Genomic DNA, 56955 nt, shown 5'->3' on the forward strand with positions numbered 1-56955 from the left:
ACGAGTTCGCGTCGCTGCTGATCGACGTCGGGGTGTCCGAAGGGCTGACCTATCTCGCGGAGCGATTGCCCGACCTCTGAGGCAGGCCTCGCCATCGATGCGGGATACCGGCAGGGCAGTCCGAAGACGGTGCGTTGCACATCGGACACGGTCCAGTCGAACGGCCCTGCGTGGCCATAGCATGTGAAGCGGCCGGCGTGCCGATGGAGCAGCCGGGCAGATCGAAGGATTGGGGGAGAACTGTGGGAAAGACGCGCGCCACCTCCGGTGACCACGGTGCCGGCCCCGGTGCCGCCGTCGTCCGGTCCGGCCGGCGCCCCGTCACCTTCGGCCACCACAGCGCCGGCCCTCGTGCACCCGATCGTTCCGGTCACCGAGGAGCCTGCTCCGGATCTCACCACGTACGCCGGAACCACCGTCGACGCCTCGTTCGAGTTCGACCATCCGTCCGCATGGACGGTGACCGATACTTCTGCTTCCAACGGTATTTTCGATGTGAAGAGAGCCGACGGCGAGCCGATCGCCACCCTGCAGCTGTTAATCGCCTGGGGTGCGGTGTGTGATGCAAGTACCATCCGGTGACCCATCTTCAGGAGGTTGCTGGGTCCACACTGTCGACTGGTCTGCCGTTCAGTGTCCGCAGTACTGCCATGGATCTCTCGCATGATCCCGAGGAAAGGAGGATTCATCAGTGGACCGACAACGTGCGCGTCCAGACGTCACTGAGTGCCGGCGAGACGTTGCCCGCTGATCCGGAGATGCTGCCGCGCCTTCTGTACAGCCTCGGCAGTGTGGACACTGGTGTCACCGCATCGAACGGCGTCACCACCCGCGTCATCATCTTCACTGCATCCCGCGACGTTGCCACGATGCAGGCCGCGATCGACTACACCGACTCCGTTGAGTACCTGCAGCTACAGGCGAGGATGGCGTCCTTCCGGGGATGAGCGCTCAGCAGTCGAAAGCGTAGGCGTTGACGCTTTCGAGAACGAGCTTGAGGCCTGGGTCGCACCCGGCACCCAGCAGTCTGGCGGCGTAGGGGTCGTCGCGCCATTCGGGACTGTCCGGGTACTCGGTCAACGTGAGGACGAACACGGTTCGCCCGGAAAGGGTGTTCGGCCGCAGGTTCTCCGGAGGGTGATTCGTGCCCCAGAAAGTAGCACTGTCCGATGCCGTCTCGTCGAGTAGCGCATCCTCCACGCCTGCGAAGCGCTCAGGGTAGGAGAGGGCGATTCCGCGGGTCCGGATATCGGAGTAGACGGCTGTGGAAGCAGGACCTTTCTGCGAGTCCACGAAGCGTGCAACCGCAAGGTAGTTGTCAGGTTTGAAATCCTCGGTCTTCTGGGTGACGAGGATGGGCGCCGCCAGGAGGCAGAACGCGATGGCGGCCGCCAGGCCCGCCCGCAGCGGCATAGCAGCGAGTGCCGCGCCGATGAGGATGCAGAGACCGGGGATGGTGAAGGTCAGGTACCGCTCCTGGTAGAGGGGCTTGCCGAGGACCGTCACCGCCACGAGGATCGCCGTCGGGAGGATCACCCATGCTGCGGCCAGGACGATCCCGGGGTTCCATCCGCGTCGGCGGTACCGGCCGGCCATCCCCGCAACCAGGATCGCGGTCAGGGCGGCCAACGCCCAGGCGAAGACAGCCAGGCCGCTCGAATCCACCTCGTGGGAACGTTGTCCGAAAAAGTACTGGCCGACGAGGACGCTGCCCGTGAGTTCGGTAGGACTCTGGTTGATCCATGCAACCTGCCCGGTCTGGGTCGCCGTGAGTGCGATGATCGGCGCCGATGCTGCTACCGCTCCGGCCGTCGACCATAGCCCGGGCCCGATGGTCCTCCTCGACCGGACCAGGACGGCACAGGGAAGGATGATAAGGGCGGCGAAGACGAACATCCAGATGGATGCGGCCAGGGCGACGGCGTACGCGAACCAGCGAGCAGCACCACCGTTCCGTGTGGCGGATTCCAGCAGGAGAAGGGTGGCCACCGCAAGGAACGCCGTGAAGGAGAACGACCTCAGCTCGGTACTCGTCCAGGCGAGGCCCGGCAGGAAGATCGCGACGATGCCCGCATAGGTTCCTGCCTTCGCGCTGACGAGCCGTGAACCAAGGATCACGATTCCCGCAACAGTGAGCGCAACGACGACGGCGGAGGTCAGCCGGGCAGGAAACGGCGAGGTGCCGACGAACGACATGTAGGCGCCCTGCAGGACGTAGTACGCACTGTGGACGGCGTCGACCTGCCAGATGAGCTCGGCGAGCTCGCCGAGTGTGCGGTCCGTGGCGGTCAGGGTTGCAGCCTCGTCACCCCAGAAGGTCGCCCTCGCCGAGAAGGCACTGCCGATGATGAGCTGGAGGACCCCGAGCAGGATCGCGATGGAAGCCACCCGGGACTTTTGCGCAACAACAGGCGCCTCGCGGGTCGCCCTAGACTCGGCTATAACATAAGTCACACCAGTAACACTACCTGAGTAGTGTATTTCTGGATCCCCGCGCGGCCGCAAGGAGCAGGAGGGATTGGCGAAAGCGGTTGGGGGTCGGGTATAGTCGATCCTCGTGATGATCCGCTGCCGGGTATACCCGGCAGCTTCCACGCATCACCGCGGGTCTTTAGCTCAGCTGGTAGAGCGCCACGTTTACACCGTGGATGTCATCGGTTCGATCCCGGTAGGACCCACACGGAAAAACCCCGCCAAATCAAGTCCCCCATTTGATTTGGCGGGGTTTTTTCTTGTCCTTGAGCGTTCAGGTCGCCCCGTATTTGCAATCACCGAGGCGCCGAACTGAACCGCCCACGATGCCGCACGAAGCATGACCGCCAGCGCCCCGCTTGTTCGGAGGCGGGGCGCCGTCTGCGCTTCTAAGTCCGCATCAACAGGTGCGGGATGCTGAGGGGCGAATGACCCGGGCACCAAGCGGGGCTCGCGGCTGTCGGCGGCGAAGCGCAGCATAGTGCAACCCGCGAGGGTGATGCATATGGTCCTGAACGACCGGCTGAACTGCCTCCACTGTGCAATCCTCACAGAACACTGATTCTGCGATTTCGCCACAACACTGACACTTGTGCTCCGTGTATCCCATAAGTCAACGTTATGAGGGAGGCCGGCCGGCGTCCTGAGTATTCACTACCTGTTCTCGCCAGGATGAAGGCAAGTAGTCAGTGCGAAGGTCCAGCTTCGCGCCATGGACACGGCTACCCGGGATGGCAAGGCATCCCACCATCATCCGGCCGATTCATAGGACCCACACGGAAAAACCCCGCCAAATCAAGTCCCCATTTGATTTGGCGGGGTTTTCCCTGTCTCGGGAGTCGTGTGCTTCTCCTAGCAGTCCAGTACGTAGACGATGTAGGTGTTCACGAACGGTTTCCCGTCCAGTCGGCACCCGGCGTCCAGGAGTCGCGCTCCGTACGGATCGCCCCTCAACAAGTGGTACGGGTCGGCCATCAAGGGGTGGTAGTGCGGGTACAGGGTCTGTGTCAGGACGAACACCTGGCGGCCCGCCAGCTCGTCCACCGCGAGCACGTCCGGTGACAGGTTCCGGCCCCAGAACTCCGCGCTTTCCACGGGTCCCACTGCCTGGGCCACATCCTCGAGGCCCGCGAACTGATCCGGGTAGGCGATAGCCACGCCCTTGGACTGGATCGTGGCGTGGATGACCGCCGCACCCGGTTCCTTCTCGGAGTCGACGAATCGTGCCATCGCCTCATAGTTGTCGCGTTTCGCGTCCTGGGTCTTCTGCAGCACGAGTACCGGTGTCGCGAGAAGGCAGAAGGCGGTCAACGCGGCGAGGCCTGCGCGCTTCGGCATGGCGGCCAACGCCAAACCGACCCACAGGCACAAGCCTGGCGCGGTGAACGTCACGTACCGTTCCACGTACAGCGGTTTGCCCAGCAGCGTCACGCCCACCAGGATCAGGGTAGGGGCTGCAACCCAGGCGGCGACGAGCATCACCTGCTCGCTACGGCGGTCCCGCACCGCCCTGTAGGTGAACCAGCAAAGCACCGCGAGCGTCAGGAGGGCCAGCGCTAGAGCAGCGTGGGCGAACCAGCTCCCGGAGACCCCGTTCGATCGTTGACCGAAGAAATACTGTCCGACGAACACGCTTTCCATCAGTTGTCCGGGATCGTTCCCGATCCACGTCACTTGCGAGGTCTGCCGTGAAGTCACTGCCACGATGGGTAGGGATGCGACGGCTGCGGCCCCTGTGGACCACCACCACGCCGCACCCGCCTTCCGGGATCGCGCCAGCGCTGCAGCGGGGAGGATGAGGAGCACTGCGAACACGAACACCCACACCGACATCGTCAGCGCCATGGCGTACCCCACCCAGCGGGCCGTACCGCCGCGTCGAAGGGCCGCCTCGAGCATCAGGAGAGTGGCCACCGCAAACATTGCAGAGAATGAGTACGACCTGAGCTCGAGACCGGTCCATGCCAGACCCGGCAGGAAGAGGGCGGCGACACCCGCGTACGCACCGGCGCGCCTACCCGCGAGGCGAGCACTCAGCATCACGACCCCGGACACGGTCAGCGCTACTGCCGCCACCGATGTCAGGCGGGCAGGGAAAGCGTCAGTGCCCACCAGCGACAACCAGGCGCCCTGTATTCCGTAGTAGGCCCCGTGCACCGCATCAGTCCCCGACAGCAGTCTCAGCATCTCAGGAAACGGTCGTCCGGCGACGCTCAGGGTCGCGGCTTCATCTGCCCAGTAGGATGGCGTCCCCGACCACAACCCGCCCAGGAGAAGTTGAAGGATCCCGAGCAGGACGGCGATCGCCCGGACGGAGGCCCGACCGTCTCCGACGCCGGTGCTCCGTTTCGGTGCTGCAGTAGCGGCTTCGAGGGTCACCCTGCCACATTACCCGGGAGCATCACGAGCATCACGAGCACCACGAGCACCACTCGACGAATGCCTGGATCGCTCACACCTCGGCGGCGAGTTGACCGCAGGCGCCGTCGATTTCCTTGCCGCGGGTGTCGCGCAGTGTCGTCGGAATGCCGGCGTCCCTCAACCGCTGAATGAACTCGGCCGCCACGTGCTTCTCCGACGCCGTCCAAATGGACCCCGGTGTCGGGTTCAGCGGAATCGGATTGACGTGCACCCAGCCGCGTCCCCGCTTGTTGAGTTTTTTCGCCAGGAGGTCGGCGCGCCACGCGTGGTCGTTCATGTCCTTGATGAGTGCGTACTCGATACTCACGCGTCGGCCGGTGGTGCGGTAGTAGTTGTAGGCGGCGTCGAGGGCCTCATCGACCTTCCACTGGGTGTTGACCGGGATCAGTTCGTCACGGAGTTCGTCGTCGGGCGCATGGAGCGACAGCGCGAAGGTCACAGGAACCTCTTCAGCGGCCAGCTTGTTGATGGCGGGCACCAAACCCACGGTCGAGACCGTGATGTGCCGGGCCGACATGCCGAGGCCTTCCGGGGAGTCGTCGACGAACCGGTGCACGGCCGCCATGACGCGCTTGTAGTTCGCGAGCGGCTCGCCCATGCCCATGAATACGATGTTGGTGACGCGGTCGGCGTCGTGGCCGCCGTCGGTCCGCATCCCGCCGAGGTCACCCTCGGCCAAGACGCGGTTGGCCGCGACCACCTGGTCCACGATCTCCGCCGTGGACATGTTGCGGGTAAGGCCCGCCTGGCCCGTGGCGCAGAATGGGCAGTTCATCCCGCAGCCGCACTGTGAGGAGACGCACAGCGTGATGCGGCCGGGGTACCGCATGAGGACGGACTCGACGAGGGCCCCGTCGAAAAGCCGCCACAGGAATTTGATGGTGTCGCCATTGTCGGTCTTCAGTCGCTTGATCTCGGTCAGCAGTGGAGGGAACATCGCCGCTACCAGCTCTTCGCGGCCGGCCTTCGGAAGGTCGCTCATCGCGTCGGGGTCCGTGGTGTAGTGGCTGAAGTAGTGGGTGGACAACTGCTTCGCCCGAAACGCAGGGTGGCCCAGTTCCTTCAGCCGCTCCTGCCGCTCGGCGAGCGTCAGGTCGGCAAGGTGCACCGGCGGCTGCTTGACCCGCGGTGATTTGAACTGGAGCAGGGGGCGGCCGTCGCTTGTCACCACCGGCTCCGCTCCTTCGACTTCGGGGCGCACCTGTGGGCGGCTGGAACCGGGCGTGGGGGAGAGGATAACGTCAGACATCCATACCATCCTTTCATGTTCGGTACCATCCGACGACGAATAACGCCCCGATGCCTACGCAGGGGGTGTGTTTCTGCTCTCCAAAACCCTTCGTCGGCACACCGATGCTCGAACCCAGATTTCCCTGGCGCGTGAATACTCGACCCATTGCAGCAGCACCGCCGACCTGGTCCACGCCATCGCGAAGCCCTTCACCGTGGCGACAGCGCCGTCGGAATAGACGAGCTCCGCCCAGACCGGCAGGGCCTTCGGCGGTTCGGTCACGTGGCCGGCTGCGGGCTCCGGCAGTCCCTCGGGTGCGACGAACCGGTCTGCGCTGGGGGGGATGCCATGCCAGCCGGTACTCATGCAGTGGAGGCTAGGCCGTGCCCCGGACATTCGGAGAAGTCGGGCGAACGAGCCGAAATATTACCCATCGAAAGGGGCCTGTATGGTCGTCGGCGTGCCCGCGGTAATAGTGTGAAGGGAACAAACCGAACGGCACGCATGGCGTTCCGGTCCAGCCACGGCGCCCCTGGGCGGCCTTGATGAGGAATGGAGATATTTCTTGAGTGCACAAATCGGTGTGACGGGCCTTGCGGTCATGGGAGCGAATCTGGCACGGAATCTGGCCCGGAACGGGTACACGGTGGCCCTGCATAACCGATCGGTGGAAAAGACCGACGCGCTGTTGGACAAGCACGGCACGGAGGGGAATTTCATCCGCACGGAGACACTGCAGGAGTTGGTGGACTCCCTCGAGAAGCCCCGCCGGGTGCTGATCATGGTCAAGGCCGGTGCCCCGGTGGATTCGGTGATCGATCAGCTCACCCCGCTGCTGGAGGCCGGCGACATCATCATCGATGCCGGGAATTCCCATTACGAGGACACCCGCCGCCGGGAAGCAGCCCTGGCGGCGAGGAACCTGCACTTCGTGGGCGTGGGGGTTTCGGGTGGTGAGGAAGGCGCCCTGCTGGGGCCCTCGATCATGCCCGGCGGCTCCGAGGAGTCCTACGCGTCGCTGGGCCCGATGCTGGAGAAGATCTCGGCGAAGTACGACGGAACGCCGTGCTGCACCTGGATCGGGACCGACGGCGCCGGCCATTTCGTGAAAATGGTGCATAACGGTATCGAGTATGCGGACATGCAGGTCATCGGGGAGGCCTATGACCTACTGCGCTCGGCGGCGGGTATCGAACCGGCCGAGCAGGCCAAGATCTTCACCGACTGGAACACCGGCACCCTGTCCTCCTTCCTGATCGAGATCACCGCCGAGGTCCTGGCCCACACCGATGCGCGCACCGGCAAGCCGTTCGTGGATGTCGTGGTGGATGCCGCAGGGCAGAAGGGCACCGGGCGCTGGACGGTGGTCTCGGCCCTGGAACTGGGCAGCCCGACCTCGGGCATCGCGGAGTCCGTGTTCGCCCGCGGTCTGTCCTCCCAGAAGGAACAGCGGGTCCTGGCCCAGGGCATCCTGGCCGGCCATGAAGAGACCGTCGAGGTGCCGGAATCCTTCGTGGAGGATGTGCGGCTGGCCCTGTATGCCTCGAAGCTGGTCAGCTACGCCCAGGGCATCGACATGCTCACCAATGCGGCGAAGGAATACGGGTGGGAGCTCAAGCTCGATGAGATCGCCTCGCTGTGGCGTGCCGGGTGCATCATCCGCGCCGAACTGCTCGACGACATCATGAAGGCCTACGCCGAAGCCGACACCCGCCCGGCGAACCTGCTGCTGGCCTCCGCATTCGCGGAATCGATCGCCGGAGCCGTGCCGGCCTGGCGCCGGGTCGTGGCGACCGCCGTCCGGCTCGGCATCCCCGTGCCCGTGTTCTCCGCGTCCCTGGCCTATTACGACGGCCTGCGCCGTCCACGCCTGCCCGCGGCCCTGACCCAGGGACTGCGCGACCTCTTCGGAGCCCACACCTACCAGCGCGTCGACACCGACGGCACCTTCCACACCCTCTGGGGCGAGGACAAGACCGAGATCGAGGCAGTCGACACCCACTAGGCACAGAAAAAGCCCCGGACCAGTGAGGTCCGGGGCTTTCCGTGTTCTTGCGCCTGGATGTAGCTAGATGTAGATCGCCGGATCCACGTATTCCGCCGGATCCACGGCGGGCTGGGTCTCCCGCGCCGAGTCGCGGTGCCGGAAGGTTGCGGGAATGCCCGTCACGATGGAATCGGGGGGCGTGTCCTTCACGACGACGGCGTTGGCGCCCACCGCGCTCCCGGCACCGATGGTGATGGGACCGAGAACCTTGGCGCCTGCACCGATGGTGACCCGGTCGCCGATCGTGGGGTGCCGTTTGATCTTCTCGAGCGAGCGCCCGCCGAGCGTCACACCCTGGTACAGCATGACGTCGTCGCCGATCTCGGAGGTTCCCCCGATCACGACGCCCATCCCGTGATCGATGAAGAAGCGCCGGCCGATGGTCGCGGCAGGGTGGATCTCGATCCCGGTCAGCGTCCGGGCGAGTTGCGCGAGCGCGCGGGCGGGAAAACGCAGAACCGGTTTCCGCCACATACGGTGGGTGAGCCGGTGGACCCAGATCGCATGGAGCCCCGAGTACACCACCGTGTTCTCGAAGGGTCCTCGTGCTGCTGGGTCATGGGTGCGCGCCGTCTCAAGATCCTCGCGCAGTCTCGCTAGAAAACTCACCGACTACTTTCTGATGGGATGGAACTAGTTGCGGATGTCGTCGAAAAGGACGGTCGAAATGTAGCGCTCACCGAAATCGCAGACAACGGCCACGATGAGTTTACCCGCGTTCTCGGGCCGTTTCGCGAGCTCGAGAGCCGCCCAGACGATCGCTCCCGACGAAATCCCGCCAAGGATGCCCTCACGCGTCCCGAGGTCCCGGGCAACCCGCACCGAATCCTCCACAGTGGCATCGAGCACCTCGTCGTAGGCGTTCCGGTCCAGGTTCTCAGGAACGAAGTTGGCGCCGAGGCCCTGGATCTTGTGGGGTCCGGGCGCGCCGCCATTGAGGATCGGCGAATCCGCAGGTTCGACGGCGACGATCTGCACGCCGGGCTTCCGCTTCTTCAGGACCTGCCCGACGCCGGTGATCGTACCGCCCGTACCGACGCCGGCCACGAAGATGTCGACCTTGCCGTCGGTGTCGTCCCAGACTTCCTCGGCGGTGGTGGTCCGGTGGATCTCGGGATTGGCCACATTGGCGAACTGCTGCGCCCAGATGGCGTTCTCTGTGCTCGCCACAATGTCTTTCGCCCGGTCCACCGCGCCCCGCATGCCCTCGGACCCGGGCGTGAGCACGATTTTGGCGCCGTAGGCCCGCAGCATCACGCGGCGCTCGGTGGACATCGTCTCGGGCATGGTGAGGATGACACGATAACCTCGTGCCGCTCCCACCATGGCCAGGGCGATGCCGGTGTTCCCGGAGGTTCCCTCCACGATCGTTCCACCGGGCTTCAGCGCTCCGGCCTTCTCGGCGGCGTCGATGATGGCGACGCCGATCCTGTCCTTGACGCTGTTCGCGGGATTGTAGAACTCGAGCTTGACGGCAACCTGGGCATCGAGGCCCTCGGTCAGTCGGTTCAATCGCACGAGGGGCGTGCGCCCCACCAACTGGGTGACGTCGTCGTAAATCTTTGCCATGAAAGCCTGCCTGGTCGAGGGTGGGTCAGCGGAGCTCCCCGGCGGAGCCGGGACTGATCCTAATGGCAGCGGTCCCGGAGAACTACGCGGCGAGCCACTCGGAGTAATATTTGCGTGCCTTGGCGAGCTTGGGATTGATGATCACCTGGCAGTAGCCCTGCTCCGGCTGCTTGCCATAGAAGTCCTGGTGGTACTCCTCGGCCACATGGAACTCGGGCAGGCGGCTGATCTCGGTGACGATCGGGTTGGACCAGTTCTCCTGGTTGCGCTTCACCGCCTCTTCGAAAAGGGCCTGCTGCTCAGCGTCCTGGTAGTACAGAACTGACCGGTACTGGGTGCCGACGTCATAGCCCTGCCGGTTGAGCGTGGTGGGGTCGTGGGAGACGAAGAACATATCGAGGACGACGTCCTCGGGAATGACCGTCTCGTCGAAAGTCACTGCGACGACTTCCGCGTGGCCCGTCATCCCCGAACACACCGAGTCGTAGTCAGGGTGCCGGGTGTGGCCGCCGGTGTAGCCGGAGATCACCTCGGTGACGCCGCGGGTTTGCTGGTAGAGGGCGTCGAGGCACCAGAAACAGCCACCGCCAAGTACAAAAGTCTTCATGCTCTCTACAATGCGTGCGGACGCCGGAAGATTCCCGGACCGGTTGGAGTGGTAGAACTGGAGCCATGGAGACTGACCAGCAGAACGCCGGCGGCGGTGGCGCGGACACGGTTCCGACAGTGAGGGACGTCCTCGGCGCGATCGAGGAATTGTGGCCCGAGTCGCTCGCGGAGAACTGGGACGCGGTCGGGTTGGTGGCGGGCAGGGCCGGCACCGGCGTCGAACGTATCCTCTTCACCGTCGATCCCACTGCTGCTGTTCTTGACGAAGCACTCGAGTGGGGGGCGCAGCTGATCATCTCGCACCACCCATTGCTCCTCAAGCCGGTCCATTCGGTGGCGGCGTCCGGGTTCAAGGGTGAGATCGTGCATCGCCTGATCGAAAGCGGGTGTGCGCTGGTCACCGTCCACACCAACGGCGACAGCGCTGTCGGAGGGGTATCCGATGTCCTTGCGGACGCCCTCGGTCTCCAGGACGTGCAGCCCCTGGTGAAGGCCCGCGACGGACTGCCGGAGGAGGGGATCGGCCGCGTGGGGAACCTTCCCGATGCGACAACCCTCGGTGACTTCGCCGGCGTGGTGTTCTCCCTGTTACCGGCGGTGGCCGGGGGAGTACGGGTAGCCGGCGACAAGGACGGGCTGATCCGGCGGGTCGCAGTATGCGGAGGCGCGGGAGACGCGCTGTTTCCGGAGGTCCGGGCAAGCCAGGCGGACGTATATGTCACCGCCGACCTGCGCCACCATCCGGCCTCGGAGGTCCGGGAGGCGGCGGGCAACGGAAGGCCCTACCTCATCGACGTCTCGCACTTCGGCAGCGAATGGTTGTGGCTGACGCCGGCGTCGGCAGCGCTCGGCAACATGCTGGCCGACCAGGGGTTCGACGCCGACATCCGGGTCAGCGGCATCAACACCGATCCGTGGGACTTCGTCCTCACCCCCGGCCACTGAACCGGTTCCCGCGGTGCTCATTCCCGCCGTGCCATAGGCTGGAGGAAACGTCATTCGTCCCCAACGCGGAGGTATCCCGTGGCCAAGGCTGCACCAGAGGAACAATTGCGACTGCTCGATCTGCAGGCGCTCGATTCACGGCTGAACCAGCTCCAGAGGCAGGCCGCGGTGGTGCAGAACAACCCTGAGCTTGCCGTGCTCGGTGGAAGGGTGGCCGCCGTGGACGGTGAGCTCGTCCGGGCAAGTACGGAGCTGGCGGACCTCGAGCGTGAGCTCACCCGTGCGGAAGACGACGTCCAGGCAGTGGTGGGCCGGATCGAACGTGACGAGAAACGTCTGAACAGCGGACAGGGAACCTCGAAGGACCTCACGGCCCTCCAGAGCGAGGTGGCCTCGCTGACACGGCGCCGGTCCGATCTAGAGGACGTGGAACTGGACATCATGGAACGTGCCGAGGCCGCACGAGCCGCGCAGGCGGCCGTGCAGGAGCGCACGGATTCGGTGCGGCGTGAGCTGAAAGAGCTCGAGGAGGCCCGGGACGTGGACCTGGCGCAGATTGCCGGTCAGCGCTCAACCGTCCAGGCCGAGCGGAACGAGTTGGCGGCGACCATCGACGCCCCGCTACTCGCGATCTACGAGAAAACGCTCGCCAGGCGGGGGGTGGGCGCCGCGCGCCTGTTCCATGGCACCTCAGAGGGGTCCGGAATGCAGCTCAGCCCGGGCGACCTCGCGGAGATCCTCCGGGCCGCACCGGATGACATAGTGATGTGCCCCGATTCGGGCTGCATCCTTGTCCGCTCGCCGGAGTGGGGGAACTGATCCCAGTGGCAGCCGACGCCGAACTGTTCAATCCCTATGCCCGGGATGATGCGCAGCATCCTGTTCGTGGCGGGCAGCTGATCGTGGAGGCCGACGGCGGTTCCCGTGGAAATCCGGGCCATGCGGGCTATGGCGCGCTGGTACGCGATCCTGCGACCGGCGCCATCCTCGTGGAGAAGGCGGCCTACCTCGGTAAGGCGTCGAACAATGTGGCCGAATACTCGGGCCTGGTGGCAGGACTGGAACTTGCGCAGGAGATCGACCCCGGAGCGCGGATCCACGTGAAGATGGACTCGAAGCTCGTGGTCGAGCAGATGTCGGGCCGATGGCAGATCAAGCACGCCGACATGCGCGTCCTCGCCGGTAAGGCCCGCAAGGTGGTGGACCCGCGGAACGTCACCTACGAGTGGATTCCGCGCGAGCGCAACAAAGACGCCGATCGGCTTTCCAACGAGGCGATGGACGCCGGCATGGCGGGCGTCGACTGGGTTCCGCGAAAGGCCGGCTCGTCGGTCGGAGGTTCCGGGAGTTCTCCTGCCGGCGCCGCCCTGCCCGTGACCGGCGCCGCGCCTGCGAGGCCGAAGCTTTCCGGGCGGCTGCACCACATCGAAATCTGGGTCGCCGATCTCGATAAGGGAGTCCGGAGCGTCGGCTGGCTACTCGAGCGCCTCGGTTTCCCCGCACGGGAAAACTGGAAGGACGGCGTCAGCTACGGGGGAGAGGGCTTCTACGTGGTGCTCGAATCGGGACCGGACGTGGCTCCCGAAGGCCACCACCGGCGTCGTCCCGGAGTGAATCACCTGGCCTTCGCCGCCGGTACCCGCAGCGAGGTGGACCTGCTGGCGCGACGCGCCACAAGTCACGGCTGGACGCTTCTGTTCGCCGATCGGCACCCCTTCGCCGGGGGACCGGGTCACTATGCCGCCTACCTCGAGAACGATGAAGGCTTCGAGGTGGAACTCGTGGCCGACGCGCCCGGCTAGACGGTCGGAGCGAGCAGGAGATTCAGCTGGGAGCCCCGCTTCCCGCTTCCCAGGACCAGTTCCGCGGTCCACCGTTCCTGTGCGGCCCGGAGCAGCTGCGCGGGCGACTCCGGGATCTTCCCGCGCCTGGTGATCAGGTGCCGGGCCAGTTCGCCGCGCATGTGTTTCGCGAAGTGGGAGACGACGGTCCGCTTTCCGTTGCGCTCCTGATAGACGTTCACTGCGACGCTGTTCTCCACCGGGGGTGACCAGGCGGCCGCGTAGGTGCTCGATCTGCAGTCCACCACGAGGGATGAACCTGCGTGTGTCCGCAGGGGCTCGTCCAGGACCCTCTTCCAGAACGAGGAAAGCCTGCCGGTACCAGGGAGGTCCACCGACATCGACAATCGGTACGCGGGGATCGGATCACCGAAGCGAAGTGCGCCCCAGAGTGCCGAGATGATGACGATGTGTTCGCGCGCCTTCCTTTTCTGCAGCGCGGTCAGGTGGTGGTAGTCGAGCGCGTCATACAGAACCCCTGAATACACGTCGTGGGCCGGGCCGGAGGGCTCGACGTCGAGCAGGAGGTTCCGCTGGACGTCGTCGACGAGCGAGGCGCCGACTCCGAGGATCCGGTGGGCATCGGGATGTCCGCTCGCCTGACGGAGGGCCGTCAGTACTTCCGAGCGGGCCTCGTTGAGCTCCGGGAAATGCAGTTCGGCCAGTGAGACCGGGTGCCCTTCGGATACCGCGGATTTTCCTTCGGAAGGGGGCAGCAGGATCAGCACCGGATCAACTCTACCGAAGGTACGTGCAGGGCCCACACAGACCGGCCCGGCACGCCCGGCACGCCCTAAGCCGTACAATCGGAACTGGATGGGTCGACCAGGCGGCCGCGTTGGTTCTCATGCCCTAGGGCATGAGAACCACCGAGGAACGTCCGGGCTCCGCAGGGCAGGGTGGTGGGTAACGCCCACTCGGGGTGACCCGCAGGCCAGTGCCACAGAAAATAGACCGCTTCCCGCCGTTGACCGGCAGGGGAGTAAGGGTGAAACGGTGGTGTAAGAGACCACCAGCGTGCCGGGTGACCGGTGCGGCTAGGTAAACCCCACCCGGAGCAAGGCCAGACAGTGCGCGTTTGAGGGCTGCCCGCCCGAGTGTACGGGTAGGCCGCTGGAGGGCGTCGGCAACGGCGCTCGTAGATGGATGGCCGCCACTCCCGGGCCGGTGACGGTGCGGGATGACAGAACCCGGCGTATCGGTCGACCCATCCCTTTTCCAAGTAGTCAACCCTAAAAGCAGGTAACCGCTACTGTGTCCCTGGCGCGAAGTCCGACGTAGTTTTCGGTAACAACGGAAACTAGTCATCTGGGGTGGCAAAAGTGAGAAAAGTACACAGTGGTCCAGTGTTGGCGATCGGCGGCGCGCTTTTGATCGCGTTCCTGCCTGGAACGGGCGAAGCGGCCTCGGACGGAAAGGATTCAGCAAGGGAATCCTCCTCCTCGCTGGTGGAACAAATACCTGATGTACCGGGCGCCGACAAGGTCCTTCCTCCGACTGCTGTCCCAATCAGCTCCGAGGATGCGCCCGAATCCGCGCCGTACACAGGGCCGGAAACAGCGGCACCTCCAACCGTCGAAGAGGTCGGCAGCGGCATGGGCGGCGATCTTCCTCCGGAGCTGCTGCCCAGCCCGGCCTATCCTTCATGTCCCGTGACCGACCTGGGTAACTGGTGGACCGACCCGGCAGACCCCTATACCTGCCTTCCTCCCGAATCGCGGGGGTTCTCCGAGCCGGTGCCCCCGGTCGGCCCCGGCGACTGGACTCCGTGGGATCCGGCACCAGTGCAGCCGGGCGAGGATTGCCGGGTGGACGGCGTGCAGCGATGCGAGGTGCTCATCGAGGGGCAGACCTATGTGGTGACCTTCAGCGAAGGGGCACCACTCCACGTCTATGCTGCACCTGCAGAGTGATCGACACTCGACATTCCTGAGAATCCTTCGGAGGAATTATCCGGTTGCCCAGGATAACAGTCAACCCCTAGGGAGGATTTCCCGGCGAAACGGCCGCGATGAACAAACGCGCTGCACTTGCTCCGCTACCCTGATCCAATGACCGCGAGCACCAGTGACAAGCCTCACCTTCTGGTGCGCAACCGGAACTTCCGGGCGCTGTTCATCTCCAGCACGGCCGGTATTTTCGGCAACGCCGTGGCATCCGTCGCCCTCCCGGTGATCGCGGCGGTGGAATTGCACGCGAGCGATTTCGAGGTTGCGGCGCTCGCCGGAATGACGTTCCTCCCGTGGCTCCTCTTCGGTCTTGTCATCGGGGTGTGGGTGGACAGGCTGCCGCGCCGTCCGGTCATGGTGTGGTCCCTGATCGTCCGCATTGCGGCCCTCGCGAGTCTTCCGCTCGCCTACTGGGCGGGCAGCCTCAGCGTTGCCCTGTTGTTCATCGTTGCCTTTCTTGCCGGAGTGACCTCCGTCTTCTTCACCCTCGCCGATCAGGCCATGGTTCAGCAGGCCGTCACCAAGGACGAACTGATGGAGGGCAACGGGCTGATCACAGGCTCCGGTGCCGCTGCCGACGCGGCGGGCCGTTCAATGGCGGGCTGGCTCACGAGTTCGGCAGGGGCGTCCAACTCGCTCCTGATCGAGGTGGGGACCTCTGTCGTCTCACTGGTGGCCGTGCGGCGCCTGGACGTCGCCGAGATTGTTCCTGACAAGACCGAGCACCGCATCTTCCGTGAGATGGCGGACGGCATGCGGTACACCTTCAGCACCGCCCCCCTGCGAGCCATCCTCTACAACGCGGCCCTGTGGAATCTGGGCGGCAATATCGCAGCCTCGCTCATCGTGCTGTTGGTCCTGCGGACCCTCAACGAGTCGCAGGTCTGGCTTGGCCTGTTGCTTGCGGCAGCGTCGATCGGCGGAACCGTCGGCGGGGTGACCGTCACCGCGTTGGGAAAACGGTTCGGCTCAGGGCCCCTTTGGCGCTGGTCCATGGTTCCCGGCGTACTCGGGTATGCGTCGCTTCTGGTGATGACGCCGGGCTGGGGCATGCTTCCCGGACTTGCCGGGATGTTCATCATGGGCGCGAGTGTCGCCTGGAACATCGTGATCGGCATCAGTTTCCGGCAGCGCGTATGCCCTCCGGGGATGATGGGCCGCCTCGGTGCGGCGTCGCGAACGGTGAGCTGGGGCATGCTCGCCATCGCGGCAGTGGCGGCAGGGGTGCTAGCGGAGGCATTCGGCGTGCGGACGGCCATGCTCATCGGCATCGGGATAGCCCTCGCTGCCCCGGTGGTGGCCATGCTCGGACCGCTCCGGAAGGTGCAGCGCCTCGAGGATCTGGATCAGGGGCCCGATCCCGTTCGGGGCGAGCGAGCCGCTTCCATTCCTCCGCGCTGAGACGCCGGTCAGTGACCGAAGGGGTCCGGATCGACACCGGGCAGCCAGGTTCGTCCCGGAACCCCCCACCCCTCCGCAGCGATAGCCTTGCGCGCCTTGCGCGCGTAGCGGTCGTTGAGCCGGTCCACGTACAGCAGGCCGTCGAGATGGTCGTACTCGTGCTGCAGGCACCGGGCGAACCAGCCGGTGGCCTCGAAAGCCACAGGACTGCCGTCACCGTCGAAGCCCGAGATCTTCGCCCAGTCGGCACGCTTCAGGGGAAACGCCTCGCCGGGTACTGAGAGGCACCCCTCCGCCTCCTCGTCAGGGTCGGGAGCCGACCCAGGAACCTTGGACGTCACCAGGGTGGGGTTGACCAGGACTCCACGTGGCGGCACGCCGTCGTCGTTCGCCATCGAATACACGAAGATCCTCGAACCCATGCCGATCTGCGGAGCGGCAAGGCCCACCCCGTTGGCGACGTCCATGGTCTCGAACATGTCGGCAATGAGGATCCGGAGTTCGTCGTCGAAGTGCTTCACGGGCAGCGCACGCCGGTGAAGTACCGCTTCGCCGGTGATGGTGATGGGGTGGACAGTCATGGGTCCTTCCTCGGTTCTGTGGTCAGCCCGCGATGGAGCGGCCGACGCTCTCGCGCATGATCTCGCTGGTGCCGCCGAAGATGGTGAGCAGCCGGGCCGCGAGGAAGGCCTGTGAGACGGGATATTCCAGGATGTAGCCGTAGCCGCCATGCAGCTGGAGGCAACGGTCGGTGATCGACTTCACCCGCTCGCTCGCCCACAGCTTCGCGCGGGCGGCTGACGCGCCGTCGAGCCGGCCGTCGTTGAAGGCGAGCATCGCGGCGTCGACGTAGGTTTCGGTCACCTCCACCTCGGTCAGGATGTCGGCAAGAGTGAAGCGCGTGTTCTGGAAGTCGATGACCCGTTCGCCGAAGGCGTTGCGGTCCCTGGTATAGGCGACCGTCTGCTCATAGACCGCCCGGGCGACAGCCGACGACGCCACGGCGATCCCGAGGCGGGCCTGCGGAAGCTGCTCGAGGCTGTATCGCAGGCCCTGGCCTTCCTCCCCGACGAGGTTGTTCCCCGGCACGCGGACGTTGTCGAAGAACAGCTCGGAGGTGTCCGAGGCCTTCAACCCCATCTTGTCGAGCTGGCGGCCCGTCGTGTAACCCTCGGTCTTCTCGACCATGAACAGGGAGAATGCGTCGCTCGAACCCCGGCCGGCGCTGCCGTCGGTCCTCGCCAGGACCAGTGAGGCATCTCCGCTGATGCCGTTCCCGATGAAGACCTTCTGCCCGCTGAGGAGCCAGTCGTCGCCGTCGCGCACTGCCTTGGTGCGGATTCCGCGCAGATCGCTGCCGGCGCCCGGTTCGGTCCAGGCGCACGAGGTGACCGTTTCCCCCGAAACCATGCCGGGCAGCCAGCGCTGCAACAGGTCCTCCGAGCCGTGGGCCAACAGATGAGGCAGGACGAGGTCGTCGTGCAGGTGGAAAGCAAGCCCGACGGCGAGGTGGTTGCTTCTCGCGAATTCCTCGTCGAGCACCGCGCGGAAGCGGTAGTCCGCCATACCGGCACCACCGAATTCCTCAGGAACCGCCATTCCCAGCAGGCCCTGCTCACCCGCCGCCTGCCACAACCGGCGGGGCATGATGTGTTCCTGGTCCCACTCCGCGTAATGCGGCGCCACTTCGCGGGCGTTGAACTCCCGGGCAACATCGCGGAAGAGCTCGTGATCCTCTTCGAATACCGTGCGTTCCATGCGGACAGTCCTCTCCAACACTCGCTTCGGCGTACCGGACGGGCCGGAACCCGATTCCTCCGGACATGGCGGTCAAACGTAAAGCCGCCCCGGAGCATCTCCAGGGCGGCTTTCTCGATTGTCGGGACAACCGAACTCTACGGGTGAGTAACGGGGCTTGAACCCGCGACCTCCTGGACCACAACCAGGCGCTCTGCCAACTGAGCTATACCCACCATGCAATCCGCTCCGACCCCTTGGAATTCAGCCGATTCATTCAGCGATCGTCCACCCGGGCAGGCTGCGAAAGGCAGCGGAAACAAGTTTACACACTTTTCGCCGGGCTTTTTCCACCCTGGTTCCGTCATACCCGCCGGCTCCGCGTCGGCCGGCCTCCCGCTACTGGTCGAGCGACCGGGCGATCGCCTTGCTCGTGGGGGAGTCGGGCCCCGGGCTGGGCACGAAAACCGCCTGGCGGTAGTAACGGAGCTCCCGGATCGAATCCTTGATATCGCCGAGTGCGCGGTGGCCGCCGCTTTTCGCCGGACTCTGGAAATAGGCGCGGGTGTACCAGCGGCGGGCGAGTTCCTTGATGGTCGACACGTCGATGACCCGGTAGTGAAGGTGATCGACGACAGCGGGCATGTCCCTTGCCAGGAAGTTCCTGTCAGTGCCTACCGAGTTGCCGGCGAGCTGCGCTTTGCGCGGCTCGGGCACCCACTCCTTGATGTACTCGAGGACCCGGGCCTCGGCGTCCTGCATTCCGATGCCCTGCGGGAGTTCCTCGAGCAGTCCCGAGTCGGTGTGCATCTGCCGCACGAAGTCCCCCATCTGCTCAAGGACCGCCGGTTCGGGAGCGATGACGACGTCCACTCCATCCCCCAGCACGTTCAGCTCGGAGTCGGTGACGAGGACGGCTACTTCGATGAGGCCGTCCCTCCCCAGATCGAGCCCCGTCATTTCGCAGTCGATCCACACAATTGGTTCATTTGATATCGGCACCCGTCAAATGTACCGCGCACGGTCCGGGCAGGGCCCCGGATAGCGATCCAGCCGCAAGGTGGGGCTTCCGCCTCCCAGGATGGGACGGGACCGAACTGCTAATATCGTCGAAGCCCGGCGCACTCGTTGACTCAGGTACGGCCGCCGCCGGAACACCCTCCCGCCGTACAAGGATCGGACGCACCGAGATGACCGCCCAAGTCCCTGTGACTGAGCCCTCGGCGTCGCGCCTTGAACGCCCGAATATCGCGATCATCCAGGGGTTTGTCGGCTCGATGCTGATGTGGCTCGGTTCCATGGGGGTGGGGTGGCTGTCGCTCGCGTCGACCGAGCTCCGCCGCAACCCGGTGATCATCTGGCTTCGGTTCGAGCCGGAAGGGGCGATCTTCTCCGTGCTCGTCCTCGCGATCGGCGGCATGCTGCTGGTGCGCTCGTGGCTCCGCCTCGGACAGCGACTCTCCGGTTGGGGGCCGGAGACCCGGCCCTTCGTCTTGAAAGCCGTCCTGGCCTGGGCGGCGCCGATGTGCGTCGCGCTCCCACTGTTCAGCCGTGACGTCTTCGCCTACATCGCCCAGGGCCAGGTCATGATCGCCGGGCTGAATCCGTACCGCGACGGCTACTCGCAGATCTCGAATTATCTACAGATCGGTGCCGACGACCTGTGGGCGCAGAGCCCCACCCCCTACGGCCCCGTCTTCCTATGGATCGAGGAGGCGGTGGTGCGCATCACGGGAGGCCAGCCCGATTTCTCCATCGCCCTGTTCCGGATCGTCGCCGTCGTCGGCGTCGGACTGTGCGTCTACTTCATTCCCAGACTCGCCGACCTCCACGGTATCAACGCCAACCGGGCCCTGTGGCTGACGGCCGCCAATCCGCTGTTCCTGATCAATTTCATTGCTGCCATCCACAATGACTCCCTCATGATCGGGCTCGCCCTCGCCGGGCTCTACCTTGCCGCGACCCGCCGCCCCATCTGGGGCATCATCCTCATCACGGCGTCCGTGGGCATCAAGCCGATCACCCTGATCTTCCTGCCGTTCGTGGGGCTGATGTGGGCGGGCAGGGGCGCCTCATGGCCGAGGAAATTCGGCTACTGGGCCGTCACTGCCGGCCTGTCGCTCGGCCTGCTCTGGATCATGGGCCTGATCAACGGCTTCGGCTTCGGCTGGGTGGGTGCCCTCAGTACTCCCGGCAGCGTGTGGATCTGGTACGCACCCGTCGGCTTCCTCGGGTTGATCGTGGCGACACTCGGCAACGCCGTCGGGCTGGACGGGTGGGGATTCGCCAGTGTGGTCCACACCCTGGCCCGCCTGGGCTCCCTGGTGATCATCGCGCTGCAGATCTTCCGGGGAGACCACAGCCGGCTCGTTCGTCGCCTGGCCTTCGCATTCGCGGCGATCGTGGTGCTCTCGCCCATGATCCAGTCCTGGTACGTGGTCTGGCTGATACCGCTGTTCGCCGTGACAGGGATCCGCGATGACTGGCAGGTGAAGGCGCTGTACTTCACGGTGTCCTTCTTCATGGTGTACGCCATCACCGACCAGCTGGACATTTTTCCCTACTTCGAATTCAGCCTGACGGCAGCGCGCCAGATCGCCGCCGTCTGCGCCCTCGGGTTCGCGTTCTACCTGGTCTTCCTCGACCGCAGCACGAAGGTCCTTTTCCGCCGCAGGTTCCACCAGCCCGCCCCTGGACAGCTGCACTGACAGCTGCACTAGCGACCCGCATTCGGGCTTCGGGAGCGGAAGGGAGCATGCACTTCCTTTCGGCACGGGCGATACTGAGTAGATGACCGATGCAGATGAACAGACATACTCCGGGGAGTTCGAGATCACAGAATGGGCTCCCGAACCCTATTCCGAGCCGGGCAGCACCGGCGAATTGTCGAGGGTGCGAGCGGTCAAGGTTTTCGAAGGCGGCATCACCGGGACAAGCACCGCGGAACTGCTGATGGCGGGAAACGACGTCGGCGCCGGTTACGTGGCGTCCGAACAGTTCAGCGGCACCCTCGGGGAGCGCACCGGCTCCATGGTGGTACAGCACTGGGGCGTGGCCGAAGGTACCGAAGCAGCAACATCCGGGCACATCATCCCCGGGTCCGGGACCGGCGGCCTCGCAGGCGTGTCGGGGAAGGCTCTCTACTCGCAGGGTCCCGACGGACAGCACCGGCTCGAACTGCGCGTGACCTTCACCCAGCCGGCGGAGTAGGCCACCCCACACAGGCGGTGGGCGGTGCCATAGTAAACTGGGCGAACTGCCTCCGTAGCTCAGGGGATAGAGCAGGGGCCTTCTAATCCTCTGGTCGCAGGTTCGAATCCTGCCGGGGGCACTGAAGAAGCGGCCTCGACTGACACATCGTCCGTCGGGGCCGCTTCCTTCATGATTGAGGGAACCGGAGGGGCTGCTGTCCGGCCGCAACCCGTCTGCCCGGACGGATCGCCCGCCCCGGCCGTTACGCTTGGACGATGAAAAAGCCCAGCCGCTTCGCGCAGATTGCTTTCATCTCCGCCGCGGGCGCCTTCATCACGGCCGCGCGGCTGCAGGTGTACTTCCGGGGCGAGGAAGGATTCAACGCGGTACTGGTGACGGTAGGCATCGTCGGTCTTGTGATCGGTGGGGTAGTGGCCCTGCTGATCGGAATCCTCAACTACACGCGCAGGGCGCCCTGACCTGCTTGGCGTGCCTCCTTGTCCACATAGCAGCCCCCTTGCGGTTCTTCCGTCCCCCCGGCGCAGAAACTTGAAGGAGGGTGGCGTCCCGCCGCTCGTATTTCGGGTACTTGAGGGAGAGGGAATTCCATGAATGACATCATCACGGTTCGGGGGTACGTGGCAACGGACGTCCGGCTCACACTTGCACAGAGCGGGCTGCCGATCGCCGGTTTCCGGATGTGCTCCACCGACCGGCGCTTCGACAAGGAAACGAATACCTGGGTCGACGGGCACACCAACTGGTACTCCGTCTCCATGTTCCGCCAGCTCGCGACGAATGCCGCCGCCAGCCTGAAGAAGGGGGACCGCGTGGTGATCACGGGCCGGCTCAAAGTTCGCCCCTGGGCCACCGCCGACGGCCGGACCGGTACCTCCGTCGACATCGATGCCGACACCGCCGGCCACGACCTCATGTGGGGCACCGCCAACTTCAGACGGACATTCGCGGATCGCACGGATGACCAGGGTGAGCTGCCTGCAGCCGTCGGTGAGGTGGCGGCGGGGGTGGATTCCGCAACCGGCGAGATCCTGGACGGTGACGGCTACCGGACCGGGTACGCTGCCGATCCCGACCAGGACGGCACGGCGGACGGCGGCGACGGCGACGATTCCGGGTCGGCGTCGACAGCGAAGGAACTCGACCCCGCCGGTGCTCCTTTCTGACGGGTGGATCCGCGCCGGGACGTGTGCCGTCCTCCGGCGGACCGGTCCCGCGCGGCGCTGCCTGGATGCCGGGGGCGGGGTGGCCCTGAATGTGAGTTAAGGGTGCGCACGCACTAGCCTTGAAGGTATGGCGGAATTTATCTACACAATGACCAAGGCCCGCAAGGCTGTTGGCGACAAAGTTATCCTCGACAACGTGAGTATGTCCTTCATTCCAGGGGCGAAGATCGGCGTTGTGGGGCCGAATGGTTCCGGTAAGTCCACCATCCTCAAGATCATGGCGGGCCTCGACACGCCCTCGAACGGTGAGGCACGGCTCAGCCCCGGTTATTCAGTGGGGATCCTGCTCCAGGAGCCGCCCCTGAATGAGGAGAAGACGGTGCTCGGGAACGTCCAGGAGGGCGTTGGTGAGATTTACGGGAAGATCCAACGCTTCAACCAGATCTCGGAGGAGATGGCGAGCGCCGACGCCGACTTCGGCAAACTTCTCGACGAGATGGGCAAGCTCCAGGAAGCGATCGACGCCGCTGACGCGTGGGACCTCGATTCCCAGCTGGAACAGGCGATGGATGCTCTTCGCTGCCCGCCGCCGGACTCCGATGTGACGGTTCTCTCGGGTGGAGAGCGCCGCCGCGTGGCACTGTGCAAACTGCTGCTCCAGAAGCCGGACCTCCTCCTGCTCGACGAGCCCACCAACCACCTCGACGCCGAAAGCGTGCTGTGGCTCGAGCAGCACCTCTCCGCCTACACCGGCGCTGTTCTGGCCGTTACCCACGACCGGTACTTCCTCGATCATGTGGCCGAGTGGATCGCCGAAGTGGACCGTGGTCACCTCTACCCCTATGAAGGCAACTACTCCACCTACCTGGAGAAGAAGCGCGCGCGCCTCGAGGTGCAGGGCAAGAAGGACGCCAAGCTCTCCCGACGCCTCACCGAAGAACTCGAGTGGGTGCGCTCCAACGCCAAGGGCCGCCAGACCAAGTCCAAGGCGCGCCTCGGACGCTACGAGGAGATGGCGGCGGAAGCGGACCGCACACGCAAGCTGGACTTCGAGGAGATCCAGATTCCGCCCGGACCGCGCCTCGGAAGCCAGGTCATCGAAGCCCGCAATTTGAAGAAGGGCTACGACGATCGAGTGCTCATCGACGGCCTGTCCTTCTCGCTGCCGCGCAATGGAATCGTCGGAGTCATCGGCCCCAACGGCGTCGGTAAGACGACGCTGTTCAAGACCATCGTGGGACTCGAGCCCCTGGACGGCGGGGAGCTCCGCATCGGCGAGTCGGTCAAGATCTCCTACGTCGACCAGTCCCGTGCCGGCATCGACCCCAACAAGTCCCTCTGGGAAGTCGTGTCCGACGGGCTCGACTTCATTCAGGTGGGACAGGTCGAGATGCCCTCGCGGGCCTATGTCTCGGCCTTCGGATTCAAGGGCCCGGACCAGCAGAAGAAGGCCGGAGTCCTCTCCGGCGGCGAGCGCAACCGGTTGAACCTGGCCATGACCCTCAAGCAGGGTGGAAACCTCCTGCTGCTGGATGAGCCTACCAACGACCTCGACGTCGAGACCCTGTCCAGCCTTGAGAATGCGCTGCTCGAGTTTCCGGGTTGCGCTGTCGTCGTCTCGCACGACCGTTGGTTCCTGGACCGGGTGGCCACCCACATCCTGTCCTATGAGGGAACTGAGGAAGATCCCGACGCCTGGTACTGGTTCGAAGGTAACTTCGACGCCTACGAACAGAACAAGGTGGAGCGTCTCGGCCCCGACGCCGCCAAGCCGCACCGTGTGACGCATCGCCGGCTGACGCGCGACTGATCTGCCGGGCGGGTAGGAGCTCCCGGGGACGCCGGAGGGCGGTCGTTGCGACTTCCGGGAGTTCTGGAAGTTACAACGACCGCTCCTCAGTAGACCAGGGCCGCAGCAGCACGACGGAACGCGGGTTCGCCGATTTGTTGCCGACAGCGGGGCAGGGCACGTGTGCAGGCTTCAAGTCCGATCGAGCGAGGTGCAGACGCAGACCCGGTTCCCGTCGGGGTCAGCAAGTACGGTGAAGGACGGCGCTGCGGTGTCATCGACGATGGACCCGCCGCTCGCCACCGCTGCGGCAATGCGTTCGTCGGCCATCTCGGGGGCGAGCCACAGGTCGAAGTGCCAGCGCTGGCGGGGAGTCTCGTGGTCCTCGGTGGCCTGGAACCAGAGGCTCGGCACACGACCGGCGGGGTCGAAGACCGAGTCCTGTACCCTGTTGCCCGAGCTGCCGGTGAGCAGCACCGACCAGAAGGGCGCGACGCTGCCCTCGTGTGCCGTGTCCAGTGCCATCTCGAGTTGGGCCACGGCGGACGGCGCCGGCTCCAGCCCGTTCTCGCGGGCGATCCCGCTGATCTTCCTCGCCATGTCGATGTCTTTCTGCGTGACCCAGAGGCCGCCCTCATTAGTACACAGCGAGACGTCGATGACACCGTAGGTCAACTTCAGGTCGGGGTGGTGGCCATCCGCTTCGGCGGCCTGTGCCACAGCGGTGAGGAACCTCGCTGCCATGTTGTAGTCGCGGATCGAGTAGCGCGCGTGAAGTGCCTGGGCCAGCTTGCGCCAGTCGCCGAGGCCGGCATCGATGATCTGCTGATTGCTTAGCTTCTTCATGGTGGAACTCTGCCACACCGGCGCGCAGGCCGGGGGTTCTCGCCGGACAGACCGGTCGCCGGTGCTGGGCTCCCGGTCCTCCGGTTCTACGGGTCAAGCGATTCAGGCCGGGACGGTGGTCAGGAGCCGGCAGCCGGAACCCGGATCATCCCTTCCTGGGCAACGCTTGCCACGAGTTCGCCCGCGCGGTTGTAGATCCGGCCGGCAGCGAGACCGCGGGCACCGGAAGCGCTGGGCGAGCTCTGGACATAGAGCAGCCACTCGTCGATGCGCACGGGCCGGTGCCACCACATGGCGTGGTCGAGGCTCGCGACGCTCATACCCGGGTGGATCCAGCTCAGCCCGTGCGGGCGGAGGATCGATTCGAGCAGGGTGTAGTCGCTGGCATAGGCGAGCGCCGCGCGGTGCACGTGCTGGTCATCGGGCATGGGACCGAAGGTCTTCATCCAGACCGCGTTCCGGGCTTCGCGTGATCCATTGTTCCCGATGTACAGCGGAGCGTCGATATGGCGCACGTCGATGGGCCGCTGATAGGCCCAGGAGCGCGCCACGGGGTCGTCGAAGCCGCCCAGGAGTTCCGCCGTGGTGGGCAGCGACTCCGGATCGGGTACGTTGTCGGGCATCGGATCCTGGTGGGTGACGCCGTCGTCCGGTTCCTGGAAGGACGCGATCATCGAGAGGATCGGCACGCCGTCCTGGTACGCATGCGCGCGGCGCGCCGAGAAGGACCGCCCGTCCCGCAGCCGCTGGACTCCGAAGGTGATGGGCTGGTCCGCGTTCCCTGCACGCAGGAAATACCCGTGCATCGAGTGCACCTGGCGGGTCGGCTCCACGGTCCGCATCGCCGCGATCAGCGACTGTGCAAGAACCTGTCCGCCGAAAACCCTCTTCCCCGGCTGCGGCGCGGAACTACCCACGAAGATATCCTCATCGGTGTGGGCTCCGTCGGCGCTGCTGAGATCGAGCAGGCCCAGCAGAGCCTCCGTGGGATCTGCCGGGTATTCTCCGGAATCGACAGGGCTGGCGGCGTGCGGCTGATCGGTCATGAGTCTCCTTGCGGGCGGTAGCTGCGGAGCGTCGGCCCCGGAAGATCTACCTTCGACACTAGACGGACAGGTCCGCACTGCTCAACACACGCGCCGCGGCAGGGCGCGGTCAGGCAACCGGCCGGCGAATGGCCTGCCGCACGGGCATTTGAGAGTATTGCAGTATGTCGCCTCCGCTCACCGTCCCGCTTCAGCTGCGCTTCGGCGATGAAGATTCCTACGGCCACGTCAACAACGCACGGTTCGTGCAGTTCCTCGAGGACGCGAGGGTGCGTCTGCTCTCCGAACCGGGGGGTGGCTCCGCTTTCCTCGACGTGTCCGACGCAGGCCAGTACACCCTCGTGGGACGACACGAGATCGAATACCTCGCCCCACTGAATTTCAGTAGGGAACCGGCCGGCGTGGACGTGTGGATCACCGCCGTCGGCTCCTCGAGCTTCACCCTGGGCTACGCGGTGCGGGACACCGAAGCGCCCGACGCCGGCACCACGTGCGCGGTAGCATCGACCACGATGATCCTCGTCGACCGGCAGTCCGGCCGGCCCGTGCCGATGAGCGAGGCCCAACAAGCCGCGCTGGGACAGTGGATCGGCCGTGAGGTGCCTTTCCGCCGCACCGCCGGCGCTTAGGAGCGGGCTATGTCCAGCAGTGAGTTAGTGCTCGGTGATGCCCACGTGGCTGCCGACTTCCGGACCTTCACGGCACGGGCCCGTGCCAACGGCGACGGCGCCATGCGGCTGCAGGCCTCCGGTACCGTACTCGCGGCGTACGTCTGCACGCTCAGCGCAGCAGCGCTGGGGGAGTCGACCCCGACCGTACTCGGGCTGAGGACGATGCCACTGGCGGAGCAGGCCTCCGTCGACATCACGGTGGGGCTGGGATCGGTCGCCGACCGTCTGGCACGCCTGCGGGACGACACCGTCTTCACCGTGCCCACCGTTCCGGTGACAGAGAACTGGGCCGGCGTCCTCCCGCCACGTTCAGGATGGGTGCAGGCCGGCACCGTTTCGACCACCCTCCTCGAGGAGGCAGCACACAGCGGGATCCGGAAGGTTGCGGAGCTCATCCCCGACCGCGCGGGCGCTCCCGTGGTCAACAGTGCGCGGGGAGCCGTCTGGGGGCAGCCGCTCCCCGGCGTTCCGGCAGGGCTGCCCGCAGGTGCTGCCTTCGGTGCCCTCAGCCTCGGGTTCCTCGTCCCGGGCGAAGCGTCGGCACTGTTCACCAGCGGGCGATGGACGCGCCTGAGCACCAGCCGGGGGCACATCCTGGTACGGACCGCCGCGGTCCTCTAGGGCGTCGCTGAGTTCACCATGGACTGCGCCGCGCGGTCCAGGTAGTCCCACAGCGTCGCTTCGTGGAGCGGCGCGAGGTCGAGGGAGTCGACTGCCGCACGCATGTGCCGAAGCCAGGAGTCCCGCGCCTGCGGGGTGACCCGGAACGGCATGTGCCGCATGCGGAGCCGTGGATGCCCCCGGGTTTCACCGTAGGTCTTGGGCCCGCCCCAGTACTGCTCGAGGAACAGCAGGAGCCGCTCCTTCGCGGGACCCAGATCCTCCTCGGGGTACATGGGCCGCAGCAGCTCATCCTCCGCCACACCCTCGTAGAAGACGTCCACGAGCCGAACGAATGTCTCGTGCCCGCCCACCGACTCATAGAAGTTGTATTCGGGCTGGACGAACTGTTGCCCGGCTGTCACGAGCCGGTCGGCGGGCAGCGGCGGGCGCGCGCGGCCCGTGCCCAGGTCAAGGGGCGTGGGCTCGACGCCGTCGTTGTCCCTCATGATGCGTCCTCCTGATGTGCGGTTCCTGCCGGGGCAGCTGCTGCCGGCGGTTCGACGTAGACTCCCTGGGACCGGTTGCCGACCTTGGTGATGTCGCCGTTGCGGACATACCAGATGGCCCCGTTCGCATCGATCATCCGGGTGATGCGAAGGCCGAGGGACTGGACCACTCCCACCGTCTCACCGACCTCGATGGTGTCGCCCACCCCGTACTGGTCCTCGATGGTGATGAAGACCCCCAGGAACGCGTCGCGGATGATTTCCCGCGCCCCGAAGCCGATGGCGATACCGACGATTCCCACGCTGGCGAGGATGGGGCCGATCTGGAACTGCAGCTGCTCGAGGGCCATCAACGCCGCGACGACGGCGATGGTGATTCCGGCCGTGCTGGTGAGCAGGCCGCCGATGGTCTCGGCGCGCTGGGTGCGCCGCGCGTGGTCGAGGGACCGCAGTACCGGGTGGGCCCACTTGAAGTGGGGCTTGCTGAACACGCTGTACCCGTTCTGCACACGCCGGACGGAGCGCGCCACGAGATACCGCACCGCCAGCCAGAGCAGGAGGGCCAGCAGCAGGATGATCGCCGCGCCGAGAATGTGGCTTCCGTAACCGAGCTCCGGAAAAAGATCCATGGGGGTGCAGACTACTTTCTGGTCCGCGCCGCAGGTGCTGTCCGCGGGCTGGGACGGGAGCGGCGCAATTTCTAGGCTACATGCGCTGCGCTGCTAGGACCGGGTCAGGATGACCGGCTCGTGCAGCACAGGGAAGTTCACCGAACGTGCAATGAAGCAGGCCGCCGAAGCCTCCCGATGGATTCGAAGCGCTGTGTCGCGGTGGGCAGGGTCGGCGATGGTCACCACCGGATGGAGCACGGCCGACGTGAATTCGCCGCTGCCGTCCCGGTTCAACCGCAGAGAACCGGTCGCGCTGTCCGAGTACGCGGTGACCACCACGCCCGCCTTGACCGCCATATGGAGGTAGGACAGCAGATGGCACTGCGCCAGTGCGGCCAGAAGCAGTTGCTCCGGATTCCACCGGTCACGTTGCCCGTGGAATGTCGGATCGGCAGTCCCGGCAAGGAGCGGGGGTCCCGAAGCCGTGACTTCGTTCTCGCGGCTGTACGAACGGTAGCCGGTCGTGCCCTCCCCGAGATTTCCGGTCCAGGTGACGGTGACGTCGTAGGTGTGTGCAGACACGGGGGCTCCTCCCATCAGCGGTCCACGGCCTGCGCGCGCAGGGCCCGCTGGACGCCGTCGCGGTTCTCCAGGACGAGGCGCCGCAGGGAGGGGCTGTCCTCCCCGAGCCGGTCGAGGAAGTGGTCCGCCTGCGCGAGCGCCCCCGGCGTGATGAGGCGTGAAGGATACAGCCCCACCACGATCTGCTGCGCGATCTCGTGGGTCCTGGTGTCCCACACCTCCCGCACGGAGTCGAAGTAGGTCGCAGCATAGGGCTCGAGCAGGGCTGCGTCGTGAACGCGCGTGAATCCGAGGATCGCTGCCCGCTGGGTGGCGTTGGGGAGATCCGCCCGGCGCACGATGGCATCCCACGCGGCTGCTTTCGCCTCGGGCGTGGGAATCGCCGCCGTCGCCGTTGCCGCGGCGAGCTGGCCGGCTGACGTGCCGTCGCGTGCCAGTTCGACGTCGATCTCCGGTTGTCCGTAGCGGCCGCCGGCCACCAGGCTGGTCACCAGTTCCCACCGGAGGTCGGAATCGATCTCCAGGCCCTCCAGCGCTTCGGTGCCGGTGAGCACGGCCTCCACAACGTCCAGGTGTTTCCCACTGCGGGCCCGGGCCGCGAAAGCCTTGACGAACTGCAGCTGCGAATCGGACGCCGTCTCCGCTGCGCGGGCCAGCTCCAGCAGGCTGTCCGCAGCGGCGTCGCCCATTTCCCTGCTGTCCGCAGGGCTGACGTAGTACGTCAGCGTCAGGGCCAGCTGCCTCAGCAGCACCAGCACCACGGACGAGTCGGATTCGGAGCCGATGTTCTGGAGGACAAGGTCCACGTAGTTGCGGGCCGGGGTCTCACCGTCCCGTGCCGCATCCCATGCCGACGCCCACACCAGCGTGCGGGGCAGCGAATCGGCGAAGTCCTTGAGGTGCCGCACCGAGGTCCGCAGTGATACCGGGTCGAGCCGGATCTTCGCGTAGGCAAGGTCATCGTCATTGAGGAGCACCAGCGCCGGGCGCTTCCTCCCGGCGACCTCCGGAACCTCCGTGCGCTCGCCGTCGACGTCGAGCTCGACGCGGTGGACGCGCACCAGCCGGGCGTCGTCGTCGAGGTCGTAGAACCCTACGGCGAGGCGGTGCGGGCGTAGGGTCGGATGACCTTGGGGAGCCGACTGCAGGATCGCGAAGGCGGTGATGACGCCGTCGTCGTCGGTTTCGATGTCGGGCCGCAGCGTGTTGACGCCCGCGGTCTCGAGCCACTGCGCGGACCACTGCGCGAGGTCCCGCCCGCTCGCCCGCTCAAGCTCGGAGAGCAGATCCTTCAACTCGGTATTGCCCCAGGAGTGCTGGCGGAAGTACTCCCGGACGCCCTCCATGAATTCGTCCTGGCCCACCCAGGCAACGAGCTGCTTGAGGACCGAGGCGCCCTTGGCGTAGGTGATGCCGTCGAAGTTCACCTGGACGTCGTCGAGATCGTTGATCTCGGCCACGATCGGGTGGGTCGAGGGGAGCTGGTCCTGCCGGTAGGCCCACGCCTTCTCGATGGAGGTGAACGTGGTCCAGGCCTGGGTGAACTCCGTCGCCTCCGCGGCAGCGAGGGTCGACATGTATTCGGCGAAGGATTCGTTCAGCCAGAGGTCGTTCCACCACCGCATGGTCACCAGGTCGCCGAACCACATGTGCGCCAGTTCGTGCAGGATGGTGATCGCGCGGCGCTCCACCGTCGCATCGGGCACGCGCGAACGGAAGACATACGTCTCGACGATCGTCACCGCCCCCGCGTTCTCCATGGCGCCGGCGTTAAACTGTGGGACGAAGAGCTGATCGTACTTCTCGAACGGGTAGGGCGTCCCGAACTGCTTCTCATAGAACTCGAAGCCCTGTCGGGTCAGCTCGAAGATGTTCTCCGCGTCAAGGTGCTGCATGAGCGATCTGCGGGCGAAGACCCCGAGCGGGACGATGCGGCCGTCGGAACTCGTCACTTCGCTCCGCACCGCCTGGTAGGGCCCGGCGATCAGGGCGGTGACATAGGAGGAAAGGACCGGCGTCGGATCGAACGACCACGTGGAGTAAGCTCCGCCCTCAGCGGCGGACCCGGCCTGCACGGGAGCGGGGGTGGGGGAGTTGGAGATGACGTCCCAGTGCGAGGGCGCGGTGACGGTGAAGCGGAACGTCGCCTTCAGGTCGGGCTGCTCGAAGACGGCGAACACGCGCCGGGAGTCCGGAACCTCGAACTGCGTGTAGAGGTACACCTCGTCATCCACGGGATCCACGAACCGGTGGAGCCCCTCTCCGGTGTTCATGTAGGGAAGGTCGGCGTGGACGACGAGCCGGTTCGACGCCGCCAGATCGTCCAGCTGGATGCGGACGCCGTCCGACACCACCGAGGGGTCGAGGTCCACTCCGTTCAGATTCACCCGGTGGACGGTCTCGGTGACGGCGTCGATGAAGGTGGACGCTCCCTGCGCCGCCTCGAAATGCACCACCGTCGTGGAGCCGAACGCGGTCTCCCCTCGGGTCAGATCGAGGGTGATGTCGTACGACTGGACTCTCAGCAGCTCGGCGCGGCTACGTGCTTCATCGCGCGTCAGGTTCATGCCTGGCATGGTTCGCCTCCGTGGTGGGGGATATCGATTCGTATTCTCTCACTGATCGGCGCCGGTTCCCGTACCCGCCGGCACATCGGCACCCAGTACTCTGGGGGAAACCTCTCCTGCTGCGAACGGAGCACCCATGCGCGTCCACCTTGCCACCGACCATGCGGGAATGGAGCTCAGCGCCCACCTGCTGGAGCATCTCACCCGGACCGGCTACGACGTCGTCGATCACGGCCCCCGCGACTACGACCCGGAGGATGACTACCCTTCCTTTTGCATCAACGCCGCGCTCGCCGTGGTGGCAGACCGGTCGGCGGGGACGGACGCGCTCGGGATCGTGCTGGGCGGCTCCGGGAACGGTGAGCAGATCGCGGCGAACAAGGTGCGGGGGGTCCGGGCAGCCCTCGCATGGAACCTCGACACTGCGCGCCTGGCACGCCAGCACAACGATGCGAATGTTGTTGCAGTCGGGGGACGGCAGCATCCCGTCGGTGAGGCCACCGAGATCATCGAAGCCTTCCTGGCGGAACCCTTCAGCGGTGCGGAGCGCCACGCGCGCCGCATCGGCAAGATCGCTGCCTATGAAACCAACGGCACCATTGACGGCTAGGGCCACCGTCCGTCGGACCGCGGGGACCTCCCGTGCCTGAAGGTCATTCGATCCACCGGCTCGCACGGCAGTTCACCGCGATGTTCGTCGGCGAGGAACTTGCCGTCAGCAGCCCGCAGGGCCGCTTCACGGCCGGTGCCTCCCAGCTCGACGGACACACCCTGGTCAGCGCGCTGGCCTCCGGGAAGCAGCTTTTCCTGCGCTTCGACAACGACCTCATCCTGAGGGTTCACCTCGGGCTTTACGGGGCGTGGACGTTCGGCGGCGACTCCACCTTCAGCGGGTTTCCCAGCATCGGGGCTCCGCGGCGTGTTCATGCCGCGGACGGCGTCGATGACGAGGGCGGGCGCACGGGTGCCGTGCAACTGCCCTACGCGGGGCCACCCGCGCCCGTCGGAGCCGTGCGTGTCCGCCTGGTGTCCGGGCATAGCTGGGCCGACCTCCGGGGTCCCACCGCGTGCGTCGTGATCACCGCCCGCGAGGAAGCGCTTGCGCTGGCCAGGCTCGGCCCGGATCCGCTGCGGGAGGGAGCGGACCCAACGGCCTTCACCACCCGGCTCCGCTCAAGCGCGACGGCGATCGGTGTCCAGCTGATGAACCAGGCCGTGGTCGCCGGCATCGGCAATGTGTACCGCGCGGAAGTGCTCTTCCTGCAGCGCATCAATCCGTGGCGCCCGGGGAAGGCGGTGCTCGAGTCGGAGGCCCTGGCCGCCTGGGAGACCGCAGCGCGGTTGATGCAGGACGGCGTGCGCGAGGGACGAATCTTCACGACGACGCCTTCCGAGCGCAACGGGCAGGCCGCGGAAGCCGCCCCGCACTACGTGTACAAGCGGACGGGGGAACCGTGCCGCCGGTGCGGTACGGCGATCGCCAGCGCCGACATGGCTGCGCGCACGGTTTACTGGTGTCCGAAGTGCCAGCGGGACTGAGGAGCGGCGTACAAGAACAGCCGGTCCCGAACGGGAACCGGCTGCTGGATTTGGAGGGGATGACGGGAATCGAACCCGCATCATCAGTTTGGAAGACTGAGGCTTTACCACTAAGCTACATCCCCGGAAAATGCTGCATTCCTGAAGAAATCTCTGGGACATTTCAGCCTTACGGCCGTCTGGAACGCCTTCAACTACACCACAGCCCGCCGGAAATCGCCAAATGTGCAACCGGGGTGAAAAGAAAGTACAGTTACAGCTGCAGTTACGGGGTGTAGCTCAGCTTGGTAGAGCGCCTGCTTTGGGAGCAGGAAGTCGCAGGTTCAACTCCTGTCACCCCGACTCAGAAGTTCCGGCATGATCTTGTCACTACAGAAACAATCCCAATTAGTTCAGGAGTCCTACGCCGTGAAGAGCGCCGTCGAAAACCTTTCCCCTACCAGGGTGAAGCTGAATGTCGAGGTCCCTTTCGAGGAACTCAAGCCGAGCATCGATCAGGCCTACAAGACGATCGCCTCGCAGGTGCAGGTTCCGGGCTTCCGCAAGGGCAAGGTCCCACAGAAGCTCATCGACCAGCGCGTGGGCCGCGGCTACGTCATCGAGACGGCCGTCAATGACGGGCTGAACGGTTTCTACCAGACCGCTGTGCAGGAAACAGGGATCCGCCCGTTGAGCCGGCCCGAGGTGGAAATCACCGAGGTCCCCGATCCTTCCGCTGCAGACGGCCAGCTCCTGTTCACCGTCGAACTGGACATCCGTCCCGAGATCGAGCTTCCCGACTATGCGGGAATCGAGGTCACCGTCGAGGCCGCAGAGGCATCCGACGACGACATCGAGAAGTCGATGGACGAGCTGCGCAGCCGCTTCGGCACCCTTGTCGCAGTGGACCGCCCGGCGAAGGACGGCGATTTCCTGACGATCGACCTCACCGCGACCGTCGATGGCGAAGACGTCGACTCGGCTCAGGATCTTTCCTACCAGGTCGGATCGGGGACCATGCTCGAGGGTATGGATGAGGCCGTCACCGGTCTGAGCGTGGACGAGACGGCAATCTTCGAAACCAAGCTTGCCGGTGGCGAGCACACCGGTGCGGATGCGCAGGTGAACGTGGTGGTCAAGGCCGTCAAGGAGCGCGAGCTTCCCGAGGTGAACGACGAGTTCGCCCAGCTGGCCAGCGAGTTCGACACGGTGGCCGAGCTCCGCGAGGACCTCACGAAGCGCGCCTCCGAGGGCAAGCTCATGGATCAGGGCGTCGAAGCCCGCGACAAGGTCCTGGACAAGCTCGTCGAGATGATCGCCGTTCCTGTGCCGGAGAGCGTCATCGAGGAGCAGCTCGAGCAGCACTTCAACGGCGAGAACTCCCACTCCGCCGGCGAGGACCACGACACCGAGGAGCACCGGGCGGAGATCCGCACGAACACCGGCCGGGCGTTCCAGAACGAGGTCATCCTCGACGCCGTGGCGGAGAAGGAAGAGGTGGGCGTCAGCCAGAGCGAGCTGATCGACTACATCGTCTCCACCTCGAGCCAGTACGGCATGGAGCCCAACCAGTTCGCGCAGATGCTGGATTCAAGCGGCCAGGTTCCGATGATCGTCGGAGAGGTGCGGCGCCGCAAGGCCCTCGCCAGGGTCCTCGAACTCGCAACCGTGACCGACACAGCAGGAGCGCCGGTAGACCTCAGCGAATTCGTGCGAGCCGCCGACGACGACGCCGAGACCATCTCCGCGGACGACGTCATTGAATCCGACCAGTCCGTCGAAGCTGCAGCCGTCGAGGACACTGCAGCCGAGGACACCACGGGCGAAGCCGCTCCTGCGGAGGACTCCGACGACGAGGCGACCGCCCGCGCCTGATTTCCGAACCGGGACGAGAAGCACGAGATTTCCCCGAAGCACCGCCGCCCGCCCGGGCGGCGGTGCTTCGTCGTTGGCGGCCGATTCCGGCTCTGCGGGCCGATGGTTTCGTAGGTTCCGCTGCTGCTCCGCGGCTGGTGCGCCGTCAGCGAACAGCAGCCGGAGCGGGAGCAAAACGGATCCGGCGCGGGTTAGTGTCCAGTGAGAGATAAACGGCCGGGCGGTTTCCTCGGAAATCGGCCCGCCAGAGTGAGAGGTCAACGAGAATGTCCACCGAACCAACCACACCCCGCATGGCCAGCCCGGAAGCGGCGGGCCGTGACGACTACATCTACAACCGGCTCCTCAAGGAGCGCATCATCTGGCTCGGCTCAGAGGTCCGCGACGACAACGCGAACGCGATCTGCTCACAGCTGCTGCTGCTTTCCGCCGAAGACCCCGATCGCGACATCTTCCTCTACATCAACTCGCCCGGTGGTTCGGTAACCGCAGGCATGGCGATCTACGACACCATGCAGTTCATCCCGAACGACGTCGTGACCGTGGCGACGGGCCTTGCCGCCTCGATGGGACAGTTCCTCCTGTCCTCGGGGACCAAGGGCAAGCGGTACGCCACGCCCCATGCCCGTATCCTCATGCACCAGCCATCCGGCGGCATCGGTGGAACGGCAACCGACATCCGGATCCAGGCCGAACTGATCCTGCACATGAAGCGGGTCATGGCAGAGCTGACCGCCGAGCAGACCGGCCAGACCGTCGAGAAAATCCTGGTCGATAACGACAGGGACAAGTGGTTCACCGCGCAGGAAGCCCTCGAATACGGCTTCTTCGATCACATCTCCGCGCACGCCGGATCCGTTTCCGGCGGCGGCGGCACCCAGAGCGCCTAAGGCTCCGTCCCACCTCCCTCCTCCATCAGTCGTTCCACCAGGAGACATCATGAATCACGATTTCCGCGCCTCCGCGGGTTCCCGGGCAACCAACCTGCCCACCGACCGCTACATCCTTCCCCAGTTCGAAGAGCGCACGCCCTACGGCTTCAAGCGCCAGGACCCGTACACCAAGCTGTTCGAGGACCGCATCATCTTCCTCGGCACCCAGGTGGACGACGCGTCCGCCGACGACGTCATGGCGCAGCTCCTCGTACTCGAGTCCACTGACCCCGAGCGCGACATCACCCTGTACATCAACTCACCGGGCGGTTCCTTCACCGCCATGACGGCGATCTACGACACGATGCAGTTCATCCGACCCGAAGTCCAGACCGTATGCCTGGGCCAGGCGGCGAGTGCGGCGGCCGTCCTCCTTGCAGCAGGTGCGCCGGGCAAGCGCCTTGCGCTCCCCAACGCCCGGGTTCTCATCCACCAGCCGGCACTGTCCGGTGGACAGGGTGGCCAGGCCTCGGACCTCGAGATCCAGGCCAACGAAGTGATGCGCATGAGGACCTGGCTCGAGGACACCATCGCGCTGCACAGCGGGCGGGATTCGGAGCAGGTCAACCGCGACATCGAGCGTGACAAGATCCTCACTGCCGCGGATGCGGTGGAGTACGGGCTCGTCGACGAGGTCCTCGCCTCACGCAAGATGGTCCCACCGAAGATCAATACCCCGTAGCTCGTGTCCTCCATCGAGGGTTCAGGCTCACGATGAGGCGGGAAACCCCGCGGAAATGCCCGTGGCGCCGATCGGCACCACGGGCATTCCGATACTGATTCGCTCCGGCATGTGGCCTAGAGTGGACATAGCAACCACGTACCACGTAAGGGGACTGACACATGGCTCGCATTGGTGAGAGCACAGATCTGCTGAAGTGCTCTTTCTGCGGAAAAAGCCAGAAGCAGGTTCGGAAGCTGATCGCAGGTCCCGGAGTGTATATCTGCGACGAATGCATTGAGCTGTGCAACGAGATCATCGAGGAAGAGCTGTCCGAGGTCGCGGACCTCGGGACCTTCGAACTACCCAAGCCGCGGGAGATCTTCGACTTCCTGCAGGAGTACGTGGTGGGGCAGGAACCGGCGAAACGATCACTGGCCGTCGCCGTCTACAACCACTACAAGCGCATCCAGTCCGGCAGTGCGCCGCGTGCCGCAGGCACCCTCGCCGACGTCGCCGAGGCGGAGGACGTGGAGATCGCGAAGTCGAACATCCTCCTGATCGGCCCCACCGGCTGCGGCAAGACGTACCTTGCACAGACCCTGGCGCGCAGGCTCAACGTTCCTTTCGCCGTCGCTGACGCGACAGCCCTCACCGAAGCCGGCTACGTGGGCGAGGATGTCGAGAACATCCTCCTCAAGCTCATCCAGGCCGCGGACTACGACGTGAAGAAGGCCGAGCAGGGCATCATCTACATTGACGAGATCGACAAGATCTCCCGCAAGAGCGAGAATCCGTCGATCACGCGCGACGTGTCCGGGGAGGGCGTCCAGCAGGCGCTCCTGAAAATCCTCGAAGGCACCGTCGCCTCGGTTCCCCCACAGGGCGGGCGCAAGCATCCGCACCAGGAGTTCATCCAGATCGACACCACGAACGTGCTCTTCATCGTGGCGGGAGCCTTCGCCGGGCTCGAGGAGATCATCGGATCCCGCGCAGGGCGGAAGGGCATCGGTTTCGGTGCCCCGCTGAGCTCGCTCAAGAACGAAGAGGCGAGCTACGGGGATGTGATGCCTGAGGATCTCCTGAAGTTCGGCCTCATTCCCGAGTTCATCGGCCGGCTGCCGGTCATCACCACGGTGACCCATCTCGACCGGCCCGCCCTCATGCAGATCCTCACCGAGCCCAAGAACGCCCTGATGAAGCAGTACCAGAAGATGTTCCTGCTCGACGGCGTCGAACTCAGCTTCGACCCGAAGGCGCTCGAAGCCATTGCCGATCTCGCGCTCGAGCGTGGCACCGGAGCACGCGGGCTCCGCGCCATCATGGAGGAAGTGCTCCTGCCGGTCATGTTCGACCTACCGAGCCGGAACGATGTGGCAGCGGTGGTCATCACCGCCGACGTCGTCGCCAAGCAGGCGGAGGCCACCCTCATCTCCCACGAGGTCGTCGCCAAGCGCCGCACCAAGTCCGCCTGAGCGGGATCGGGCGTGAACGGCCCGATCCTGGAATAGCTTCCTCCCTGCCCCGGTTGCACCGATAAGAGGCATATCGCCTGACCATCGATGACGAGGAGTTTTTCCATGAGCGAGTCCACCACCGCTGAGAAAGCCGATTTCTGGTTCGACCCCCTGTGCCCTTTCGCGTGGATCACGTCCCGCTGGATGGGGGAGGTGGAGCAGGTGCGCAGCGTCAGCGTCGACTGGCACGTCATGAGCCTGGCCGTCCTCAACGAGGGGCGCGATCTTCCGGCCGACTACCAGGAGCTGATGCGGAAGGGCTGGGCCCCCGTGCGGGTCATCACCGCGGCCAAGGAGCTGCATGGTTCCGAGTACGTGAAGAAGCTGTACGACGCCATGGGCACGCGCATTCACAACAAGGGCAATAAGGACTTCGACGCGGTGATCGCCGAATCCCTCGAGGAGGTGGGCCTCCCGGCGGACCTCGCTGCCTATGGAGCCACCGACGAGTACGACGCCCAGCTCCGTGCATCGCACCAGGACGGCATCGACCGTGTGGGCGACGAGGTCGGCACCCCCGTGGTGGCATTCAACGGAACCGCTTTTTTCGGCCCCGTCCTCACGAGCATTCCCCGCGGGGAGCAGGCCGGACGGATCTTCGACGGCGCTGTGATGATGTCGGAATTCCCCGAGTTCTTCGAGCTGAAGCGTTCACGCACCGGGACCCCCACCTTCGACTGACTCCTGACGGGCCGGGACGAGCACCAGCACCGCAGCACCAGGAAGGGCCCCGCCGATCCGGCGGGGCCCTTCCTGGTGCTGCTATTCGACCGGCTGCGGCGCCAGGTCCACGTCGGTGACCGCGAGGTCGCCGTCGCCCTCGGCGAGCCGGAGCTCGCGGGCGTTCCCCGCGGCCTTGAGGTCCTCAAGGCCCGCTGACAGCTGTGCCACCTGCTGCGGCGGCGCGGTCACCAGGGCCGTCACCACTTCCGTCCGCTGTTTCATCTTCGCCTCCGACTTCGCCTTGCGGATCCCGCCGAGGGCGAGAGCCACGGTGGTGAGGACCGCAGGATCCGACGATGCGGGAATTCCGACGAACGCCGTCGCGGATGGCCAGTCGGCGGTGTGGACCGAGCCGGCCCGCCACCAGCTCCAGACCTCCTCGGTGGCGAAGGGCAGGAAGGGAGCGAACAGCCGAAGCAGGGCGTCGAGCGTGGTGGCCAGGGCCGTCAGTACCGACTCCTTGCCTGCTTCGCCTGCCGCCCCGTACGCGCGGTCCTTGACGAGTTCCACGTAGTCGTCGGTGAAGGTCCAGAAGAACGCTTCGGTGAGCTGCAGGGCCCGGGCATACTCATACCGCTCGAAGGCCGCGGTGGCCTGCGCCGTGACGTCGCGCAGTTGCGCCAGAAGGGCGAGGTCGAGCGGATTGGTGACCAGCGCCAGCGCTTCCGGTGCCGCGGAACGCTCAGTGGCACCGAGGTTCAGTACGAACTTGGAGGCGTTGAGCAGCTTGATGGCGAGCCGGCGGCCGATCTTCATCTGAGCGATCTCGTAGGCGGTGTCGACACCCAGCTTGGCCGATGCGGCCCAGTAACGCACGGCGTCGGCGCCGAACTGCTCGAGCACGTCGGTGGGTACCACCACGTTGCCCTTCGACTTCGACATCTTCTTCCGGTCCGGATCGAGGATCCAGCCGGACAGTGCTGCGTGCCGCCACGGGGGCGAGTCCTGCAGGGCGTCGGCACGCACCGCCGTGGAGAACAGCCAGGTGCGGATGATGTCGTGTCCCTGCGGACGCAGGTCGAACGGGAACACCTTGGCGAACAGGTCCTCATCCCGGATCCAGCCGCCGACGATCTGGGGAGTGAGCGAGGAGGTGGCCCAGGTGTCGAGGACATCACTGTCGCCGATGAAGCCGCCGGGCTGGTTCCGCTGGTCCTCGTCGAAACCGGGTGCCGGTTCGGCCGCCGGGTCGACGGGGAGGGAGTCGAAGCCGGGAACGATCGGTGCCTCGTAGTCGGGTTCGCCGTCGCCGTCGAGGCGGTACCAGACCGGCACGGGGACTCCGAAGAAGCGCTGCCGGGAGACGAGCCAGTCGCCGTTGAGGCCCTCGATCCAGTTCTCGTAGCGCGACCGCATGAACGGCGGATGGAACTCGATCTCGCGGCCGCGTCGGATCAGGCGTTCCCGCTTCGTCTCGTCGCGGCCACCGTTCCGGATGTACCACTGGCGGCTCGTGACCACCTCGAGGGGCTTGTCGCCCTTCTCGTAGAAGTTCACCGGGTGCGTGATCTTCTTCGGTTCGCCGTCGAGGTCCCCGCTGGCGCGCAGGAGCTCGACCGCGGCCTCCTTGGCGCTGAAAATGGTCTTTCCCGCCAGCGCTTCGTAGTTGCTGCGGGCCTCCGGCGTGACGATCCACTCCGGAATCTCGCTGCGGATGCGCCCGTCACGGCCGACGACGGCGCGCGTAGGCAGCTGCAGTTCCCTCCACCAGGTGACGTCGGTGAGGTCGCCGAAGGTGCAGATCATGGCGATACCGCTGCCCTTGTCGGGCTTGGCGAGGGGATGCGCCTTGACCTCGACCTCGACGCCGAACAGGGGAGTGGTCACGGTGGTGCCGAAGAGCGGTTTGTAGCGTTCGTCGTCGGGATGGGCCACGAGGGCCACGCATGCCGGCAGGAGCTCGGGGCGCGTGGTCTCGATATGGACCTGTCGGCCCCCGGGGGCGGCGAAAGCGATCCGGTGGTACGCACCGGGCTGCTCGCGGTCCTCGAGCTCGGCCTGGGCGACGGCGGTGCGGAACGTGACGTCCCACAGCGTGGGTGCTTCAGCGAGGTAGGCGTCCCCGGCACCCAGGTTCTCCAGGAAGGCGCGCTGCGAAATCGCACGCGAGGTGTCGTCGATGGTGCGATAGGTCAGGTCCCAGTCGACGGAGAGCCCCAGAGTGCTGAAGAGGTTCTCGAAGACCTTCTCGTCCTCGACCGCGAGCTCCTCGCACAGCTCGATGAAATTGCGCCGCGACACGGCATCGAAGTCGCGCTGGTTCTTCGCCGGTTCAGCGGGGGGCCGGTAGCCGGCGTCGTAGGGAACCGACGGGTCACAGCGCACGCCGTAATAGTTCTGGACGCGGCGCTCGGTGGGCAGGCCGTTGTCATCCCACCCCATGGGGTAGAAGACGTTCTTGCCCCGCATCCGGTGGAACCGCGCCAGGACGTCGGTCTGGGTGTAGGAGAACATGTGTCCCACGTGGAGCGAACCGGAGGCCGTGGGGGGAGGAGTGTCGATCGAGTAGACGTCCTCCCGCATGGTGTCCCGGCGAAACGCGTAGGTCCCGTTGTCCCGCCACTGCCGGGCGAGGCGGGGCTCGAGCCCTTCGAGGGCAGGCTTGTCGGGAACGAGAACGGGCTGGGAGGAGGGCGTGTCTGTGCCCTGAGTAGTATCGGCCATACCCGCCATTCTGCCAGTTAAATCCTGCGACAAGACGTGCCCTGCCCTCTGCTGCAGGGTTTCCCGCCCACGCGGTCGGCGGTTCTGCCCTCCGGGCGCGGGATCCCGCTGGCTAGAGTGGGTTCATGACTCAATTTTCGCCTGCATCCATCGGTTCCCCTGCACCCGACGCGCCGAACGCGCTGCGCGCCGTCGTGACCGGCGCCAGCTCCGGCATCGGCGCAGCCACGGTCCGCGCCCTTCGGGCAGCCGGTTGGGATGTGACCGCCGCTGCCCGGCGTCTGGACCGCCTGCAGTCGCTGGCCGAGGAGACCGGGGCCACTGCCGCCGTCGTCGACGTCACCGACCAGCAATCGGTCGAGGGCCTGCTGCGCACCGTGACGGAGGCGGGACCCGTGCACGCGGTGGTCAACAATGCCGGGGGCGCGTTCGGCGCCGATCCCGTCGCCGTGGCGAAGGATGATGACTGGGAGTACATGTACAACACGAACGTGCTCGGCTCCATGAGGGTGACGCGCGCCTTCCTTCCGGCGCTCCGTTCGGGCGGACAGGGCAGCGTGCTCTTCCTGACGTCGACGGCGGCGCTGGCCGCCTATGAGGGCGGGGCGGGATACTGTGCCGCGAAAGCCGGCCAGCAGGCCCTCGCACGGGCACTGCGGCTCGAGGAGGCCGCGAACAATATCCGCGTCATCGAGGTGGCCCCCGGCATGGTGCACACCGAGGAATTCGCGCTGAACCGTCTGGCAGGCGACCAGGATGCCGCAGATCGGGTGTATGCCGGTGTGGCCCTCCCGCTCACTGCGGCCGACGTCGCCGACGCGATCGTCTTCGCGCTGAACGCGCCGCACCACGTCAACATCGACCAGATCGTCCTGCGCCCGCTCGCGCAGGCAGCCAACCACAAGGTACTGCGCGGCTGAGGAGAGCCTCAGCCGCGCCGGCCGGGCTCCAGTGCGAAGCGGAGCGAGTAGTTGTCGAGCGTCCCCGGGAGCCTGCCGCTCGGGTCCAACCGGTGGTGGCTCTTCAGGTGGAAGTCGGTCTCCCCGATCAGCCGTGCAAGCGCTGCGCTCGTCAGGAGCAGCACCAGCTGCTTCCCCGGGCACACCACGGGCCCGTCGCTGAAGGGGATCAGCGGCCAGCCCCCGGAGTCGCCGGACTCGTCCTCGAGCCAGCGCTCGGGGGCGAACTGGTGCGCCCTGGAGAGATTGCGTTCGTCCCGATGGAAGTAGGGCGCAAAGATCAGCACTCCGCACCCGGCGGGCATCAGTCCGTCCTCCCATTCCACGGGGCGCGTGGTCTGCCGCAGAATCAGTGGGGTGGTGGGCCACAGGCGCAGGGACTCGAGCACGCAGGAGCGCAGGTAGGGAAGGAATGAACCGCCGGAATCGTCGTCGCTCAGTTCCTGGCGTGCTCGCTCTCCGGCCTCCGGGTGGGTGGCGAGGACGGACAATGCGCGGAAGGTGGCCATGCCTGCGGGATCGAAAGCGAAGAGCCACTGCGGAACCTGCTCCGCAGGTGCCGCGTCCTCATGCTGCGGTGCGCGCGCCGCCAGGACGGAGGCGAGGCTGCCCTCCTCGGCACGGGCCAGTTCAGCATTGATACGGGTCAGGAATCGTGCCCTCAGCTTTTTCTGCTTCGGGTGAAGGAAGGCCCAGTTGCCGTTCTTCCGCAACTGGGTGATCATGTCCGTCAGTTCCTCGTCATTCCGTGCGGAATCGCCGAAGACCACGCGGCGCACCACGCGGTACCAGGCGGGAAGGAAGTCCTCCCAGGCCAGCTCCCCACGCTTCGCCGCCGCGGCGAGGAGCTCGTCCATCTCCTGCCGGACCACCGGGAGGAAAGCCCCGGCAAGCTGGTGGATGGCGTGCTCTCCAGGACCTGCTCCTGGAGAGCACGCCGGATGTTCCGCACCGGTCCCTTCGAAATCAGCACGTTGTTGGGCTGGAAGTGTGCGAGCGCCGCGCGCTTTTCATCGGTCGCCGGTGAGAAGGGTTCGGGGGACATGTCCAGCACGGTGTCCACGTGGCCCGGTGCGAGGATTACGGCCTGGTGGCGCCGGGGCAGGCGCAGGAGCAGCGGACCCTCCGGATGCTTGTCGGAGAGCCGGCGCACCACGCGAACAGCGCGGTCGTCGAGCCGGAAGCGCTCCGCGAACCCGACGACCCCGGGTCGCCGGATGATCGGCCCCTTGGCGAGGGTGGGAAGGAGGACTGCTCCGAGAAACATTGCCGTATCCAGCACTGAGGCCGTCGGCAGCATGGGGATGCTCATGCGTGTACCGCCTGTCGGGAAGTCGGGGGTTACGTTCTACACCCACCCTGCCAAGGGACGCCTTCCAGCACAATGTAAAGGTGCCGGGAATGGCTTCCGCCCCGATCGGGTTCTACCGGCTGACAGAGCAGCGCACCCTACTTGCCTCGGAGGAACCATGAATGCCAGTCCCGATGCCCGGGTGGAGCGCTGGACCCGCTTCCGCGAGGCCCGCAACAGGGATCTTGCGGCCGAGCACGGCTGGCTGACGCTTACGTCGTTCGAGTGGCTGGAGACCCGGCCCGGCGCCGTCGGATCCCTTCCCGGCTCATGGTCCTCGGACGGTACGACGGCGCTGCTGACCGCGGCGGTGGAGGACGGACTCACCTTCGTGGGAACGGGCCGACCCGTGACCGGGACGGTTCCTGCGACGCTGGCCGACGAGGAATCACTGATGTGGGTCCAGTACGGCGGCGACGACGGCACACAGGTGGTGGTGGAGCTTGCCCGGCGGGCCAACCGGTACGCCCTCCGCACGAGGGATTCGGAGTCACCGGTGCGCATGGCGTTCGACGGCATTCCCACCTTCGGCTATCGCCCGGACCTCGTGGTCGAAGCCCGCTACGAGGCGTATCCCGAACCGGTGGAGGAATCGATCAGCACCGCCAACCCCCTGGTGGGTGGAGTGCACCGAGCCGCGGGTGAGGTGGTCTTCCGGCTCCCCCGCATGGGTTCCGAGTACCGGCTGCAGGCGGCGGCGGACCAACATGGTGCGCTGACCGTCACCTTCTCCGACGCCACCAACGGGAACACGACCGCCGGGTGGCGGAGGGTCTCCACCGGGAAGCCCCATCCCGACGGATCAGTCATCCTGGACTTCAATCGTGCCGTCAATTACCCGAGCGCTTTCACCTCGTACGGCACGTGCCCCATGCCGGTGAAGGGGAACAGCCTCGACGTGGGGATCGAGGCCGGCGAGAAGCGGCCCGCCGGGGCGGAGGAAACCGGGCAGCCCTGATTCCGAACCTGATATAGATAGGGAAGGCGCCCCCCACAGGAGCGGGCTTCATCGGGCGAGCGGATCGGACAACGCGGCAATGGCATTCCTCCCTCCAGACGTGCTCGCGGCCCGCCGGCGATCGACGTCGGATGTGGACTGGGCGTCCTTCGAGGCGCGGTTCGAGGTCGAATTCCCCCGCCTGGAGGGCCTGTTCTCCCGCATCTACGGGAATGCCGATGACCAGCTGGCGCTGCTTGCGGTCGAGGCAGCGAACTCCTGGCAGGATCGGCCCGGTGACCTGAAGGCCATCGATGCTTCACGTGCGCGGGATCCGGACTGGTTCTCCTCGCACACCATGCTCGGCGGCGTCTGCTACGTGGACCGATACGCGGGTACCCTGTCGGGCGTCCGGTCCCGGATCCCGTACTTCCGGGAGCTGGGTCTGACCTACCTCCACCTCATGCCGCTGTTCCGCGCACCGGAGGAGAATTCCGACGGCGGGTATGCCGTGTCGAGCTACCGCGAGGTCCACCCGTCGTTGGGTACCATGGACGAACTCGCGGACCTTGCCCGGGAGCTGCGGGAGAACGGCATCGCCCTCGTGGTTGACTTCATCTTCAACCACACCTCCAACGAGCACGAGTGGGCCCGGAAGGCACTCGCGGGCGACCCGGAGTACGAGGATTTCTACCTTCTCTACCCCGATCGCCAGATGCCCGACGCCTACGAGCTGACCGTGCGCGAGATCTTCCCCGACGACCACCCCGGCTCCTTCGTCCAGCTCGACGACGGCCGGTGGGTCTGGGCCACGTTCCACTCCTTCCAGTGAAATCTCAACTACCGCAACCCGGCGGTCTTCCGTGCCATGGCGCGCGAGATGCTGTTCCTCGCCAACCAGGGCATCGACATCGTACGGATGGACGCCGTGGCGTTCATCTGGAAGCGGCTCGGCACCACCTGTGAGAGCCTTCCCGAAGCCCACCTGCTCCTGCAGGCCTTCAACGCGGTCTGCCGTCTCGCCGCGCCGTCGCTCCTGTTCAAGTCCGAGGCCATCGTCCACCCCGACGAGGTGGCCGAGTACATTCACCCGGGGGAGTGCCAGCTCAGCTACAACCCCCTGCAGATGGCCCTGACCTGGAACTCGCTGGCCACCCGCGACGCCTCGCTCCTGGCCCAGGCGCTCGAACGCCGGCATGCCACCCCGCCGGGCACCGCCTGGGTCAACTATGTGCGCAGCCATGACGACATCGGCTGGACGTTCTCGGATGAGGACGCCGCGGAGCTCGGCATTCCCGGGTTCGATCACCGGCGGTTCCTCAACGCGTTCTTCGTCGACCGGTTCCCCGGCAGTTTCGCCCGCGGTGTCCCGTTCCAGGACAACCCGCGCACCGGGGACTGCCGGATCTCGGGCACGACGGCGTCGCTGGCCGGTCTGGAGGCGGGTGATCCCGGCGCCGTCGGGCGGATCCTCCTTGCGCACTCGATCATCCTCAGCACCGGAGGGATCCCGCTGCTCTATCTGGGCGATGAGGTCGGGCAGCTCAACGACTACGGCTACCTCGAGGACCCCGCGCAGGCGGAGGACTCCCGATGGGTGGGACGCCCCGCGTACCCGGCCGGCCCTTATGCGGCCAAGGATGACCCGGCGACCGATGCAGGAGCCATTTCCACCGGCCTGCGCCGGCTCATCGACGTGCGGAAGTACACACCGGAGTTCGCCGGCGGCACGCTCATCCCCTTCTCCACCAACAATCCGCACGTCCTCGGCTACCAGCGCCCCGGCCTGCTCGACGGAAAGGAGACGACAGTCCTCGCACTCGCGAACTTCGCCGACACCCCTCAGGACATTTCCGCCGAGACGCTCTCCGGCCTGGAGCCGTCGGCCGTGGAACTGATCACCGGTACGGTGCTTCCGCTCGCCGACGGAATCACCCTTGATGCCCATGGCGTCGTCTGGCTCCGCTGCCAGGCCGGGAAGGGAAGTTCCTGGCGGAGGGATCCGGGCACGTAGGGCAGCGTCTTTAGACAAGCAATTATCCGGACGGCTAGACTTGGCACATCAGCATCGACCCGGCCATCACCGGTGAGCTTCCGGAAGAACGGCATGCCGGCCCGTAGAGGGCCGCCGGCCAAGTAGAACCGGACGGGGAAGCCCGTCACAGCCGAAAATGAGTGGCAGCCCGGACGGTCTCGCTCCCCAGGGAGCGTCACCGACGACGGCGGCAAGTGAGGTGGTACCGCGGGTTCAGCTCCCGGCAACCGGAGAGGCAACCGGTATCCGAGGGCAGCGTCCGTCCTCGCAGCAGGATCACCACCCGTTGCTCCGACCCGCCGCCACCACAGGATGACTACATGCCGCAGATCTACCCCAAAGCAGTTTCAAGCGAAGCCCAGCCGGCGGCCGCCGGTGCCCCTGCGTCGGCGTCCGCAACCGCATCGCCGAAGTTCCCCTCCATCGAGGAGCGGATCCTCAGATACTGGGACGAGGACGGCACCTTCCAGGCCTCCATCGACGCCCGCGACGCCGGCGCTGACGGCTCCAACGAATTCGTGTTCTACGACGGACCTCCCTTCGCGAACGGTCTGCCGCACTACGGCCACCTTCTGACCGGATACGCGAAGGACCTCGTGGGCCGCTACCAGACGCAGCGCGGCCGCCGCGTGGAGCGTCGTTTCGGCTGGGATACCCACGGATTGCCCGCCGAACTTGAGGCCATGAAGCAGCTCGGCATGACGGACAAGCAGCAGATCCTCGCGATGGGCATCGACAAGTTCAATGACGCCTCCAGGGCCTCCGTGATGAAGTACGCGGGGGAGTGGAAGAGCTACGTCACGCGCCAGGCCCGGTGGGTGGACTTCGACAACGACTACAAGACCCTCAACCCCGAATACATGGAATCGGTGCTGTGGGCGTTCAAGACGCTTCACGACAAGGGCCTGACCTACAACGGCTACCGCGTGCTCCCGTACTGCTGGAACGACGAAACACCCCTCTCGAACCATGAGCTCCGCATGGACGAGGACGTCTACCAGGACCGCCAGGACCAGACCGTCACCGTCACCTTCCCCATCCTCGCCGGCGGCTCCGACCTTTCCCGCGACCTCGCGGGCGTGCAGGCCCTCGCGTGGACCACCACACCCTGGACGCTGCCCACCAACGCGGCGCTCGCCGTCGGGCCCGGCATCACGTATGTGGTCGTGGAGGCGGAGCGCGACGGCGGAACCGGCCGCTACCTGATCGCCGAGGACCTCCTCGGCAACTACGCGAAGGACCTCGGCTTCGCCGATGCCGCGGCCGCGCGGACCGGGATCACCTCGACACACCTCGGCGCGGACCTCGAGGGCCTCACCTACGAGCCGCTCTGGAACTATCTTGCGGACGCCGAGGAGGGCGGCTACCGCAACGCCTTCCGATTCCTCGTCGCCGACTACGTCACGACGACCGACGGCACCGGCCTGGTCCACCAGTCCCCGGCGTACGGCGAGGAGGACCAGAAGATCTGTGAGGCCGCGGGCATCCAGGTGATCCTCTCCGTGGACGAGGGCGCCCGTTTCCTGCCGATGTTCTCCCGCGGACCACTCGCGGAGATCGCAGGACTGCAGGTCTTCGAAGCGAACAAACCCATCACCCGGATCCTGAAGGGCCAGGGCCGCCTGCTCCGCCAGGCCAGCTACGTGCACAGCTACCCCCACTGCTGGCGTTGCCGGAACCCGCTGATCTACCGTGCGGTGTCCTCCTGGTACGTCGAGGTCACCAAGTTCCGCGACCGCATGGTGGAACTCAACCAGGACATCAACTGGATCCCGGGCAACGTCAAGGACGGGCAGTTCGGCAAGTGGCTCTCCAACGCCCGGGACTGGTCCATCAGCCGCAACCGCTTCTGGGGCAGCCCCATCCCGGTGTGGCAGTCCGACAACCCCGAATACCCCCGCACCGACGTCTACGGTTCGCTCGCAGAACTGCAGGAGGCGTTCGGCCGGCTTCCCGTCAACAAGCAGGGCGAGGTGGACCTCCACCGCCCCTTCATCGACGAGCTGACCCGGCCGAACCCCGATGATCCCACGGGGCAGTCGACCATGCGCCGCGTCGAGGACGTGCTGGACGTCTGGTTCGACTCCGGATCGATGCCGTACGGCCAGGTCCATTACCCGTTCGAGAACAGCCAGTGGTTCGACACCCACAACCCCTCGGACTTCATCGTCGAGTACATCGGCCAGACACGCGGCTGGTTCTACATGCTCCACATCCTCTCCACTGCACTGTTCGACCGTCCGGCCTTCCGCAACGTCATCAGCCACGGCATCGTGCTCGGCTCCGACGGACAGAAGATGTCCAAGAGCCTGAGGAACTATCCGGACGTCTCGGAGGTGTTCGACCGTGACGGTTCGGACGCCATGCGCTGGTTCCTGATGGCCTCGCCGATCCTGCGGGGCGGCAACCTCGTGGTGACCGAGCAGGGAATCCGGGAGGGCGTGCGCCAGGTCCTGCTGCCGCTCTGGAACGTCTGGCACTTCTTCAGCCTCTACACCAACGCGGCGAACGGCGGGAAAGGGTACGACGCGAAAACGGTGTCCGCAGAAGCCGCTGCAGGACTCCGCGAGCCGATCGACCGCTACCTCCTGGCCAACACGGGCAACCTGGTACGAGATCTCACCGTCTCACTCGATGCTTTCAACATCAGCGACGCCTGCGAGTCGCTCCGGCGCTACCTCGACACGCTGACCAACTGGTACGTCCGGCGCAGCAGGCAGCGTTTCTTCGAGGAGGACACCGACGCCTTCGACGTCCTCTACACCTGCCTCGAGGCGGTGTGCCGGGTCGCGGCGCCGCTGCTGCCCCTGGTGACCGAGGAGATCTGGCGCGGGCTGACCGGCGGACGTTCGGTGCACCTCACCGACTGGCCTGCCGCCGAACTGTTCCCGGGAGCTCCGGAGCTCGTGGAGCAGATGGACCGGACACGCCAGGTCTGCTCGGCCGGGTCGAGCCTGCGCAAGGCGGCGAACCTGCGGGTGCGCCTGCCGCTGCAGGAGCTGACCGTCGTCGCCCCTGGTGCCGGGCAGCTGACCGGTCAGTACCAGTCCATCATCGCCGACGAGCTGAACCTCAAGGCCGTACGGCTGGTCGATTCGGCGGACGCGGAGCCCGCCGAATTCGGTATCACGCAGAAGCTGTCCGTGAATGCGCGCGCCGCAGGGCCGCGCCTCGGCAAGCAGGTCCAGACAGTCATTCGGGCGTCGAAGTCGGGGGACTGGTTCATCGGCGACGACGGCGCAGTCACCGCGGGCGGACTCGCCCTCGAAGCCCATGAGTACACGCTCGAGACGGTCGTGGCCGGTTCCGATGCCGGACACCGCGCGGTGACGGTGCTTCAGGACGGCGGATTCCTCGTCCTGAACACCGAGGTCACCCCCGCCCTGGCGGCGGAGGGAACCGCTCGCGATGCCATCCGGGCCATCCAGCAGGCGCGCCGCGACGCCGATCTCGACATCAGCGACCGCATCACCGCGACGGTGACGGTCGCTCCCGGGAACGTGGCCGCGCTCGAGGCGAACGCCGACCTCATCAAGGACGAAACACTGACGCGCGTCCTGCGCGTCGTCGGGAACGACGTCGAAGACGAATTCACTGTTGCAGTGGAAAGGCACCCATGAGCACCGAAGACACCGCCGGCACCGGCCCCCTCGACCGGTTCTCGGTGGAAAGCGTCTATGCCGAACTGCTGAGCCGAGCCCCTGAGAACAAGATGGAGCCGCGAATGGCACCGCTCGTCCGGGCCATGGAGATCCTGGGCGAGCCGAACCGGGCGTTCCCGATCATCCACATCACGGGCACCAACGGCAAGACGTCGACGGCCCGCATGATCGAGAGCATCCTGCTGGCGCACGACCTCCGCACGGGGCGCTTCACGAGCCCCCACCTGTCCCGCGTCACGGAACGCATCAGCATCGACGGGGAGCCCGTGCGCGACGAGACCTTCGTGCGCGTCTGGGACGAGGTCAAGCCCTACCTCGACATCGTGGACGGTGAACTGCTGGTTGCCGGTGAACCCCGGCTCACCTACTTCGAATGCGTCACCATCCTCGCGTTCGCCGTCTTCGCGGACGAACCCGTCGACGTCGCCGTTCTTGAGGTGGGCCTCGGCGGCATCACCGACGCCACCAATGTGGGGGACGGACAGGTCGCGGTGATCACGCCTATCTCGCTCGACCACACCGAGCTGCTCGGCGATACCCTGGAGGACATCGCCCGGGAGAAGGCCGGCATCATCAAGCCCAGTAGCTTCCTCGTCAGCGCCGCCCAGCCGCGCGAGGCCGCGCAGGTGCTCCTGGAGGCGGCCCGGGAAATTGGCGTCGACTTCCGCTTCGAGGGAGTCGAGTTCGGCGTCGAATCCCGCACCGTCGCGGTGGGCGGCCAGGTGGTATCCCTCACCGGGCTGGCCGGCCGGTACGGCGAACTCCTGGTCCCGCTGCACGGCGAGCACCAGGCCCAGAACGCCGCAGTGGCGGTTGCCGCCGTCGAGGCTTTCCTCGGCGGCGGGACGCGGCAGCTGGAGACCGGGCTGATCCGTGATGGCCTGCGGTCGGTCACCTCACCCGGCAGGCTGGAGGTGGTGCGCACCGCCCCGAGCATCATCGTGGACGCCGCCCACAACCCCGCGGGTGCACGGGCGGCGGCGAAAGGCATCAAGGAAGCGTTCGACTTCTCCCGGCTCGTCCTGGTCATCGGGATACTGCAGGACAAGGACGCCGCCGGCATCTTCGCCGAACTGTACGAGGAACTCGGCGGCATCCTCGAGGACGTCTGCCTCACGCAGTCCACGTCGCCGCGCTCCATTCCCGCAACCGACCTGCTGCAGGCGGCGCTCTCCGCGGGCTTCGCCGAGGAGAACATCAATATCATCGATCGGCTCGACGACGCCCTCGAATGGGCCGTCATGAAGGCGGAGGAGAACAACGACCTCGCAGGGGGAATCCTCGTCACCGGCTCGATCACCGTGGTGGGCGAAGCGCGAACCCTTCTTGGAAAGTAGGCACCCATGGCACGGATGACCAAGGCCCAGCGCGAATGGCGCCCCGGCATGCCGAAGAAGCGCCGTTCCGTGAAGGTGATGTTCGCCTCGGTGGTGCTCCTCCTCGAGGCGTTCGCGGTGTTCTTCGGAACACTCACCATCTTCGGACTGCGCCGGGACGAACTGCCGGGTGGCCTGATCCTCGGCCTCGGGGTAGCGCTGAGCGTGCTCCTGGTGCTGAACTGCGCCGTACTGACTAAGCGCTGGGGGATCGCGGTCGCGTGGCTCCTGCAGTTCGTCATCATCGCCACCGGCTTCCTCGAACCGGCCATGTTCTTCGTCGGTATCGCCTTCGCCCTGACGTGGCTCTACGGAGTTCGGACCGGGGCGCGCCTGGACACGGAGAACATCGAGCGGGACCGGCTTCAGGCGCAGTGGGAAAAGGAGAACCCCCAATCCACGGACGGCCGGCCGATGGACGCCGGCTAGTAGAGTCGAACGGGACAACCCGGCACTATTGAGGAGAATTCATGAGCGTTGAACGCACACTCGTACTGATCAAGCCCGACGGCGTTTCCCGGTACCTCACCGGGGTGATCCTTGGCCGCATCGAGGCCAAGGGCTACACCGTCGCGGACCTCAAACTGGTCTCCGCCACGCGCGAACTGCTCGAGGAACACTACGCCGAGCACGTCGGCAAGCCGTTCTACGAGCCGCTGGTCGAGTTCATGCTGAGCGGCCCCGTGGTCGCCGCAGTGTTCGAAGGCCAGCGCGTTATCGAGGGCTTCCGCTCCCTCGCCGGCACCACCGATCCGACGTCGGCGGCGCCCGGGACCATCCGCGGCGATTTCGGCCGGGACTGGGGACAGAAGGTCCAGCAGAACCTCGTCCATGGCTCGGACTCCGCCGAGTCGGCCCGGCGCGAGATCGACATCTGGTTCTCCTGACGAAGCCGGACCGGTTGCCCGGGGTGCCGTCCGGTACCCCGGGCAACCTTTTTGATAGCGTAGGGTCATGACCGACTATCGCAGATTAGGCAATTCCGGGCTCAGTGTCTCCACGGTTGGCCTGGGGTGCAACAACCTCGGCCGCGCCGGAACCCCCACGGAGACCCAGGACGGCACCAACGCCGTCATCGGCGCAGCCATCGACGCTGGAATCAATTTCTTCGACGTCGCTGACATCTATGGCAAGGCACCCGGCACCAGTGAGGAAATGCTGGGCAGGGCGCTGGGCGGCCGGCGGGACGACGTAGTCCTGGCCACGAAATTCGGTGCGGACATGGGCGGAGTCAACGGACCCGACTGGGGAGCCAGGGGATCGCGCCGCTACATCGTCCGAGCTGTCGAATCGTCCCTCCGCCGCCTCGGCACGGACTGGATCGATCTCTACCAGCTCCATGTCCCGGATCGCCTGACACCTATCGAGGAAACGCTTTCGGCGCTGGATGACCTGGTGCACAGCGGCAAGGTCCGGTACCTCGGCCACTCGAACTTCGCAGGGTGGCAGGTCGCTGCGGCGGAGCTGACCGCCGGCGCGAGCGGTTTCACCCCCTTCATCTCGGCCCAGAACCACTACAACCTGCTCGACCGCCGGACGGAGAACGAAGTGATCCCCGCCGCCGAGGCCTACGGCCTCGGCGTGCTTCCCTACTTCCCGCTCGCCAACGGGCTGCTCACCGGAAAATACCGCCAGGATGCAGTGCCCGCGGGCAGCCGGCTGACCCACTCCCGCACGAGCATCCTCGAGAAGGCGGACTGGGAGCAACTGTCGCAGTTCCGGGCCTTCGCCGATTCCCGCGGCCTCACCGAAGTGCAGGTCGCTTTCTCCTGGCTCGCCGCCCAACCCGCAGTGGCGTCCGTGATCGCCGGCGCCACCACACCGAAGCAGGTGGTGCAGAACGCGTCGGCCGTCTCCTGGGCGCCGACGGTGGAGGACCTCGATGAGCTGGACCGGATCTTTCCCCGCCAGCCGAAGTCGCTGCTCGTCTAGCGCGCCCCCGGCGCACCCGGCAAGCACTGGCGGGCCGCTGTGTAAACTCCCGGATCCGACAGCGACACCAGGGGGATAGCAAGTAGACTTACCTTTCTGCAGGCTTCGGCAGACGGGGGCTGCGCAGAAACCGCACAACCACGTGCCAGCCAGCCAGGGAGAAAAGATGAATTCCACGTACCGTCCCCTCACTCTCGTTCTCGGGTCAGTCGCCGCCGTGGCGCTGCTGACGGGATGCAACGCCGAACCGGCTCCGCAGCCCGGGGCCGCCACGACCGTCGCGAGCGAGCTTGCAACGGCCGCCCCGACCGCTGGTGGATCCTCCGAGTCCGCCTCCAGTGATCCCTCCGGGAGCGAAACGGCTTCCGCCGGCTCCAGAACCGGGAGTGCCTCCGCCAGCGCGTCGGCGTCGGAAACGGCGGGTTCCTCGAGCACTGCATCGGCGTCCGGGGACCCGGGTGCCACCACGGCCATCGCCCTGACCGCGGGCGGTGAATACAAGATCACGAGCCCGGACACAGCGGTCACCATCGAGTGCAGCGGCGGCGGGGACATCGACGTCGAGGCCGACGACACCGTACTCGAATTCACCGGCGACTGCGAGGACATCGAGGTGGATGGTGACAACAACACGATCACCGGGGACAACGCGGAGAAGACCGACGTCGAAGGAAACAACAACACCGTGACAGCCGCGACGATCGGCGAGATCGATGTGGACGGCGACAGCAACACGGTCGAGGTCGAAGAGACGCGGAGCATCGATGTCGAGGGGGACGACAACACGGTCACCTACACCTCGGGCGAACCGGTCATCGAGACCGAAGGAAACAACTCGGTGTCGGCCGCATAGCTCACCGCAACGACTCGACGGACCCCTTCGCGGACCCGCTCCTGCGACGCGGGGAATTGGACGCGACGGCAGGAAGGAAAGGCCGGGCGCGCCGCTGGAGTGGGTCAGCGGGCAGATCCCAGGCGCCTGCTGCCGGCGACGACGGCGATGAGTGTGAGAATCGCCGCGGCGACCGTCACCAGCAGTGCGACCGGGTAGCCTACCGAGGGCGCTGCAAGGGCGAGTAGGTACGGGATGGCGAGACCTGCATAGGCAAGGCTGTAGTACAGCGCCACCACCGCACCAAGCTCCTCGGGCGAGGCGAGTTCCTCGACCTCGGCCAGTCCCACGATCAGGCACAGCCCGTACCCCGCACCCAGCAGCAGAGCGGCGGCAGCCGCGCTTCCAAGGGAAGGCCAGGCGGTGGCGCCCGCGGCCGCGAGGCACCCGGCAGCGACGACCGCCAATCCGACAGCCGCGGCGGCGCCCGGACTCCTCGTCGCGGACGACAGGCGCCGGCCCGCCGGCTGGATCAGTGCGCCGGCGGCGAGTGCGAAAGCGGCCAGTAGGCCTGAGAATGCCACTGCGAGGGAGTTGTCGCGCGGCACTGCGTGCTCGCCCAGAGTAGTGAAGACGAGGGTGACGCTGCCGAAGACCCAGGGCGCCATCGGGACGATGATCAGCCGGAATGCCGGGGTGGCCGCTGCTGCCGGAAGCAGCCGCGGGGGCCGTGCCGGCGCCGGGCCGGGGAACCGGGTTTCGGGGGCGCGGAAGAGCAGCACGAGTGCCACCGCTGCGATCACGAGGTGCACGAGGTAGGGCAGTACCTGCGGAGCGGGAGCCCACTGGGCAAGGAGTCCTGCTATCAGGGGTCCGATTCCCAGCCCGGCGGTCAACGCCAGCGCTGCTCGCCGGGCGCCGGCTCCCTCCGTGGCCGTTCCGGAGAGCTCCTTGATCCAGGCCGTACCGATGCTGAAGATCGCCCCGGAGACAACACCCGTCAGGAAGCGGCCCGCATACAGACCGCCGACACCCCACTGACCGCTGATCAGCACCATGGTGGCGACCAGCGACAGGGCAGCGAAAGCGAGCATCAGACGGCGGCGACCCTGCCGGTCGCTGATCCTGCCGCCCACGAGCAGGCCGGGAATCAGGCCGACGGCGTACACGACGAAAACCGCTGTCGCCTCGGCGTCGGAAAGACCCAGCGTCCGGCGGTAGACCGCCAGGAGCGGAACGAACTGGTTCGCCCCGTAACCCACGGTGAACATGGCCAGCGCCGGCCGGCGCCACGACGTCGGTCCGACTCCGCCCAGCGGTCCGGTGGCCGTCACCGACAGGTCCGCGAACTCTGCAGCACGCGGCCGCCTAGTGGAAGGTCCTGCCGTTGACCCGTTCCGAGGCGCCCGTGCGGTCCAGGTACGGGGTGATCCCGCCGAGATGCAGGGGCCAGCCGGCCCCCAGGATGACGCACAGGTCGATGTCCTCGGGAGCAGCGACAACCCCTTCGTCGAGCATGCGGCCGATCTCGTCCGCGAGGGCGTCCTGTGTCCGTTGCAGCACTTCCGCACCCGACGACGGCAAATCCCCACGCTCGAGGAGCGCAAGGGTTGATCCCGGAACCGTCGAGGTGCCGTCGTCGTGCTTCTCCCACAGGCCCTTGACCCCGGCATCGATCAGTTTCTGCTGGTTGGCCGAGACGTGGAAGCGGTTCCCGAAGGCGGCGCGCAACGACTCCTGGACGTGCTGCCCGACGGGGAGGCCGACGAGCGCGAGGAGCCGGAAGGGGGTCATGGGAAGGCCCATCGGACGGAGCGCGTTATCGGCTGTCCCGGCGTCGGTTCCCTCGTCGAAGACCTTGGTGATCTCGCCGAACATGCGGCCGAGGATCCGGTTCACCACGAACGCCGGCGCATCCTGGACCAGGACGGCATTCTTCCTGAGCTCCTTGGCGAGGGCGAAGGCGGTCGCGAGGACGGCGTCGTCGGTTCCGGGAGCCCGGACGATCTCGAGCAGCGGCATTGCCGCCACCGGGTTGAAGAAGTGGAAGCCCACCACACGCTCGGGGTGCTGGAGGTCGGCGGCCATCTCCGCCACTGACAGCGAGGACGTGTTGGTGGCCAGGATGCACTCCGGGGTGACCACGGCCTCGACTTCGGCGA

53 protein-coding genes, 5 tRNA genes, 1 other RNA gene and 1 pseudogene (2 of these 60 running past the window's edge) are annotated in these 56955 nt (G+C 66.1%); 36 read left to right on the plus strand and 24 right to left on the minus strand.

All coding sequences use genetic code 11. The features are described 5' to 3' along the window. The 3 genes from IWX75_RS09960 to IWX75_RS09970 all read left to right on the plus strand — a co-directional run. On the plus strand, positions 1-80 hold the end of the coding sequence (locus tag IWX75_RS09960) for an NAD-dependent protein deacetylase (protein WP_196822109.1). The gene continues 853 nt to the left of window position 1, outside the view; the window shows 80 of its 933 coding nt (coding positions 854-933); its start codon lies off the left edge, out of view; the stop codon is at positions 78-80. A gap of 187 nt (positions 81-267) precedes the next feature. Continuing rightward, a complete protein-coding gene (locus IWX75_RS09965; RefSeq protein WP_196822110.1) occupies positions 268-582 on the plus strand; it encodes a hypothetical protein in 315 nt (104 codons plus the stop codon). After that, the gene (locus IWX75_RS09970; protein ID WP_196822111.1) at positions 579-947 is read left to right on the plus strand and encodes a hypothetical protein; all 369 of its coding nucleotides are present in this window, start codon (positions 579-581) and stop codon (positions 945-947) included. The genes IWX75_RS09965 and IWX75_RS09970 overlap by 4 nt, the downstream gene beginning before the upstream one ends. Positions 948-951: 4 nt before the next feature. Here IWX75_RS09970 and IWX75_RS09975 read toward each other — a convergent pair whose 3' ends face one another. Next, positions 952-2388, minus strand: a complete 1437-nt coding sequence (locus IWX75_RS09975) for a glycosyltransferase family 39 protein (protein WP_196822112.1) — start codon at positions 2386-2388, stop codon at positions 952-954. A gap of 217 nt (positions 2389-2605) precedes the next feature. Between IWX75_RS09975 and IWX75_RS09980 the strand changes: the two genes are divergently transcribed. Continuing rightward, positions 2606-2678, plus strand: a tRNA-Val gene (locus IWX75_RS09980). Between the two features lie 646 nt (positions 2679-3324). On the opposite strand, the gene IWX75_RS09985 is transcribed toward IWX75_RS09980, so the two are convergent. The 3 genes from IWX75_RS09985 to IWX75_RS09995 form a co-directional block, all read right to left on the minus strand. Beyond that, positions 3325-4851 (minus strand): glycosyltransferase family 39 protein, encoded by a 1527-nt coding sequence (locus IWX75_RS09985; RefSeq protein WP_196822113.1) that lies wholly within the window; start codon positions 4849-4851, stop codon positions 3325-3327. A 73-nt stretch (positions 4852-4924) separates the two neighbouring features. Next, positions 4925-6142: a 23S rRNA (adenine(2503)-C(2))-methyltransferase RlmN gene (gene rlmN / locus IWX75_RS09990; RefSeq protein ID WP_196822114.1), complete on the minus strand. Its 1218-nt coding sequence runs from the start codon at positions 6140-6142 to the stop codon at positions 4925-4927. Between the two features lie 54 nt (positions 6143-6196). Next, entirely contained in the window at positions 6197-6490 is a 294-nt protein-coding gene (locus IWX75_RS09995) for a hypothetical protein (protein WP_196822115.1), read from the minus strand. Between the two features lie 199 nt (positions 6491-6689). Between IWX75_RS09995 and gndA the strand changes: the two genes are divergently transcribed. After that, positions 6690-8129, plus strand: a complete 1440-nt coding sequence (gene gndA, locus IWX75_RS10000; RefSeq protein ID WP_196822116.1) for an NADP-dependent phosphogluconate dehydrogenase — start codon at positions 6690-6692, stop codon at positions 8127-8129. Positions 8130-8192: 63 nt separating this feature from the next. Here gndA and epsC read toward each other — a convergent pair whose 3' ends face one another. The 3 genes from epsC to msrA all read right to left on the minus strand — a co-directional run bounded on the left by epsC (position 8193) and on the right by msrA (position 10347). Next, the gene (gene epsC / locus IWX75_RS10005; RefSeq protein ID WP_196822117.1) at positions 8193-8780 is read right to left on the minus strand and encodes a serine O-acetyltransferase EpsC; all 588 of its coding nucleotides are present in this window, start codon (positions 8778-8780) and stop codon (positions 8193-8195) included. A gap of 24 nt (positions 8781-8804) precedes the next feature. Further along, positions 8805-9740 carry a cysteine synthase A gene (gene cysK, locus IWX75_RS10010; protein WP_196822118.1) on the minus strand — a complete coding sequence of 312 codons (936 nt, stop codon included), beginning with the start codon at positions 9738-9740 and terminating at the stop codon, positions 8805-8807. An 82-nt stretch (positions 9741-9822) separates the two neighbouring features. Beyond that, the gene (msrA, locus tag IWX75_RS10015; RefSeq protein WP_196822119.1) at positions 9823-10347 is read right to left on the minus strand and encodes a peptide-methionine (S)-S-oxide reductase MsrA; all 525 of its coding nucleotides are present in this window, start codon (positions 10345-10347) and stop codon (positions 9823-9825) included. Between the two features lie 65 nt (positions 10348-10412). On the opposite strand from msrA, the gene IWX75_RS10020 reads away from it, so the two are divergent. The 3 genes from IWX75_RS10020 (at position 10413) to IWX75_RS10030 (ending at position 13096) form a co-directional block, all read left to right on the plus strand. Next, positions 10413-11294, plus strand: a complete 882-nt coding sequence (locus IWX75_RS10020) for a Nif3-like dinuclear metal center hexameric protein (RefSeq protein WP_196822120.1) — start codon at positions 10413-10415, stop codon at positions 11292-11294. Between the two features lie 78 nt (positions 11295-11372). Continuing rightward, positions 11373-12113 carry a zinc ribbon domain-containing protein gene (locus IWX75_RS10025; protein ID WP_196822121.1) on the plus strand — a complete coding sequence of 247 codons (741 nt, stop codon included), beginning with the start codon at positions 11373-11375 and terminating at the stop codon, positions 12111-12113. A gap of 23 nt (positions 12114-12136) precedes the next feature. Then, positions 12137-13096 carry a reverse transcriptase-like protein gene (locus IWX75_RS10030; protein WP_334684261.1) on the plus strand — a complete coding sequence of 320 codons (960 nt, stop codon included), beginning with the start codon at positions 12137-12139 and terminating at the stop codon, positions 13094-13096. Here the strand turns inward: IWX75_RS10030 and IWX75_RS10035 are convergent. Then, positions 13093-13863, minus strand: coding sequence for a YaaA family protein (locus tag IWX75_RS10035; RefSeq protein WP_196822122.1), 771 nt, complete (start codon positions 13861-13863; stop codon positions 13093-13095). The two genes, IWX75_RS10030 and IWX75_RS10035, sit on opposite strands and share 4 nt — an antisense overlap. Before the next feature lie 89 nt (positions 13864-13952). Here IWX75_RS10035 and rnpB point away from each other — a divergent pair. The 3 genes from rnpB (at position 13953) to IWX75_RS10050 (ending at position 16485) form a co-directional block, all read left to right on the plus strand. Further along, positions 13953-14349: RNase P RNA component class A (gene rnpB, locus IWX75_RS10040), an RNA gene on the plus strand. A 132-nt stretch (positions 14350-14481) separates the two neighbouring features. Then, a complete protein-coding gene (locus IWX75_RS10045; protein WP_196822123.1) occupies positions 14482-15048 on the plus strand; it encodes a hypothetical protein in 567 nt (188 codons plus the stop codon). A 138-nt stretch (positions 15049-15186) separates the two neighbouring features. Beyond that, positions 15187-16485, plus strand: a complete 1299-nt coding sequence (locus IWX75_RS10050; protein WP_196822124.1) for an MFS transporter — start codon at positions 15187-15189, stop codon at positions 16483-16485. An 8-nt stretch (positions 16486-16493) separates the two neighbouring features. Here IWX75_RS10050 and def read toward each other — a convergent pair whose 3' ends face one another. The 4 genes from def to orn form a co-directional block, all read right to left on the minus strand. Next, entirely contained in the window at positions 16494-17066 is a 573-nt protein-coding gene (gene def / locus IWX75_RS10055) for a peptide deformylase (RefSeq protein WP_196822125.1), read from the minus strand. 22 nt (positions 17067-17088) lie between these two features. Continuing rightward, a complete protein-coding gene (locus tag IWX75_RS10060) occupies positions 17089-18243 on the minus strand; it encodes an acyl-CoA dehydrogenase family protein (RefSeq protein WP_196822126.1) in 1155 nt (384 codons plus the stop codon). A gap of 142 nt (positions 18244-18385) precedes the next feature. Beyond that, positions 18386-18458 (minus strand) — tRNA-His (locus tag IWX75_RS10065). A 163-nt stretch (positions 18459-18621) separates the two neighbouring features. Next, on the minus strand, positions 18622-19224 hold the full coding sequence (orn, locus tag IWX75_RS10070) for an oligoribonuclease (protein WP_196822127.1): 603 nt from the start codon (positions 19222-19224) through the stop codon (positions 18622-18624). Positions 19225-19412: 188 nt separating this feature from the next. Between orn and mptB the strand changes: the two genes are divergently transcribed. The 6 genes from mptB to ettA all read left to right on the plus strand — a co-directional run bounded on the left by mptB (position 19413) and on the right by ettA (position 24408). Further along, complete coding sequence (gene mptB, locus IWX75_RS10075) at positions 19413-20930, plus strand: polyprenol phosphomannose-dependent alpha 1,6 mannosyltransferase MptB (protein WP_196822128.1); 1518 nt, start codon at positions 19413-19415, stop codon at positions 20928-20930. Between the two features lie 82 nt (positions 20931-21012). Further along, complete coding sequence (locus tag IWX75_RS10080) at positions 21013-21432, plus strand: DUF3224 domain-containing protein (RefSeq protein ID WP_196822129.1); 420 nt, start codon at positions 21013-21015, stop codon at positions 21430-21432. A gap of 48 nt (positions 21433-21480) precedes the next feature. Further along, positions 21481-21553, plus strand: a tRNA-Arg gene (locus IWX75_RS10085). A 136-nt stretch (positions 21554-21689) separates the two neighbouring features. Then, positions 21690-21893: a hypothetical protein gene (locus tag IWX75_RS10090; RefSeq protein ID WP_196822130.1), complete on the plus strand. Its 204-nt coding sequence runs from the start codon at positions 21690-21692 to the stop codon at positions 21891-21893. A 129-nt stretch (positions 21894-22022) separates the two neighbouring features. Continuing rightward, positions 22023-22598: a single-stranded DNA-binding protein gene (gene ssb, locus IWX75_RS10095; RefSeq protein WP_196822131.1), complete on the plus strand. Its 576-nt coding sequence runs from the start codon at positions 22023-22025 to the stop codon at positions 22596-22598. 127 nt (positions 22599-22725) lie between these two features. Continuing rightward, positions 22726-24408 (plus strand): energy-dependent translational throttle protein EttA, encoded by a 1683-nt coding sequence (ettA, locus tag IWX75_RS10100; RefSeq protein ID WP_196822132.1) that lies wholly within the window; start codon positions 22726-22728, stop codon positions 24406-24408. Positions 24409-24579: 171 nt separating this feature from the next. Here ettA and IWX75_RS10105 read toward each other — a convergent pair whose 3' ends face one another. Both IWX75_RS10105 and IWX75_RS10110 read right to left on the minus strand, forming a co-directional pair. Then, a complete protein-coding gene (locus tag IWX75_RS10105; protein WP_196822133.1) occupies positions 24580-25233 on the minus strand; it encodes a 4a-hydroxytetrahydrobiopterin dehydratase in 654 nt (217 codons plus the stop codon). Positions 25234-25352: 119 nt separating this feature from the next. Next, entirely contained in the window at positions 25353-26279 is a 927-nt protein-coding gene (locus IWX75_RS10110) for an acyl-CoA thioesterase (protein WP_196822134.1), read from the minus strand. Positions 26280-26443: 164 nt separating this feature from the next. Here IWX75_RS10110 and IWX75_RS10115 point away from each other — a divergent pair, with 164 nt between their 5' ends. Further along, positions 26444-26908 (plus strand): acyl-CoA thioesterase, encoded by a 465-nt coding sequence (locus IWX75_RS10115; protein ID WP_196822135.1) that lies wholly within the window; start codon positions 26444-26446, stop codon positions 26906-26908. 9 nt (positions 26909-26917) lie between these two features. Then, positions 26918-27571: a hypothetical protein gene (locus IWX75_RS10120; RefSeq protein WP_196822136.1), complete on the plus strand. Its 654-nt coding sequence runs from the start codon at positions 26918-26920 to the stop codon at positions 27569-27571. Here the strand turns inward: IWX75_RS10120 and IWX75_RS10125 are convergent. The 4 genes from IWX75_RS10125 to pepN form a co-directional block, all read right to left on the minus strand. After that, complete coding sequence (locus tag IWX75_RS10125) at positions 27568-28059, minus strand: globin (RefSeq protein ID WP_196822137.1); 492 nt, start codon at positions 28057-28059, stop codon at positions 27568-27570. The two genes, IWX75_RS10120 and IWX75_RS10125, sit on opposite strands and share 4 nt — an antisense overlap. After that, positions 28056-28688, minus strand: coding sequence for a mechanosensitive ion channel family protein (locus IWX75_RS10130; RefSeq protein ID WP_196822138.1), 633 nt, complete (start codon positions 28686-28688; stop codon positions 28056-28058). The genes IWX75_RS10125 and IWX75_RS10130 overlap by 4 nt, the downstream gene beginning before the upstream one ends. A 93-nt stretch (positions 28689-28781) precedes the next feature. Next, entirely contained in the window at positions 28782-29252 is a 471-nt protein-coding gene (locus IWX75_RS10135) for an OsmC family protein (RefSeq protein ID WP_442858966.1), read from the minus strand. Positions 29253-29266: 14 nt separating this feature from the next. After that, the gene (pepN, locus tag IWX75_RS10140; RefSeq protein ID WP_196822282.1) at positions 29267-31819 is read right to left on the minus strand and encodes an aminopeptidase N; all 2553 of its coding nucleotides are present in this window, start codon (positions 31817-31819) and stop codon (positions 29267-29269) included. A 136-nt stretch (positions 31820-31955) separates the two neighbouring features. On the opposite strand from pepN, the gene IWX75_RS10145 reads away from it, so the two are divergent. Both IWX75_RS10145 and IWX75_RS10150 read left to right on the plus strand, forming a co-directional pair. Further along, the gene (locus IWX75_RS10145) at positions 31956-32429 is read left to right on the plus strand and encodes a ribose-5-phosphate isomerase (RefSeq protein ID WP_196822140.1); all 474 of its coding nucleotides are present in this window, start codon (positions 31956-31958) and stop codon (positions 32427-32429) included. A 32-nt stretch (positions 32430-32461) separates the two neighbouring features. Further along, a complete protein-coding gene (locus IWX75_RS10150; protein WP_196822141.1) occupies positions 32462-33358 on the plus strand; it encodes an Fpg/Nei family DNA glycosylase in 897 nt (298 codons plus the stop codon). Positions 33359-33409: 51 nt separating this feature from the next. On the opposite strand, the gene IWX75_RS10155 is transcribed toward IWX75_RS10150, so the two are convergent. After that, positions 33410-33483: transfer RNA gene (locus IWX75_RS10155), tRNA-Gly, on the minus strand. A 143-nt stretch (positions 33484-33626) separates the two neighbouring features. On the opposite strand from IWX75_RS10155, the gene IWX75_RS10160 reads away from it, so the two are divergent. The 6 genes from IWX75_RS10160 (at position 33627) to IWX75_RS10185 (ending at position 39003) form a co-directional block, all read left to right on the plus strand. Continuing rightward, positions 33627-33700, plus strand: a tRNA-Pro gene (locus tag IWX75_RS10160). A 66-nt stretch (positions 33701-33766) separates the two neighbouring features. Then, the gene (gene tig / locus IWX75_RS10165) at positions 33767-35212 is read left to right on the plus strand and encodes a trigger factor (RefSeq protein WP_196822283.1); all 1446 of its coding nucleotides are present in this window, start codon (positions 33767-33769) and stop codon (positions 35210-35212) included. A 266-nt stretch (positions 35213-35478) separates the two neighbouring features. Continuing rightward, positions 35479-36102 (plus strand): ATP-dependent Clp protease proteolytic subunit, encoded by a 624-nt coding sequence (locus IWX75_RS10170; RefSeq protein WP_442858967.1) that lies wholly within the window; start codon positions 35479-35481, stop codon positions 36100-36102. Between the two features lie 49 nt (positions 36103-36151). Next, a complete protein-coding gene (locus IWX75_RS10175; protein ID WP_196822142.1) occupies positions 36152-36826 on the plus strand; it encodes an ATP-dependent Clp protease proteolytic subunit in 675 nt (224 codons plus the stop codon). Between the two features lie 161 nt (positions 36827-36987). Beyond that, entirely contained in the window at positions 36988-38280 is a 1293-nt protein-coding gene (gene clpX, locus IWX75_RS10180; RefSeq protein ID WP_196822143.1) for an ATP-dependent Clp protease ATP-binding subunit ClpX, read from the plus strand. Positions 38281-38385: 105 nt separating this feature from the next. Beyond that, positions 38386-39003, plus strand: coding sequence for a mycothiol-dependent nitroreductase Rv2466c family protein (locus tag IWX75_RS10185; RefSeq protein WP_196822144.1), 618 nt, complete (start codon positions 38386-38388; stop codon positions 39001-39003). Between the two features lie 81 nt (positions 39004-39084). Here IWX75_RS10185 and valS read toward each other — a convergent pair whose 3' ends face one another. After that, entirely contained in the window at positions 39085-41709 is a 2625-nt protein-coding gene (gene valS / locus IWX75_RS10190) for a valine--tRNA ligase (protein WP_196822145.1), read from the minus strand. 125 nt (positions 41710-41834) lie between these two features. On the opposite strand from valS, the gene IWX75_RS10195 reads away from it, so the two are divergent. Beyond that, entirely contained in the window at positions 41835-42629 is a 795-nt protein-coding gene (locus IWX75_RS10195; protein WP_196822146.1) for an SDR family oxidoreductase, read from the plus strand. A gap of 8 nt (positions 42630-42637) precedes the next feature. On the opposite strand, the gene IWX75_RS10200 is transcribed toward IWX75_RS10195, so the two are convergent. Then, on the minus strand, positions 42638-43393 hold the full coding sequence (locus tag IWX75_RS10200; RefSeq protein WP_334684262.1) for a cytochrome P450: 756 nt from the start codon (positions 43391-43393) through the stop codon (positions 42638-42640). Positions 43394-43398: 5 nt separating this feature from the next. Continuing rightward, positions 43399-43980 carry a hypothetical protein gene (locus IWX75_RS17700; protein ID WP_334684246.1) on the minus strand — a complete coding sequence of 194 codons (582 nt, stop codon included), beginning with the start codon at positions 43978-43980 and terminating at the stop codon, positions 43399-43401. 157 nt (positions 43981-44137) lie between these two features. Between IWX75_RS17700 and IWX75_RS10205 the strand changes: the two genes are divergently transcribed. The 8 genes and pseudogenes from IWX75_RS10205 (at position 44138) to IWX75_RS10240 (ending at position 54814) form a co-directional block, all read left to right on the plus strand. Beyond that, positions 44138-44977, plus strand: coding sequence for a DUF1684 domain-containing protein (locus tag IWX75_RS10205; protein WP_196822148.1), 840 nt, complete (start codon positions 44138-44140; stop codon positions 44975-44977). A 79-nt stretch (positions 44978-45056) separates the two neighbouring features. Next, positions 45057-46970, plus strand: a pseudogene (locus IWX75_RS10210) (alpha-amylase family glycosyl hydrolase). Positions 46971-47311: 341 nt separating this feature from the next. Beyond that, on the plus strand, positions 47312-50611 hold the full coding sequence (gene ileS / locus IWX75_RS10215) for an isoleucine--tRNA ligase (RefSeq protein WP_196822149.1): 3300 nt from the start codon (positions 47312-47314) through the stop codon (positions 50609-50611). Continuing rightward, positions 50608-51990 (plus strand): bifunctional folylpolyglutamate synthase/dihydrofolate synthase, encoded by a 1383-nt coding sequence (locus IWX75_RS10220; RefSeq protein ID WP_196822150.1) that lies wholly within the window; start codon positions 50608-50610, stop codon positions 51988-51990. The genes ileS and IWX75_RS10220 overlap by 4 nt, the downstream gene beginning before the upstream one ends. A gap of 6 nt (positions 51991-51996) precedes the next feature. After that, positions 51997-52458, plus strand: coding sequence for a DUF4233 domain-containing protein (locus IWX75_RS10225; RefSeq protein WP_196822151.1), 462 nt, complete (start codon positions 51997-51999; stop codon positions 52456-52458). Positions 52459-52499: 41 nt separating this feature from the next. Beyond that, the gene (gene ndk / locus IWX75_RS10230; protein ID WP_196822152.1) at positions 52500-52916 is read left to right on the plus strand and encodes a nucleoside-diphosphate kinase; all 417 of its coding nucleotides are present in this window, start codon (positions 52500-52502) and stop codon (positions 52914-52916) included. A 67-nt stretch (positions 52917-52983) separates the two neighbouring features. After that, on the plus strand, positions 52984-53961 hold the full coding sequence (locus IWX75_RS10235) for an aldo/keto reductase (protein ID WP_196822153.1): 978 nt from the start codon (positions 52984-52986) through the stop codon (positions 53959-53961). A gap of 166 nt (positions 53962-54127) precedes the next feature. Then, a complete protein-coding gene (locus IWX75_RS10240; RefSeq protein ID WP_196822154.1) occupies positions 54128-54814 on the plus strand; it encodes a DUF3060 domain-containing protein in 687 nt (228 codons plus the stop codon). A gap of 104 nt (positions 54815-54918) precedes the next feature. On the opposite strand, the gene IWX75_RS10245 is transcribed toward IWX75_RS10240, so the two are convergent. Then, a complete protein-coding gene (locus tag IWX75_RS10245; RefSeq protein ID WP_196822155.1) occupies positions 54919-56127 on the minus strand; it encodes an MFS transporter in 1209 nt (402 codons plus the stop codon). 34 nt (positions 56128-56161) lie between these two features. Beyond that, on the minus strand, positions 56162-56955 hold the end of the coding sequence (locus tag IWX75_RS10250; RefSeq protein ID WP_196822156.1) for a 3-hydroxyacyl-CoA dehydrogenase NAD-binding domain-containing protein. It continues 1330 nt past the right edge of the window; 794 of the gene's 2124 nt are visible here — the last part of the coding sequence; the start codon falls outside the window, past its right edge — the gene reads right to left on this strand; the stop codon is at positions 56162-56164.

This window comes from Arthrobacter sp. CAN_A6 (assembly GCF_015751715.1).
Classification (GTDB): domain Bacteria; phylum Actinomycetota; class Actinomycetes; order Actinomycetales; family Micrococcaceae; genus Arthrobacter_D.

What these genes read in the sequence shown, in the direction of transcription:
- mptB (WP_196822128.1), top strand. Translation starts at nt 19,413, where the DNA reads ATGACCGCCCAAGTCCCTGTGACTGAGCCCTCGGCGTCGCGCCTTGAA.
- IWX75_RS10115 (WP_196822135.1), top strand. Translation starts at nt 26,444, where the DNA reads ATGTCGCCTCCGCTCACCGTCCCGCTTCAGCTGCGCTTCGGCGATGAA.
- ileS (WP_196822149.1), top strand. Translation starts at nt 47,312, where the DNA reads ATGCCGCAGATCTACCCCAAAGCAGTTTCAAGCGAAGCCCAGCCGGCG.
- IWX75_RS10050 (WP_196822124.1), top strand. Translation starts at nt 15,187, where the DNA reads ATGACCGCGAGCACCAGTGACAAGCCTCACCTTCTGGTGCGCAACCGG.
- IWX75_RS10195 (WP_196822146.1), top strand. Translation starts at nt 41,835, where the DNA reads ATGACTCAATTTTCGCCTGCATCCATCGGTTCCCCTGCACCCGACGCG.
- IWX75_RS10090 (WP_196822130.1), top strand. Translation starts at nt 21,690, where the DNA reads ATGAAAAAGCCCAGCCGCTTCGCGCAGATTGCTTTCATCTCCGCCGCG.
- IWX75_RS10105 (WP_196822133.1), bottom strand. Translation starts at nt 25,233, where the DNA reads ATGAAGAAGCTAAGCAATCAGCAGATCATCGATGCCGGCCTCGGCGAC.
- IWX75_RS10185 (WP_196822144.1), top strand. Translation starts at nt 38,386, where the DNA reads ATGAGCGAGTCCACCACCGCTGAGAAAGCCGATTTCTGGTTCGACCCC.
- IWX75_RS09995 (WP_196822115.1), bottom strand. Translation starts at nt 6,490, where the DNA reads ATGAGTACCGGCTGGCATGGCATCCCCCCCAGCGCAGACCGGTTCGTC.
- IWX75_RS10205 (WP_196822148.1), top strand. Translation starts at nt 44,138, where the DNA reads ATGAATGCCAGTCCCGATGCCCGGGTGGAGCGCTGGACCCGCTTCCGC.
- IWX75_RS10020 (WP_196822120.1), top strand. Translation starts at nt 10,413, where the DNA reads ATGGAGACTGACCAGCAGAACGCCGGCGGCGGTGGCGCGGACACGGTT.
- IWX75_RS17700 (WP_334684246.1), bottom strand. Translation starts at nt 43,980, where the DNA reads ATGAGCATCCCCATGCTGCCGACGGCCTCAGTGCTGGATACGGCAATG.
- IWX75_RS10220 (WP_196822150.1), top strand. Translation starts at nt 50,608, where the DNA reads ATGAGCACCGAAGACACCGCCGGCACCGGCCCCCTCGACCGGTTCTCG.
- clpX (WP_196822143.1), top strand. Translation starts at nt 36,988, where the DNA reads ATGGCTCGCATTGGTGAGAGCACAGATCTGCTGAAGTGCTCTTTCTGC.
- valS (WP_196822145.1), bottom strand. Translation starts at nt 41,709, where the DNA reads ATGGCCGATACTACTCAGGGCACAGACACGCCCTCCTCCCAGCCCGTT.
- pepN (WP_196822282.1), bottom strand. Translation starts at nt 31,819, where the DNA reads ATGAACCTGACGCGCGATGAAGCACGTAGCCGCGCCGAGCTGCTGAGA.
- IWX75_RS10170 (WP_442858967.1), top strand. Translation starts at nt 35,479, where the DNA reads ATGTCCACCGAACCAACCACACCCCGCATGGCCAGCCCGGAAGCGGCG.
- IWX75_RS10080 (WP_196822129.1), top strand. Translation starts at nt 21,013, where the DNA reads ATGACCGATGCAGATGAACAGACATACTCCGGGGAGTTCGAGATCACA.
- IWX75_RS10130 (WP_196822138.1), bottom strand. Translation starts at nt 28,688, where the DNA reads ATGGATCTTTTTCCGGAGCTCGGTTACGGAAGCCACATTCTCGGCGCG.
- IWX75_RS10225 (WP_196822151.1), top strand. Translation starts at nt 51,997, where the DNA reads ATGGCACGGATGACCAAGGCCCAGCGCGAATGGCGCCCCGGCATGCCG.
- cysK (WP_196822118.1), bottom strand. Translation starts at nt 9,740, where the DNA reads ATGGCAAAGATTTACGACGACGTCACCCAGTTGGTGGGGCGCACGCCC.
- rlmN (WP_196822114.1), bottom strand. Translation starts at nt 6,142, where the DNA reads ATGTCTGACGTTATCCTCTCCCCCACGCCCGGTTCCAGCCGCCCACAG.
- IWX75_RS10235 (WP_196822153.1), top strand. Translation starts at nt 52,984, where the DNA reads ATGACCGACTATCGCAGATTAGGCAATTCCGGGCTCAGTGTCTCCACG.
- ndk (WP_196822152.1), top strand. Translation starts at nt 52,500, where the DNA reads ATGAGCGTTGAACGCACACTCGTACTGATCAAGCCCGACGGCGTTTCC.
- IWX75_RS10240 (WP_196822154.1), top strand. Translation starts at nt 54,128, where the DNA reads ATGAATTCCACGTACCGTCCCCTCACTCTCGTTCTCGGGTCAGTCGCC.
- IWX75_RS10120 (WP_196822136.1), top strand. Translation starts at nt 26,918, where the DNA reads ATGTCCAGCAGTGAGTTAGTGCTCGGTGATGCCCACGTGGCTGCCGAC.
- ettA (WP_196822132.1), top strand. Translation starts at nt 22,726, where the DNA reads ATGGCGGAATTTATCTACACAATGACCAAGGCCCGCAAGGCTGTTGGC.
- IWX75_RS10125 (WP_196822137.1), bottom strand. Translation starts at nt 28,059, where the DNA reads ATGAGGGACAACGACGGCGTCGAGCCCACGCCCCTTGACCTGGGCACG.
- IWX75_RS10060 (WP_196822126.1), bottom strand. Translation starts at nt 18,243, where the DNA reads ATGGAACGCACGGTATTCGAAGAGGATCACGAGCTCTTCCGCGATGTT.
- ssb (WP_196822131.1), top strand. Translation starts at nt 22,023, where the DNA reads ATGAATGACATCATCACGGTTCGGGGGTACGTGGCAACGGACGTCCGG.
- IWX75_RS10145 (WP_196822140.1), top strand. Translation starts at nt 31,956, where the DNA reads ATGCGCGTCCACCTTGCCACCGACCATGCGGGAATGGAGCTCAGCGCC.
- IWX75_RS10200 (WP_334684262.1), bottom strand. Translation starts at nt 43,393, where the DNA reads ATGATCACCCAGTTGCGGAAGAACGGCAACTGGGCCTTCCTTCACCCG.
- IWX75_RS10175 (WP_196822142.1), top strand. Translation starts at nt 36,152, where the DNA reads ATGAATCACGATTTCCGCGCCTCCGCGGGTTCCCGGGCAACCAACCTG.
- IWX75_RS10110 (WP_196822134.1), bottom strand. Translation starts at nt 26,279, where the DNA reads ATGACCGATCAGCCGCACGCCGCCAGCCCTGTCGATTCCGGAGAATAC.
- def (WP_196822125.1), bottom strand. Translation starts at nt 17,066, where the DNA reads ATGACTGTCCACCCCATCACCATCACCGGCGAAGCGGTACTTCACCGG.
- msrA (WP_196822119.1), bottom strand. Translation starts at nt 10,347, where the DNA reads ATGAAGACTTTTGTACTTGGCGGTGGCTGTTTCTGGTGCCTCGACGCC.